53 protein-coding genes, 2 pseudogenes and 1 riboswitch (1 of these 56 running past the window's edge) are annotated in these 57,671 nt (G+C 53.0%); of the genes and pseudogenes, 28 read left to right on the top strand and 27 right to left on the bottom strand.

Annotation, left to right across the window (positions count from 1 at the left end):
- Positions 1–1,223, bottom strand: the 5' portion of a protein-coding gene (locus C7433_RS16110; protein WP_110268547.1) for an ABC transporter substrate-binding protein. It extends 55 nt beyond the left edge of the window; the window shows 1,223 of its 1,278 coding nt (coding positions 1–1,223); the start codon lies at positions 1,221–1,223; its stop codon lies off the left edge, out of view.
- Between the two features lie 20 nt (positions 1,224–1,243).
- Complete coding sequence (locus tag C7433_RS16105; RefSeq protein WP_110268546.1) at positions 1,244–2,347, bottom strand: ABC transporter ATP-binding protein; 1,104 nt, start codon at positions 2,345–2,347, stop codon at positions 1,244–1,246.
- A gap of 320 nt (positions 2,348–2,667) precedes the next feature.
- On the opposite strand from C7433_RS16105, the gene C7433_RS16100 reads away from it, so the two are divergent.
- Positions 2,668–3,408, top strand: a complete 741-nt coding sequence (locus C7433_RS16100; protein WP_054687887.1) for a nitroreductase family protein — start codon at positions 2,668–2,670, stop codon at positions 3,406–3,408.
- A 50-nt stretch (positions 3,409–3,458) separates the two neighbouring features.
- On the opposite strand, the gene C7433_RS16095 is transcribed toward C7433_RS16100, so the two are convergent.
- From C7433_RS16095 to C7433_RS16075, 6 genes and pseudogenes are all read right to left on the bottom strand, one after another.
- Positions 3,459–5,003, bottom strand: a complete 1,545-nt coding sequence (locus C7433_RS16095) for a sensor domain-containing diguanylate cyclase (protein WP_110268545.1) — start codon at positions 5,001–5,003, stop codon at positions 3,459–3,461.
- Positions 5,004–5,252: 249 nt separating this feature from the next.
- Positions 5,253–6,611, bottom strand: a complete 1,359-nt coding sequence (locus C7433_RS16090; protein ID WP_110268544.1) for a cytochrome c — start codon at positions 6,609–6,611, stop codon at positions 5,253–5,255.
- Positions 6,604–8,208: a GMC family oxidoreductase gene (locus C7433_RS16085; RefSeq protein WP_033742278.1), complete on the bottom strand. Its 1,605-nt coding sequence runs from the start codon at positions 8,206–8,208 to the stop codon at positions 6,604–6,606. Before C7433_RS16085 ends, C7433_RS16090 begins: the two co-directional genes overlap by 8 nt.
- Before the next feature lie 24 nt (positions 8,209–8,232).
- Complete coding sequence (locus tag C7433_RS16080; RefSeq protein ID WP_006122079.1) at positions 8,233–8,736, bottom strand: sugar dehydrogenase complex small subunit; 504 nt, start codon at positions 8,734–8,736, stop codon at positions 8,233–8,235.
- Positions 8,737–9,057: 321 nt separating this feature from the next.
- Positions 9,058–9,306: an ABC transporter six-transmembrane domain-containing protein gene (locus C7433_RS24045; RefSeq protein ID WP_255421328.1), complete on the bottom strand. Its 249-nt coding sequence runs from the start codon at positions 9,304–9,306 to the stop codon at positions 9,058–9,060.
- Positions 9,252–9,635, bottom strand: a pseudogene (locus C7433_RS16075) (ABC transporter six-transmembrane domain-containing protein). The gene C7433_RS24045 and the pseudogene C7433_RS16075 overlap by 55 nt, the downstream one beginning before the upstream one ends.
- Before the next feature lie 208 nt (positions 9,636–9,843).
- On the opposite strand from C7433_RS16075, the gene C7433_RS16070 reads away from it, so the two are divergent.
- The 4 genes from C7433_RS16070 to C7433_RS16055 all read left to right on the top strand — a co-directional run bounded on the left by C7433_RS16070 (position 9,844) and on the right by C7433_RS16055 (position 14,228).
- Positions 9,844–10,428, top strand: a complete 585-nt coding sequence (locus tag C7433_RS16070; protein ID WP_110268543.1) for a TetR/AcrR family transcriptional regulator — start codon at positions 9,844–9,846, stop codon at positions 10,426–10,428.
- 463 nt (positions 10,429–10,891) lie between these two features.
- Positions 10,892–12,274, top strand: coding sequence for a diaminobutyrate--2-oxoglutarate transaminase (locus C7433_RS16065; RefSeq protein ID WP_039339318.1), 1,383 nt, complete (start codon positions 10,892–10,894; stop codon positions 12,272–12,274).
- Between the two features lie 14 nt (positions 12,275–12,288).
- Positions 12,289–13,755 (top strand): aspartate aminotransferase family protein, encoded by a 1,467-nt coding sequence (locus C7433_RS16060; protein ID WP_054687884.1) that lies wholly within the window; start codon positions 12,289–12,291, stop codon positions 13,753–13,755.
- A 185-nt stretch (positions 13,756–13,940) separates the two neighbouring features.
- A complete protein-coding gene (locus C7433_RS16055; RefSeq protein ID WP_110268542.1) occupies positions 13,941–14,228 on the top strand; it encodes a VF530 family DNA-binding protein in 288 nt (95 codons plus the stop codon).
- Positions 14,229–14,302: 74 nt separating this feature from the next.
- On the opposite strand, the gene mqo is transcribed toward C7433_RS16055, so the two are convergent.
- Positions 14,303–15,952, bottom strand: a complete 1,650-nt coding sequence (gene mqo / locus C7433_RS16050) for a malate dehydrogenase (quinone) (protein WP_006122074.1) — start codon at positions 15,950–15,952, stop codon at positions 14,303–14,305.
- A 371-nt stretch (positions 15,953–16,323) separates the two neighbouring features.
- Positions 16,324–17,256 (bottom strand): Rpn family recombination-promoting nuclease/putative transposase, encoded by a 933-nt coding sequence (locus C7433_RS16045; protein ID WP_110268541.1) that lies wholly within the window; start codon positions 17,254–17,256, stop codon positions 16,324–16,326.
- A 287-nt stretch (positions 17,257–17,543) separates the two neighbouring features.
- Here C7433_RS16045 and C7433_RS16040 point away from each other — a divergent pair, with 287 nt between their 5' ends.
- A complete protein-coding gene (locus tag C7433_RS16040; protein WP_217271731.1) occupies positions 17,544–19,133 on the top strand; it encodes a sensor histidine kinase in 1,590 nt (529 codons plus the stop codon).
- Complete coding sequence (gene dcuR, locus C7433_RS16035) at positions 19,130–19,849, top strand: two-component system response regulator DcuR (RefSeq protein WP_006122071.1); 720 nt, start codon at positions 19,130–19,132, stop codon at positions 19,847–19,849. The genes C7433_RS16040 and dcuR overlap by 4 nt, the downstream gene beginning before the upstream one ends.
- Here dcuR and C7433_RS16030 read toward each other — a convergent pair.
- Both C7433_RS16030 and C7433_RS16025 read right to left on the bottom strand, forming a co-directional pair.
- Entirely contained in the window at positions 19,755–20,810 is a 1,056-nt protein-coding gene (locus C7433_RS16030) for an FAD:protein FMN transferase (protein ID WP_110268540.1), read from the bottom strand. The two genes, dcuR and C7433_RS16030, sit on opposite strands and share 95 nt — an antisense overlap.
- 67 nt (positions 20,811–20,877) lie before the next feature.
- Positions 20,878–23,655, bottom strand: a complete 2,778-nt coding sequence (locus C7433_RS16025) for a flavocytochrome c (RefSeq protein WP_006122069.1) — start codon at positions 23,653–23,655, stop codon at positions 20,878–20,880.
- A 584-nt stretch (positions 23,656–24,239) separates the two neighbouring features.
- Between C7433_RS16025 and C7433_RS16020 the strand changes: the two genes are divergently transcribed.
- Together C7433_RS16020 and fumA are read left to right on the top strand one after the other, a co-directional pair.
- Complete coding sequence (locus C7433_RS16020) at positions 24,240–25,751, top strand: DASS family sodium-coupled anion symporter (protein WP_039339314.1); 1,512 nt, start codon at positions 24,240–24,242, stop codon at positions 25,749–25,751.
- A gap of 157 nt (positions 25,752–25,908) precedes the next feature.
- Positions 25,909–27,555, top strand: coding sequence for a class I fumarate hydratase FumA (gene fumA / locus C7433_RS16015; RefSeq protein ID WP_006122067.1), 1,647 nt, complete (start codon positions 25,909–25,911; stop codon positions 27,553–27,555).
- Positions 27,556–27,599: 44 nt separating this feature from the next.
- On the opposite strand, the gene C7433_RS16010 is transcribed toward fumA, so the two are convergent.
- Both C7433_RS16010 and C7433_RS16005 read right to left on the bottom strand, forming a co-directional pair.
- Complete coding sequence (locus C7433_RS16010) at positions 27,600–28,253, bottom strand: SDR family oxidoreductase (RefSeq protein ID WP_110268539.1); 654 nt, start codon at positions 28,251–28,253, stop codon at positions 27,600–27,602.
- A 77-nt stretch (positions 28,254–28,330) separates the two neighbouring features.
- On the bottom strand, positions 28,331–29,398 hold the full coding sequence (locus C7433_RS16005; RefSeq protein ID WP_058708863.1) for an SDR family oxidoreductase: 1,068 nt from the start codon (positions 29,396–29,398) through the stop codon (positions 28,331–28,333).
- Between the two features lie 99 nt (positions 29,399–29,497).
- Between C7433_RS16005 and C7433_RS16000 the strand changes: the two genes are divergently transcribed.
- The 4 genes from C7433_RS16000 (at position 29,498) to proP (ending at position 34,699) form a co-directional block, all read left to right on the top strand.
- Complete coding sequence (locus C7433_RS16000) at positions 29,498–30,400, top strand: LysR family transcriptional regulator (RefSeq protein ID WP_110268538.1); 903 nt, start codon at positions 29,498–29,500, stop codon at positions 30,398–30,400.
- 245 nt (positions 30,401–30,645) lie between these two features.
- Positions 30,646–31,470, top strand: a complete 825-nt coding sequence (locus tag C7433_RS15995; protein WP_110268537.1) for a CDP-diacylglycerol diphosphatase — start codon at positions 30,646–30,648, stop codon at positions 31,468–31,470.
- Positions 31,471–31,688: 218 nt separating this feature from the next.
- Positions 31,689–32,891 carry an MFS transporter gene (locus tag C7433_RS15990; protein WP_039339306.1) on the top strand — a complete coding sequence of 401 codons (1,203 nt, stop codon included), beginning with the start codon at positions 31,689–31,691 and terminating at the stop codon, positions 32,889–32,891.
- A 332-nt stretch (positions 32,892–33,223) separates the two neighbouring features.
- On the top strand, positions 33,224–34,699 hold the full coding sequence (gene proP, locus C7433_RS15985; RefSeq protein ID WP_054687877.1) for a glycine betaine/L-proline transporter ProP: 1,476 nt from the start codon (positions 33,224–33,226) through the stop codon (positions 34,697–34,699).
- 58 nt (positions 34,700–34,757) lie between these two features.
- On the opposite strand, the gene C7433_RS15980 is transcribed toward proP, so the two are convergent.
- Entirely contained in the window at positions 34,758–35,294 is a 537-nt protein-coding gene (locus C7433_RS15980) for a YbhB/YbcL family Raf kinase inhibitor-like protein (RefSeq protein WP_006122060.1), read from the bottom strand.
- Between the two features lie 342 nt (positions 35,295–35,636).
- Between C7433_RS15980 and C7433_RS15975 the strand changes: the two genes are divergently transcribed.
- On the top strand, positions 35,637–35,810 hold the full coding sequence (locus C7433_RS15975) for a GhoT/OrtT family toxin (protein ID WP_006122059.1): 174 nt from the start codon (positions 35,637–35,639) through the stop codon (positions 35,808–35,810).
- 172 nt (positions 35,811–35,982) lie between these two features.
- Here the strand turns inward: C7433_RS15975 and clcA are convergent, their stop codons facing one another.
- Positions 35,983–37,377, bottom strand: a complete 1,395-nt coding sequence (gene clcA / locus C7433_RS15970) for a H(+)/Cl(-) exchange transporter ClcA (protein WP_033742298.1) — start codon at positions 37,375–37,377, stop codon at positions 35,983–35,985.
- Between the two features lie 83 nt (positions 37,378–37,460).
- The gene (locus C7433_RS23650; protein ID WP_155489655.1) at positions 37,461–37,610 is read right to left on the bottom strand and encodes a hypothetical protein; all 150 of its coding nucleotides are present in this window, start codon (positions 37,608–37,610) and stop codon (positions 37,461–37,463) included.
- Between the two features lie 22 nt (positions 37,611–37,632).
- Between C7433_RS23650 and glsB the strand changes: the two genes are divergently transcribed.
- Positions 37,633–38,553, top strand: a complete 921-nt coding sequence (gene glsB, locus C7433_RS15965) for a glutaminase B (RefSeq protein WP_110268536.1) — start codon at positions 37,633–37,635, stop codon at positions 38,551–38,553.
- A gap of 1 nt (position 38,554) precedes the next feature.
- On the opposite strand, the gene C7433_RS15960 is transcribed toward glsB, so the two are convergent.
- Positions 38,555–39,496, bottom strand: a complete 942-nt coding sequence (locus C7433_RS15960) for a D-2-hydroxyacid dehydrogenase (protein WP_110268535.1) — start codon at positions 39,494–39,496, stop codon at positions 38,555–38,557.
- 206 nt (positions 39,497–39,702) lie between these two features.
- Between C7433_RS15960 and C7433_RS15955 the strand changes: the two genes are divergently transcribed.
- Both C7433_RS15955 and C7433_RS15950 read left to right on the top strand, forming a co-directional pair.
- On the top strand, positions 39,703–40,128 hold the full coding sequence (locus C7433_RS15955) for a DUF2946 domain-containing protein (protein WP_006122055.1): 426 nt from the start codon (positions 39,703–39,705) through the stop codon (positions 40,126–40,128).
- A gap of 67 nt (positions 40,129–40,195) precedes the next feature.
- A complete protein-coding gene (locus C7433_RS15950; protein WP_110268534.1) occupies positions 40,196–41,923 on the top strand; it encodes a DUF2534 family protein in 1,728 nt (575 codons plus the stop codon).
- Between the two features lie 60 nt (positions 41,924–41,983).
- On the opposite strand, the gene C7433_RS15945 is transcribed toward C7433_RS15950, so the two are convergent.
- On the bottom strand, positions 41,984–42,274 hold the full coding sequence (locus C7433_RS15945; RefSeq protein ID WP_369974386.1) for a hypothetical protein: 291 nt from the start codon (positions 42,272–42,274) through the stop codon (positions 41,984–41,986).
- Positions 42,275–42,370: 96 nt separating this feature from the next.
- Here C7433_RS15945 and C7433_RS15940 point away from each other — a divergent pair, with 96 nt between their 5' ends.
- The 6 genes from C7433_RS15940 to crtB all read left to right on the top strand — a co-directional run bounded on the left by C7433_RS15940 (position 42,371) and on the right by crtB (position 48,912).
- On the top strand, positions 42,371–42,901 hold the full coding sequence (locus C7433_RS15940; protein ID WP_110268533.1) for a YtfJ family protein: 531 nt from the start codon (positions 42,371–42,373) through the stop codon (positions 42,899–42,901).
- Between the two features lie 246 nt (positions 42,902–43,147).
- The gene (locus C7433_RS15935; protein WP_033742307.1) at positions 43,148–44,059 is read left to right on the top strand and encodes a polyprenyl synthetase family protein; all 912 of its coding nucleotides are present in this window, start codon (positions 43,148–43,150) and stop codon (positions 44,057–44,059) included.
- Positions 44,060–44,068: 9 nt separating this feature from the next.
- Positions 44,069–45,364: a glycosyltransferase gene (locus C7433_RS15930; RefSeq protein ID WP_033742308.1), complete on the top strand. Its 1,296-nt coding sequence runs from the start codon at positions 44,069–44,071 to the stop codon at positions 45,362–45,364.
- On the top strand, positions 45,348–46,496 hold the full coding sequence (crtY, locus tag C7433_RS15925) for a lycopene beta-cyclase CrtY (RefSeq protein ID WP_006122049.1): 1,149 nt from the start codon (positions 45,348–45,350) through the stop codon (positions 46,494–46,496). Before C7433_RS15930 ends, crtY begins: the two co-directional genes overlap by 17 nt.
- A gap of 11 nt (positions 46,497–46,507) precedes the next feature.
- On the top strand, positions 46,508–47,986 hold the full coding sequence (locus C7433_RS15920) for a phytoene desaturase (RefSeq protein ID WP_006122048.1): 1,479 nt from the start codon (positions 46,508–46,510) through the stop codon (positions 47,984–47,986).
- The gene (gene crtB / locus C7433_RS15915) at positions 47,983–48,912 is read left to right on the top strand and encodes a 15-cis-phytoene synthase CrtB (RefSeq protein ID WP_039339600.1); all 930 of its coding nucleotides are present in this window, start codon (positions 47,983–47,985) and stop codon (positions 48,910–48,912) included. Before C7433_RS15920 ends, crtB begins: the two co-directional genes overlap by 4 nt.
- Here crtB and C7433_RS15910 read toward each other — a convergent pair.
- From C7433_RS15910 to C7433_RS15900, 3 genes are all read right to left on the bottom strand, one after another.
- Positions 48,851–49,378, bottom strand: a complete 528-nt coding sequence (locus tag C7433_RS15910; RefSeq protein ID WP_033742309.1) for a sterol desaturase family protein — start codon at positions 49,376–49,378, stop codon at positions 48,851–48,853. The two genes, crtB and C7433_RS15910, sit on opposite strands and share 62 nt — an antisense overlap.
- Positions 49,379–49,490: 112 nt before the next feature.
- Positions 49,491–50,507, bottom strand: a complete 1,017-nt coding sequence (locus C7433_RS15905; protein WP_006122045.1) for an NAD(P)-dependent alcohol dehydrogenase — start codon at positions 50,505–50,507, stop codon at positions 49,491–49,493.
- Between the two features lie 12 nt (positions 50,508–50,519).
- Positions 50,520–51,104 (bottom strand): flavin reductase family protein, encoded by a 585-nt coding sequence (locus C7433_RS15900; RefSeq protein ID WP_058702484.1) that lies wholly within the window; start codon positions 51,102–51,104, stop codon positions 50,520–50,522.
- Positions 51,105–51,447: 343 nt separating this feature from the next.
- Here C7433_RS15900 and C7433_RS15895 point away from each other — a divergent pair, with 343 nt between their 5' ends.
- Both C7433_RS15895 and C7433_RS15890 read left to right on the top strand, forming a co-directional pair.
- Entirely contained in the window at positions 51,448–51,999 is a 552-nt protein-coding gene (locus tag C7433_RS15895; RefSeq protein WP_110268532.1) for a thioredoxin domain-containing protein, read from the top strand.
- 59 nt (positions 52,000–52,058) lie between these two features.
- Positions 52,059–52,472: an ASCH domain-containing protein gene (locus C7433_RS15890; protein WP_110268531.1), complete on the top strand. Its 414-nt coding sequence runs from the start codon at positions 52,059–52,061 to the stop codon at positions 52,470–52,472.
- Between the two features lie 17 nt (positions 52,473–52,489).
- Here the strand turns inward: C7433_RS15890 and C7433_RS15885 are convergent.
- Positions 52,490–52,883 (bottom strand): annotated as a pseudogene (locus C7433_RS15885) (nuclear transport factor 2 family protein).
- A 65-nt stretch (positions 52,884–52,948) separates the two neighbouring features.
- On the opposite strand from C7433_RS15885, the gene C7433_RS15880 reads away from it, so the two are divergent.
- Genes C7433_RS15880 through C7433_RS15870 form a run of 3 tightly spaced genes read left to right on the top strand, consistent with a single transcriptional unit; the run spans position 52,949 to position 54,502 of the window.
- A complete protein-coding gene (locus tag C7433_RS15880) occupies positions 52,949–53,323 on the top strand; it encodes a VOC family protein (RefSeq protein ID WP_006122041.1) in 375 nt (124 codons plus the stop codon).
- A 52-nt stretch (positions 53,324–53,375) separates the two neighbouring features.
- Positions 53,376–53,978 carry a LysE family translocator gene (locus C7433_RS15875; protein ID WP_054634070.1) on the top strand — a complete coding sequence of 201 codons (603 nt, stop codon included), beginning with the start codon at positions 53,376–53,378 and terminating at the stop codon, positions 53,976–53,978.
- A gap of 59 nt (positions 53,979–54,037) precedes the next feature.
- Positions 54,038–54,502, top strand: coding sequence for a GNAT family N-acetyltransferase (locus tag C7433_RS15870; RefSeq protein ID WP_006122039.1), 465 nt, complete (start codon positions 54,038–54,040; stop codon positions 54,500–54,502).
- A gap of 22 nt (positions 54,503–54,524) precedes the next feature.
- Here C7433_RS15870 and C7433_RS15865 read toward each other — a convergent pair whose 3' ends face one another.
- The 4 genes from C7433_RS15865 to C7433_RS15850 are packed head-to-tail and all read right to left on the bottom strand — an operon-like array spanning position 54,525 to position 57,384.
- Entirely contained in the window at positions 54,525–55,487 is a 963-nt protein-coding gene (locus C7433_RS15865; protein WP_110268530.1) for a HesA/MoeB/ThiF family protein, read from the bottom strand.
- 9 nt (positions 55,488–55,496) lie between these two features.
- Entirely contained in the window at positions 55,497–56,255 is a 759-nt protein-coding gene (locus C7433_RS15860; RefSeq protein WP_033742314.1) for a thiazole synthase, read from the bottom strand.
- Positions 56,256–56,257: 2 nt separating this feature from the next.
- Entirely contained in the window at positions 56,258–56,455 is a 198-nt protein-coding gene (thiS, locus tag C7433_RS15855) for a sulfur carrier protein ThiS (protein WP_006122036.1), read from the bottom strand.
- On the bottom strand, positions 56,440–57,384 hold the full coding sequence (locus C7433_RS15850; protein WP_054634067.1) for an FAD-dependent oxidoreductase: 945 nt from the start codon (positions 57,382–57,384) through the stop codon (positions 56,440–56,442). Before C7433_RS15850 ends, thiS begins: the two co-directional genes overlap by 16 nt.
- Before the next feature lie 138 nt (positions 57,385–57,522).
- Positions 57,523–57,642: riboswitch (TPP riboswitch) on the bottom strand.
- Positions 57,643–57,671 lie beyond the last annotated feature (29 nt).

Raw genomic sequence — 57,671 nt, 5'->3', positions numbered from 1 at the left:
TCAGCCGGGGTTTTAGACTGCGTCACCGCCGCCTCAATGGCATGGTTCAGGGCTTCCTGTATCTGCACACTGTTGTAGGTAGAGAGTTCAGGCTGGGCATATTTCAGTTGTTCACGAGCGACCAGCGCCTGAGGAACCTGCTTCACATAGTCTTGCATCGCTGGCGTTTCCCATGCTGCCGGGGAGGTAGCGACATAGCCTGTCGCAATACTCCAGCGCGCCGCCTGCTCTGGCGCGGTGACCCAACGGATAAATTCCATGGCGGCTTTTTGCTGTTCCGGTGAAGCACTTTTGAAAACATAGAGATTACCGCCGCCCGTTGGGCTGCCGCGCTGTGTTTTTTCAGGCAACATGGCAACACCAAACGGGAATTTGGCATTTTTGCGCACCACGCTCAGGTTGCCGGTGGTGGTAACCATCATGGCCGTTTTGCCACTGAGGAAATCCTGTGGCGTCGTGCCCCAGGCAATCGCGCCTTTCGGGGAAACGCCCGCCTTCTGGCCTAAATCGGTCAGCCATTGCAGCGTTTCGACATTGTTGGGCGTATTAAAATAGACCGCCGTGCCCTTGCCGTTATCCAGATGCGCGCCGTTCGTGGCCGCAAAGCCCTGGAAAACCCAGTAACCATTGGGCGTCGTCGGGATTTCGATGCCCCACTGACTGACGTTATCGCCGTCTTTCACGACCAGTTTTTTACCGAAATCCACCACCTGCTGCCAGTTCGCAGGCGCTGTATCAGCAGCCAGACCCGCTTTTTCAAACGCCTGTTTATTCCAGTACAGCACCACCGTCGAGCGCTGAAAAGGCACGCCCCAGACTTTGCCGTTGATGTGGCGCAAAAAAGCGGGGTAAAAGCTGTCGATCCATTTTTTACCGGCGTCATCCTGAGCCAGATCGCTGGCCGCAACAATAGCCCCTGCATCCATCAGAGAGTAGGCTTCGATATCACCAATGACCGCCATTTGCGGCGCATTCCCGCCACGAAAGGCGGTTAAGGCTTTCGTAACCGTTGTGGCGTAGTCACCGGTATAAACAGGCTGAATGCTGACCTCAGGATGAATTTTTTCGAAATCGGCCACCAGCGCTTCCACGGTATGGCTGATCGCCCCACCGACCGCGATAGGGTAATACATTTGCAGTTTGACCGGCTCGGCGGCAAAGACTGCCGTGCTCGTCGCGATAAGTAAGGCTGAAAGCAAACGTGACAGACGAATGGCTGGCATGATTTTCCCTTAGGTAAAAGTTAAACGGCGTATTGTTTGAAAGAAGCAGACATCTGCTGTTCAGCGTGTAAACAGCGTTTACCGCTCGCAGTGGAAAACAGGTATTGCTTATCGACAGGCCATTGCAGCCCGGTCAGATGACCTTCGTTAAAACGTTTCATGCCCGGCACGGTAACGGTTAAAACGGCCTGGCTGCCTGTTAGCTGACAGACCACTAACGTATCAGCGCCCATGTATTCGTAGTTCACGACGTTGGCAGTCAACCCCGCACTGTGAGGATCAATGAACTGGATATCTTCCGCCCTGATCCCCAGACTGAGCGCCGTCTCAGACGACTCGCTGACCACAGGCTGAGTGAGCTGGCTCAAAAAGTGCCTGCCGTTGACAGAGGTCAGCGGCAGAATATTCATGGGCGGCGCACCGATAAACTGCGCCGCAAAAATACTGGCCGGATTGTTATACAGGTTGTCTGGCGTATCATGCTGCTCAATCCGGCCGTCATTCAGCAGAATGATGCGGTCAGCCATGCTCATCGCTTCCGTCTGATCGTGGGTGACATAGAGCATCGTCAGGCCCAGCGCTCTCTGCAGCGCACGAATTTCGCGACGCATACTTTGGCGCAGTTTCGCGTCCAGGTTAGAAAGGGGTTCATCCATCAGGCATAAGGTGTTGTTGGCAATCACGGCACGTCCGAGTGCAACGCGCTGTTGTTGGCCGCCCGAAAGCTGTGCAGGTAACCGATCCAGCAACGTCTCCAGTTCCATTAATTTGCTGACGCGGCTCAGGCGGCCAGCAAATGTCTGCCTGTCCTCGCCGCGCGCTTTTAAACCAAACAGCAAATTTTCGCGAACGCTGAGATGCGGAAACAGCGCATACGACTGAAAAACCATCGAAAGTTTGCGATCTGATGGCGGCAGGTGCGTGATATCGCGATGACTGAAACTGACCGTTCCCTCATCCGCGGTTTCCAGTCCGGCGATCGTCCGAAGCAGCGTCGACTTACCGCAGCCTGACGGACCTAACAGCGCTACAAAGGTTCCTTCTTCCGCTTCGAAACAAATGTTATCCAGAGCAGTTTTTTCGCCCCAGCGTTTAGTGATGTTGTGAAGCGCCAAATGGCTCATAGCTTCGCCGCTCTGCCAATGAGAATGGCAGTAAGCTAGCGGAGCAAAATGAAAGATTTATGGCTGAAAAGTGTCAGCAGAATGACAGAACGTGATGTGATTATGGCGGCTAACGGTTCTGCAAGGTGCAGAGACGGTTAAGCGTTGTGCCGACAGGCTATCGACGCCCTTCGTGTCGTGCTGCTGACAGGACCTGATCTGATTCGTTTGAAGGCAGTTAACCTGTTTTGGCGGGTGAAAGCCAGTACGGTTAAAGAGCACAGCGCACTCTTTTGTTATCCTCACGACACGATTTTTAAAGGATGATGTCAGGAGAGATGATGAGCGAGATAATTAACCTGTTTACCCGTCACAAAAGCGAACGCAGCTTCACCGATCAGCCGGTCGATGATGCCATTCTGGATCGCATAATCAGCACTGCTTATCGCGCGCCTACCTCCGTAAACTCACAGCAGGTTTCTCTGGTGGTGACACGCGATCCGGCTAAACGCCAGGCTATCTCGCAAATCGCGGGCGGCCAACCGTGGATCGCTAAAGCCCCTGTCTTTATCACTGTGGTGCTGGATATGCATAAATCACGGATGGCGATGGCCGCCGTAGGCAAAGAGCAAATTGCCCAGCAAAGCATTGAAAGTATTGTTTCTGGCTCGACGGATGTGGGTATTGCCCTGGGAAGCATCATGGCTGCAGCCCGTTCAGAAGGGCTGGGCATTGTGCCGATTGGTGGTATCCGCCGCGATCCTGACGCCATGATCGAACTGCTTAACCTGCCAGAATATACCTTCCCGGTCGCAGGTGTGGTTATCGGCTATGTTGATCAACCCGCGTTTCAGAAGCCACGCCTGCCAATGCAGACTTTCCGTCATGAGGAAAGCTACCATACCGAAGGCCTGGAACAACAGATTGCCCACTATAACGCCGAGATGGTGCAGCACTGGAAAGATACAGGCCGCGCCGACGGCGAAAGCTGGAGTGACAGCGTGAGTGGCTATTACCAACACATCTATTTCCCCAAAGTCCTGCCCGCACTGCATAAGCAAGGCTTCGGTAGCGACAAGTAAGACACCACTGCCCGGTGCTGATCCGGGCAGCGGCACTGAATGGCGCGACGTTACAGACTAGCACCGTTTCGCCCTTCGTGTTTTGTCCGGTACAAGGCATCATCCGCACGCTTGATCAGTGATTCTGCATGCTCTGGCCCTTCGCCAGCCTCCGTAGCCGCCACCCCCGCACTGAGCGTAACGCAACCCGTTGTGAGCCCCGTTGAGACATGAGGTATAGCCTGTTGTCTGACGCTCTCGACCACACTTAAGGCAACGGTCAACGCATCCCGGGCCGACGTATCGGCCAATACAATCGCAAATTCTTCGCCGCCATAACGGGCCGCAATATCCGTGCGACGTTGGGCAAACGTTTTCAGTATCTGGGCGACCTGCTGTAAGCATTCGTCACCTGACACATGGCCATAAGTATCGTTGTAGCGTTTAAAATAGTCGATATCGAAAAGGATCAGCGACACCGGCCCGCCGCTGCTGCGCGCATGGAGCAGGCTTTTTTTCAGGAATTGATCGAAATAGCGACGATTTGCCAGCCCTGTAAGCCCGTCCGCGTTTGCCAGACTCTTCAGCGACTGATTCGCGGCGGTGAGCTCATCGCGAAGATGCGTCAGTTCAAGTTGATAACGCAGGCTGCGCCTGGCTTCATTCCGGATAAATATCCAGAGCAGAATAATGCCCACCAGCAATACAAGGCTCAGTAAAACCCCCTGCACGCGGCTTTGCATCCACTCTAAAAAAAGCCGTTTGGTATCAAATCCCGCAGTCACAACTACCGGATAACGGCTGGAGCTGACAAAACCAAATATTCGCTTTTCGCCATCCAGTTCGGCTTTCCACTGGCCGCTTCCGCGCTCGGCATTGGCTAATAACTGATGGAAAAGTGGACTGGAGGAGAGGTTTTTGCCGATATAGCTGTCTGGCAAAGGGCGCGCATACAGCACCGTACTGTCTGCCAGCATAAGCACCAGTAAATCCTGCGGGCCGATAACAAAGTAATCGTAATAATGGCGGAAATAATCAATGCTAATCGTGGCGAGCAGCACACCTTTGAAGCCGCCATAGTCGTCATTAATCCGTAAGGATACCGGGATGACATAGCGTCCCGAGCTGCGGCTGCGGAGCGCCGGACCGACATGCACGCTGCTACGAAGATTATGTTGATGGAAAATAAAATACTCCCGGTCAGCATTGTTATTTCCTTTGGGCATCTCAGTAAGCGAACTGGCTATCCATCGCCCTTGTGAGTCAAAGTAAAACATGTCCTCCAGTTGAGGAAGGCGACTTTGTAAGGTGCGCATGATGTTATTGACTTCCGCCACGTCAATATCCGTTCCGGGCTGGGACTGAATAACGCGCTGTACCTCGCGCAGAGAAAGTTCGATTTGCAAAAAGGTATCTTCTGCCTGACGGGCCTGTGCGACAGAGAGATCAATCGCACGCTCCTCGGTTGACCGGACGGTTCTCTGCCAGTCCATGTGCAGCGTCCAGGCATTAACCACAATCACGCCCAGCGTCAGTAAACTACAGGCCAGTGTTATGCTTCTGAGCAGCGGGGAAAGGCGCATCATTGCAGCATCTTTTTTACGACGTAATTCCATGCCGGTTTACCGTTTTTTCGCTATGGGATACCGCAACATATCAGAAATAACATGTTAACAATGACAACCACACAGGCCATTTCTGCCAACTGTGTTTAGTGTAGATGACGGTTACGCTTTCACGCGCATGCTGTGCATGTCAGCGAGAGGAAAGAGAATCTTCTCCGGCGGTGGAAGCATAATGCGGCAGGGCGAGTGAGCTGATTATCAGGTTTCCCCTCTGCCCTCAGAGACAGAGGGGAAGATGCCTTAACGTCGACGACGCCACCACCAAAACAGCCCCCCAATGACCACCAGCACGCCTGCGACCATCGCCCCCCGGACCAACGGCAGCAGCAGTGAAGGCTCACCGCCCTGACGCAATGCTTTCACGCGCGCCGGAGTGATGCGCACTGCACTGTTGCCGATGTCCTGCATCACGTAGTTCGTGACATCGGCAATTTGTGTGTCATTTAAGGTCTTGGCAAAACTGAGCATGCCCTGCCCTTTTGCAGGCCAGACACCGTCCAGTATGACCATCGCCACGTTATCCGCATTGGGTTTCTCCAGTACCGGATGTTTGGTTAAGGCAGGCAGGCCGTTAAGTCCCTGTCCTTCCAGGTTATGGCAGGATGCGCAGTTATTACGGTAAATCTGCTCGCCGTCCGTCATATCCGATAACATATCAGGTGTATCGTCCCCGGTGACGGGCGTCAGACCGACAGTGGGCTCCTCGCTGTCGGCATCGGCATCCGTGCTGTCGTCTTCGTGATCGACAGCAGGCAACAGGTAGGTCGCGATAGCGGCCCGATCGTCCGGCGTCATCCGCGAAAAACTTTTGTCGATGGCTTCCAGCATCGGACCGGCCGCCGTTGCACCATTATCGGCGTGACCGCTGGCGAGATAGGCTGCCAGCGACTCGCGTGACCACTGATCGTCACTTTGTAACGCAGCAGACGTAATCGCTGGCGCATACCAGGTCCCGAGAGAAGCGCCCTGTAACGATTTATCCGACTCCTCCGCCATCAGGAAATTACGTGGCGTATGGCAGGTGCTGCAGTGGGTTAACCCTTCCACCAGATACGCGCCGCGATTCCATTCAGCAGACTGGCTGGGATCGGGAGTAAAAGGCTTGCCGTCAAGGAACAGAAGATTCCACGCCGCCATGCTGAAGCGGAGATTAAACGGAAACGGCAACGCCGTTTTTTCTGGCTGTGTATCATCTGCTTTTACACCGTACATAAAATAGGCATAAAGCGCGGAGATATCGCTGTCGTTAATCCGGGCATAGGCGGTATACGGCATGGCCGGATAAAGATGGCTGCCATCCGCGCGAATGCCCTTGCGTAAGGCATCGGCAAACTGCTTCTCACTGTAGTGACCAATGCCTGCCGTTTTTGAAGGCGTAATGTTGGTACTGAAGATGATCCCTAACGGGCTGCCAATCGCATGACCACCGGTAAACGGTGCTTTGCCCTCTTCTGTATGGCAGGCCGCGCAGTCCCCGGCTACGGCAAGGTATTCTCCCCGCTTAATAAGATCGCGCTGGCTTTCGGCATGCACAGTGGTCTGCATGAGGCTGAGCATAAGGGCAATCGGCGGCACCAGGCGCCTCAGTAACTTATCCATGCTGCGTCTCCTGCAAAATTTTATCAGCCGTGCGCAACGCAAGCGCCATGGCGGTCAGTGTGACATTACAGGTTCCGACCGTGGGCATCACGCCAGTGCCCACCATAAACAGGTTTTCATGATCGTGCGCCCGTCCCCAGGCATCCGTGACGCTGGTAGCGGGATCCAGGCCCATCGACAACGTGCCAGTAATATGTTGGCGATTAGAAAATTTGCCGCTTTTACTGTGGCGAATATTGGTCGCGCCCAGCTTTGCGGCAATCGCGTCATAACATTCACGTGTTTTCGCCGTGCCCTTTTGCACATACTCGTCCACATTCCAGTACAGTGCCGGGGTAGGCAGCCCAAGAGCATCTTTGTTACTGCTTAACGTGACGCGGTTGGTGGGATCCGGGAGCTGTTCCAGGGCATTCTTTATGCTGAGACGACGTGCCGCACGGAAGCGAATCTGTTCCTGAAGTTTTTTGCCAAAATAGCCTTCCTCCAGCACTTCTTTCGTCACCGCGGCGACCTGCGAGGCATTGGAAATATCCAGACGGAATGGCGCGTGTTCACGACGGAACTCACCGTCCCTGAACTGCCCGATTGAGCACGGGCTGACGGGGCCGCGTCCGGGCCAGATCTCTTCATCCACATCAAACGTCACGCCAATCGCGGGGTGATCGCAGAGGTTACGGCCCACAGTGTCCCGGGCATTGCCGATGCCCTGTGGGAATCTCTCGCTGGTGGACATCAGCAGCAGCTTAGGCGTTTCAATCGCATTGGCCGCCAGAACAAATGTCTGCGCCGTCACGCGATGGCGTGTTTTATTCCAGTCATAATAGTTTGCGGCCACAATCCGCCCCTGCGCATCGTGCTCAAGTTGATAAACGACAGCTTCAGTGATTACCTGTACGCCGCTGTCTTCCGCCTGCTGAGCGGCCAGGCCACCGTGATACTGCGCGTCAATGGGGCACACGGGCATGCAGTTATTGTTTCCACAGCAGGCCGGTCGGCCATCGTAACTTCGGCTGTTGCGGCCGGTACTGTCATCCAGTACGGTGAAGTCTGGCGCGAGTCGGGCCGTGACACGTTGCTGCAACCAGGAGGCTGGCACCCGTTCCATCGGAAACGGCTTACTGCGAGGCGAGCCGTTGTCCGGCGATCCGCCGACGCCAGCGATGACTTCGGCTTCATAGTAATAAGGTTCCAGATCCTGATAGCTAATCGGCCAGTCTTTTCCCACGCCATACAGCGAATGTTGCTGAAAATCATTCGGGACAAAGCGCCACAACTGAGCCGCCCAGTGCCAGCTGGTGCCGCCAAAAATACGAATATATTGCGCATTAAATGCCTGAGGACCCAGTTGCTGCAGATAATCATTGGGTTCTGGGGTATAGCGCGGTTGGGGTGCCATCGGTGAAAAGGGGTACGGTGACATAAAGTCAGACTTAAAGGCAGAACTGCGGAAGCGCTCCACCAGTTCTCCACGGCTGACCTTAGGTCCGGATTCAAGCAGGATAACGGACTTTCCGGCTTTCGCCAGACGCGTCGCCAGCAACGCACCATTCACGCCTGCACCGATAACGACCACATCAGCCGAATTATTCTTCTTCATGGGTAACATTACTCTTGAAAAGGGTCACGGTTGGCTCGCCCAACTGCCACAAACGCCATAGGAGAAGCTCGGTGGAACCAGTTTGTCGTTAACGACCCGATTCGCAAGCGTGTTGATATAGGTGATATAGCGCGCATTTTTGCCTTTGCCGACAATGCCGGTATACCAGCTGCTCAGAATCGCCCCGGCCAGTCTGGCGCTCGCCGCCTCAGTTTCAGCAAACTGCAGGCGTGCCTGTTGTAGCAGGTCGGGCTGATGCGTTAACAGGTTGCTGAGATGAAAAAGTGCCGCGCTGAAGTTTTTCTGCGTCTGACTGAACGCATCAAACAGCGCACTGCCTACCGTGTCATTGAGCTCATTCTGTTGTGTCAGTTGCTGTGAAACCTGCATAAACACATCAAGGGCATCTGCCTGCATGTTCGGTTGTGCGGCGTTGAGAGGCGCCAAAGGGAACAGATGGCCGGTCGCACTGGCCACAGCGACAAGCCCAACCATCTTCAGCACGCGTCGGCGTGAATAGTGATTCATCATATTATCCAGTCAAAAAGCTGCCTTTCTCTGGCAGCAAATCCTTCTTTGGCATACGAATAGTGTGTTGCCAGAATGCATTGCGTCCTGGATGCTTTGCCTTACGTCATCGCTAAACTTGACGAAGTGATGACTGCGACGACCTGCTCTGATTAACTCTATCGACAAGCCAGCCACTGTCCTTTACGTTACGCATGCAAGAAATCTTTTTCCTGTTAGCGGCAAACCCAGCATGATGCTTTGTGATCCTTCAACAGCGCCTGGACAGCGTTATCCTGTTGGCAGTCGTTAAACCAGATGGTTATTTGGGTTATGAATATATTAAATGGATAGTAAACAAATTTGATACGAAGCGGTACTGACCGTTGAGACGGGTGAGGTGTGTGAACCTGTTACGTCAGGCTGTCCTGCGCGTTGTGCCGGCGGCAAGCTGATCTCTTTTTCCAGTCGGTTATTTAGCCAGCCAGACAAGGCTTTATTTTTGTGTGAGAATCCCGGCAGGAAACATGCCAGGCTCAGCAAAAGGATCGGGCAACCGACGCCCGTCCAGAACGCAATTGCCAGCAACACGATGGCGGCACCGCTGATGGGACGACGGATGTTATCAAGACAGGCAAATGCAGCTCAAAAAAGTCGACAAACTCACGTGACAGCGTCACACGGATAGCAATCGTTGAGGCATTACGCTTCGCGTTGCGCCACGACCACCGGCACCGCCAACTCTACATAGATCCGTGCAAAAATTCGGGTTTCCACGCTACGCCTTGCCGCACCGTTTCCCACATTGTAAAGGCCATTACCGCATGAAGCATGGCCTGGAGCGCATGTCCGGTGATAATGGCACTAATCGCGAACCCGGCTAACAGCGGGTAAAGCAAACAGGAGACATTTTCCGCCATGACCCGCAACAGGGTGAGAGTCAACTTTTTACTGTGACGTCGCCCCAGCGTTTTCAGGGTTGCAATGGCGGTATGTGGCGCGGTATTCGGTAGTGTCGCTCTGGAAGAACGCATGATTTTCTTTTCGTAAACTGTTAAAACTGAGCGTTCGCTCAAGTACCAGCGCATCATAATTGCGTGATTGCTTAAAGTTAATTCAGGAGTCAGGATGCAAGCATCAACCCAATCCGCCGGGGAAACACTGAAAGAAAAAATTCTGGCGGGCGCCGTCGCGCTTTTTCTTGAAAAGGGGCTCGAAAAGGCCACCACACGCGAGCTCACCGCGACGCTGGGCATTTCACGCAGTCATATCTATCACTATTTTCCTGACTGGCACACGCTGACCTTAACGGCGCTGGAGCGCTTTATGCAGGGCGAACTCGACGACTTCGCCCGTGAACTGGCCGCGCTGGATCCTGAGCAGCAACTATACTGTTTAATCGAAGGACATATTCCTGATGCGGCGGATTCCGGCTGGCAACTTTATGCTTCAGTGTGGCAGATGGCTGGCCATCACGATGATTATGCCGGACTGGCCGATAAAATTACGGCCGGCTGGGATGCCCTGCTCTGTCGCATTCTTGAGGCTGGCGTCGCACAGGGATACTTTCGGATTGAGGATGTTGCGCGCAGCGCGCGTCAGCTCAACGCCATGCTGAATGGCTATGCCGATCTGCTTAGTATTAAGTCTTCGCCTGAGAGAGTCGAGCAGGTGATGTCTGATATTCATCACTTTGTAAAACTGCTGCGTTAACCGCATCCGCAACAACAGCGTGGCGTTGACGCCCACCGACATTAAAGGAATGTTAAATAGAAGTTATAATTCTATTTACTCTTATCCTTATATTGTTTCATCTCTATGGCGCACGTTTTACATTTTGATGGTTGATTAATCTCAAATTTTATCGCTTATCCGCACCGAAACGGTTGCTAACACACTTTATTTTTACTTAGTAAAACGCATGCGTGATCCGATAAGCGCGTGTTTTTTGGCACTTTATTGATTATCTGTTTTAAGAAAAGTTGCTTGCTTAGTGACGAAATTAACGGTAAGCAACTGTTTTATATAACAAATGAATTAATAAAAAGACATAAAATTAATCATTGAGTCCTGTGTTAAAAAACAATATATTGGCCGCGTTTTTAACATGAGTTCTAAATTTTATTCACTTATCCAACTGCAGCGTGATGCCACGCCCGGTTGTAGGAGAGATATGATGACGGATAAAGTCCGTATTGATAGTTTGAATGCGAATACATTAAACGGTAACAATGAGTCTTATCTGGCCCGCCAGGCCGAGTTTGAATCAAATGTTCGAAGTTATCCGCGTAAATTGCCGTTAGCGATCGCAAAAGCTAATGGTGTCTGGATCACAGACGTTGAGAACAAACAGTATCTTGACTGTCTTGCCGGTGCCGGAACGCTTGCGTTGGGTCATAATCATCCTGACGTACTGCAAAGCATCCAAAATGTCATTACCAGCGGCTTGCCGTTACATACTCTCGATCTGACCACGCCATTAAAAGACGCGTTCTCAGAATATTTGCTCTCTCTGTTACCGGGTCAGGGCAAAGAGTACTGCCTGCAGTTCACTGGTCCTTCTGGTGCGGACGCAGTTGAAGCCGCGCTGAAACTGGCGAAAAAACACACGGGCCGTTCAGGCGTGATCAGCTTCTCCGGCGGTTATCATGGCATGACCCACGGTGCGCTTTCAGTAACAGGTAATCTGTCACCGAAAGAAGCCGTGGACGGCATGATGCCGGAAGTGCAGTTCATGCCTTATCCGCACCTTTACCGTTGCCCGCTGGGCATTGGCGGCGAAGCCGGTGTTAAAGCGCTGACCTACTACTTCGAAAACCTGATCAACGACGTTGAAAGTGGCGTACGTAAACCGGCTGCGGTCATCCTGGAAGCCGTTCAGGGTGAAGGCGGCGTCAATCCTGCGCCAGCAGAGTGGCTGCAACGTATCCGTAAAGTCACCCAGGAGCACGGCATTCTGCTGATCCTGGATGAGGTTCAGGCCGGATTTGCCCGTACCGGTAAATTCTTTGCCTTTGAACACGCCGGCATTGAACCCGACATTATCGTTATGTCAAAAGCCGTCGGTGGCGGTTTGCCATTAGCCGTACTGGGTATTAAAAAGCAATTTGATGCCTGGTCGCCTGGCCACCATACCGGTACATTCCGTGGCAACCAACTGGCCATGGCAACCGGTCTGACAACGTTGAAATTGCTGAAAGAAAACAACATCGCTGACAGCGTGGCAGAAAAAGGTGAGTGGCTGAAAGGCAAACTGGCCGAGCTGCAAAAACGTTATCCGGCGATTGGCAACGTCCGTGGTCTGGGTTTGATGATCGGTATCGAAATGGTCAAACCAAACGAAGCACAGGATCACATGGGCTGCTACCCGGCTGACGGCGATCTGTCTGCGCTGGTGCAGAAAAAATGCTTCGAAAATGGTCTGATTCTGGAGCGTGGCGGCCGCCACGGCAGCGTATTACGTCTGCTGCCTTCTCTGCTGATCAACCATGATGAGCTTCAGGTTTTCCTGGATAAGTTTGAAAACGCCCTGCTTGCCGCAGGCGTCGAAGCAGTTTAAGTGGAGTAAGTTCGATGTCACGGTCAAATCCTATTCTGGCGTCCTCGGTGCAAAGCACCGAGGCTTATCAGCAGGCTATCGCTCAAAGCAGCGCGGCCGTTGTTAAGTGGCTGGAACAGCCTGAAATGTATCAGGGCAAAACGGTTGCAGAACTCCGCGAACGCATCAAGCTGGACTTTAATCCAGAAGGCCTGGGTAACCAGGCCGCCATTGAGCGCGCGATTGAGTATTTCCTGAAAGACAGCCTGTCTGTTCATCATCCACAGTGTGTTGCGCATTTACATTGCCCAAGTCTGGTTATCAGCCAGGCCGCTGAAGTACTGATCAACGCCACGAACCAGAGTATGGACTCGTGGGATCAGGCACCTTCTGCCACGCTTATCGAAATGAAGCTGATCGAGTGGTTGCGCGAGCAGGTTGGTTATCAGGCGGGTGATGCAGGCGTCTTTACCAGTGGCGGCACGCAGAGCAATCTGATGGGGCTGATGCTGGCACGCGATGCCTTCTTTGCCCGTCAGGGTCATTCCGTGCAGCAGGACGGCCTGACTGGCGATCTGAAAAAAATCAAAGTTTTCTGTTCGGAAAACGCGCACTTCTCAGTGCAGAAAAATATGGCCCTGCTCGGCTTAGGCTACCAGTCGGTCACGTTGGTGAAATGCGACGAGTTTGCGCGCATGGATATGACGGACCTGGCTCAGAAACTGGCACAGGCCAAAGCCAACAACGAGCAGGTGCTGGCGATTGTCGCGACGGCGGGCACAACGGATGCGGGTGCTATCGATCCGTTACGTGAGATCGTCAGGCTGGCGGCTGAGCAGCACATCTGGGTTCACGTTGATGCGGCCTGGGGCGGCGCGCTGCTGCTGTCCGAGAAATATCGTCATTACCTGGATGGTCTGGATCTGGTGGATTCCGTTACGCTGGATTTCCATAAACAATTCTTCCAGACAATCAGCTGTGGCGCTTTCCTGTTAAAAGAAGCCCGTCACTATGAGCTGATGCGCTATCAGGCCGCTTACCTGAACTCTGAATTTGATGAGGCACAGGGCGTACCAAACCTGGTATCAAAATCTCTGCAAACCACGCGTCGTTTCGATGCGCTGAAGCTGTGGATGGGACTGGAAGCGCTGGGCCAGAAACAGTATGCCGAAATTATCGATCACGGCGTCACGCTGGCACAGCAGGTTGCGCAGTTTATTGAACAGCAGGATGCGCTGGAGCTGGTAATGAAACCTCAGCTGGCGAGCGTCCTGTTCCGTTATCGCCCACATCAGTCCGCGGGCTGGAGCGATGCTGACATTGCGCTGTTCAACCAGCGCATCGGCGATGCATTGCTGGAATCCGGCCGGGCCAATGTCGGCGTGACCGAGCATAACGGTATGACCTGCCTGAAAATGACGTTGTTGAACCCAACGGTGACCCTGGAGGACATTACTGTCCTGCTGGCACTCCTGGAGAAAACAGCACAGTCATTGCTGTAAGCCTTTCTTATTCTGCCTGACTCAGGCCGGTAATTTTTACCGGCCTTATTTATTTGTGCAGACTGTCCGCAAGGCTTAGCGTGCCGGTGGACAATATCGCCCCACAGCGCCCCTGACTGAACTGACTTGCGCCACGCAGCATCGTGCTGCAGGATAAGACTTTTACAGCATTTACCGGAAAGACTATGACCGCTCACGTCTCTAACGATCCCCTGCACGGTATTACACTTGAAATGCAGGTCAACAGCCTGGTGGCACGATATGGCTGGGCTGAACTGAGCAAGCGTATCAATATCAACTGTTTTAAAAACGATCCCAGTGTGAAGTCCAGCCTGAAGTTTCTTCGCCGGACGCCCTGGGCGCGCGCTGAAGTGGAAGCCCTGTACCTGGCTTCACGGGATGACGCGCAACTGGATTCCACACCGTCATCCGATGAAGATCCGTGGTCCAGTTGGCGCCGTGATAAAACCTGATGAAGATTGCGCGCACGCTTCAGACGTAAAAAAGCCCGCGTCATCACTGACGCGGGCTTTTTCATATTATGGCATTACAGCGCCATATCGTGCTTCGCTGGTTCAGGTGTTTTATCACTTTTCGCCGCGGGAGCTTCAGCAGGCTTAGTGCCCATGTTAATAACCGGTGGCTTCGTCAGCTGCAGCGTTGCAGCCGTTTCATCCCACACCTGCTGTGTCAGTGCAGGATTGTCGTTCAGTTTCTGACCGTAAGCAGGAACAATTTTACGGATTTTTTCCTGCCATTCCGCAGACTTGAATTGCTCCGGGAACAGTTTCTGCATAACGTTAATCGCAATAGGTGCAGCGGTTGATGCGCCTGGCGATGCGCCCAGCAGTGCAGCAACGGTTTTCTGCTGATCGGTCACGATTTCTGTACCGAGTTTCAGCACGCCACCTTTCTCTGCATCTTTCTTGATGATCTGTACACGTTGACCGGCCTGGATCAGCGTCCAGTCTTCTTTCTTCGCATCAGGATAGTATTCTCTCAGCGCAGCAAAGCGGTCATCATCGCTCAACATGACCTGACCAATCAGGTATTTCACCAGATCGAAGTTATCCAGGCCCACATGGGTCATTGGCATAAAGTTGTGAGTCGTCGTCGAGCTCAGCAAGTCAAACAGCGAACCGTTTTTCAGGAACTTGGTTGAGAACGTGGCGAAAGGTCCAAACAACACGACACGTTTGCCATCGAAGTAGCGTGTATCAAGATGTGGAACGGACATCGGTGGCGCACCCACAGAAGCCTGACCGTAAACTTTGGCTAAATGACGCTCAGCAATCTGCGGGTTTTTGGTGACCAGGAATGAGCCGCCAACCGGGAAACCTGCATAATTATCCGCTTCGGGAATGCCGGTTTTTTGCAGTAACTTCAGCGCACCGCCACCCGCGCCGATGAACACATATTTTGCGTCTACCGTGCGTTCGCCGCCATTTTTGGCATCTTTGATGGTCACGTGCCAGGAGTTATCGCTGTTACGTTTGAAGTCGGTGACTTCAGAAGACGTTTCCAGACGGAAATTATCATGTTTCTTCAGGCTACCAATCAACTGACGGGTAATTTCACCGTAGTTAACGTCGGTCCCGACAGGCGTCCAGGTTGCTGCCACTTTTTGTTGAGGGTCGCGACCTTCCATCACCAGAGGTGCCCACTGCGCAATCTGTTTGTGATCGGTGGAGAACTGCATACCCTGGAACAGGACGGTTTTCTGCAACGCCGCGTAGCGCTTAGTCAGATAATCCACATTATCGCCCCATACAAAACTCATATGCGGCGTAGAGTTGATAAATGAACGCGGGTTATTTAACACGCCGTCTTTCACCTGAGAACTCCAGAACTGGCGGGAGATCATGAAGGCTTCGTTAATTTCCAGCGCTTTGGTCACGTCAATAGAACCATCAGCACGCTCAGGCGTGTAGTTCAGTTCCATATTGGCGGAGTGGCCGGTACCGGCATTATTCCAGCCATTCGAGGATTCAAGTGCCACACCATCAAGCTTCTCAACCATGATCTGTTTCCAGCCCGGTTGTAGCTCTTCCAGCAGGGTGCCCAGAGAAGCACTCATGATACCGCCGCCGATCAGCAGAACGTCTGTTTTTTCTGGTGAATTTTCAGCATGGGTGACTGAAGAAACGAGTAACGCTGCAAGCGAAAGTGCAGGTACGAATTTAGTTGATTTAATCATTCGGAATCTACAATTAACGTGGAGAAGTAGTTAAAAAAAGTCCCGAAATTTTAAAATATTGTTATTGCGTAGTTAATGTGAAAATAGTTAAAAAATTAAAAGCTTCTTTATTTCGATTAATTTAGTTACAAAAGGTTAACTTCATTATCGATATATTTTAACCACACAATAAAGGGGCGTTTTGCAATATACAATGCCCTAAGGCAAATATTTTCAGCGCGCGGTGATGAGAAATGATGCGACAGCTTTTACTCGCAGGAAGGCTAAAACACAAAGAGGAAAGCGCGCCGTTCCAGATAAGATATTACGGATAGTGAGTCTCTCAACGGTGATAAAAGCGGCTCTTTATCACTGACCGGTCAAGGGGATCCTCAGTGACGGATCTGCGCCAGATCATCCGCATTAAGACCCGTCATTTTCATTACCGTCTCGTTATCCAGGCCGTTTTGCAGCATAGTACGGGCAATTTTCAGGGTAGCTTCACGTTCCCCTTCAGAACGACCCGCTTCACGTCCCAGCTGAATGCCCTTTTCGATGCCTTTTTGTTCGAGCTGCTGCGCGATGGTCATTAGTTCGTCTCCATGTTGCGGCACACGTTGTGCCAGTTCTCTGACCAGGGCTTCGGCATCCGAAGTTTCCCCTGTCTGCACAATGTAGTGTATCAATGATACGACTTGTGATGAAGAAAGATAGCCTGCCAGCAATACCGGGACAAGCGTATCCATCAGCTCCGCAAAATCACGCTGATGGATATGCTTCTGGAGCAGTGTCAGCGCGGCCATACTGCGATGACCCGCAATTTCTTCATCAGGAATCACGGTGACATCCACCAGCGGGAAGGGTTCGGCATAGAGTCGGGCTGCCAGTACGGGATCGCTGAATGCATCGAGCCAACGGGTCGAGTAGGGATAGGGGCTACGTTTCCCGGTATAGAAGAGGACAGGAATCACCAGCGGCAGGCTTTTGTGGCCGGCTTCAAGGTGACGTTGCATGGCCGCCACCGCGTATCGCAGTAATCTGAAAGCCATCAGTTTATCCGGGGAGGACTGATGTTCGATCAGTACATGGATATAGCCCTCCTCGTCTCGTGTCGTTTTCAGACTGTAGAGAACATCACTGAAATACTGGCGAAGGTCGTCTTCCACAAAAGAGCCGGATTCCAGTTTCAATGTATTCAGATGACAAATAGCACGTAATTCGGCGGGAAGATGCAATTCCATAAAGTCACGTGCAATCTCGGGCTGCGAGAGAAATTGTCGAAACGTTGCATCGTGAGGCATTGGTGTGCCGTTCTTCTTCTTCATCAACCCTGACTCCAGAATAACAAGCTGACATTTCATTGTGGCAATAAGAAGCCTCTGGGGGATAAGCACGGAAAACACGCGCAATGACGCACGATAGCTTTACTTTTGGGGAGCAGCATTGACCTGAATCAGTCCTGCCTGTGTGGTGAGTTTTTTTAAACTGATGATCGCTGGCCATGAAACTGTACTGGTGGTACGACTTCGCGTATGTTGCATCGCGAACCTTACTATTGCTGATACTCACTATGAATGACTCCCGGCCCCACCGTTCGTCTAAAAAACGCCCCATGAAACTCAGCACGCTCTCGTCTCTGATGATGGCTGCTGTGTTGATGACCGTCTTGTTAAGCGTACATCTGCTTTACTATGTGCAGATTGATAACTTCACACGTGCGCATGTGAAAGATAAGGCCCTGGCCGTGGCGCGAACGCTGGCTGACAGCCCGGAAATCCAGCAGGCGCTGACCCAGCCTGATGGCAGCAAAATCATTCAGCCTATCGCCCAGGCAACGCGTAAACGTAATGATTTGCTGTTTGTCGTGGTAACAGATATGCGCGGTATTCGGTTTTCGCATCCGAATCCTGATGTGGTTAACCAACATTTTGTCGGTGAGGATATTAACCCTGCTTTACAGGGTCATGAGAACGTTGCGGTTAATCATGGCGTTCTGGTCGAAGCACTCCGAGTGTTTACACCCGTGTTTAATGCCAGACACCAGCAAATCGGCGTTGTGGCTATTGGCATCTCAGTGAATGACGTTGCCGCACAAGTTACAAAAAGCCGCTGGAATATCTTCTGGACGGTATTATTAGGCGCGTTGGTCGGCATGCTGGGCATTTTCATTTTAGTAAAACGCCTGAAGCACATTTTGCTGGGGTTAGAGCCGTACGAAATCTCCAGTTTGTTTGAAGAGCGTCAGGCTATCCTGGATTCGATTAAGGAAGGCGTCATTGCCGTCGACGATCAGTCCCGCGTCAGCCTGATCAATCAGGCAGCGTCACAATTATTGAAAGAGACGACGCGTGAAGCCTTTCTGAGTGGCGATCGCGTACCGGAAAATGCGCAAATGCTGACCCATCTGCGTGATGCGTTGCATGATGGCAAAGCCGCATATGATGAAGAACTTAATGTGCGCGGCAAGATACTGATCAGCAACACCGTACCCGTGCGCAGTCGCAGCAGTATCATTGGCGCGGTGAGCACCTTCAGGGACAAGACAGAGATCAGTCAGCTAATGCAGCGTCTCGACGGCATGGTAAACTATGTGGATGCGCTGCGTGAACGTTCCCATGAATTCATGAACAAACTGCACGTGATTCTTGGGCTGCTGCACATGAAAAACTATGCGCAGATGGAAGAGTACATCCTTAAAACGGCCAATAACTACCAGACCGAAATCGGTTCGCTGTTGCAGAAGATTAAATCACCGGTCATTGCGGGTTTCCTGTTAAGCAAAATTAATCGTGTGACGGATGAAGGCCATCAGCTAATTCTGAGCGAAGCCAGCTACCTGCCAGACAGCGGCAGTGAACAGCAAATTGCCGCATTAATAACGGTGCTGGGTAACCTGATCGAAAACGCCCTTGAGGCGCTTGACCCGGATATGGACGGTGAAATTCACGTCATGCTGCACTACCAAAACGGCTGGTTGTCATGTGAGGTCAGCGACGATGGTCCCGGCATTCCTGCCGATCAGCTGACAACCATTTTCGAACGTGGCGTTTCCACCAAAGGTGAAGATCGTGGCGTTGGACTGTTTTTACTCAAGCAACAAACGGAAAGTCTGGGCGGTAACGTCAGCGTTGAATCCGAGCCAGGCGTGTACACGCAGTTTTTAGTACAGCTTCCGTGGGAAAGAGGAAATATTAACGAATGATCAATGTGTTAGTTGTAGACGATGATGCCATGGTGGCCGAGCTGAACCGATGCTACATCGGTCAGATAGACGGTTTTACCTGTTGTGGCACTGCGTCCACGTTACTGCAAGCCAAAGAACGCCTGTTGCAGACCGATCCGGCCGTTGATCTTATTTTGCTGGATATCTATATGCAGCAGGAAAACGGACTGGATTTGCTGCCGGAGCTGCGCAGCGCCGGTCGTCCGATTGACGTGATTATCATCTCGTCAGCAGCGGATGCGGCAACCATCAAAACCTCGCTGAATTATGGTGTTGTGGATTACCTGATTAAACCGTTTCAGTTTTCGCGCTTTGAAGAAGCATTGACCGGCTGGCGACAAAAAAAACGGCTCATGGATAATCATCAGTTTTATCAACAATCTGATGTCGACCAGTTGCTGCACGGAAACCCGGCGAACGCCAACGAGACAAAACGTCTGCCTAAAGGACTGACACCGCAAACACTGCGTACGCTTTGCCTGTGGATTGATGCGCATCCCGGAACGGAATTTTCCACCGATGAGCTGGCAACGGAGGTCAATATTTCTCGTGTATCTTGCCGCAAATACCTGATTTGGCTGGCGCAAAGCAATATTTTATTTACGAGCATTCATTACGGTGTGACAGGTCGTCCGGTTTATCGTTACCGTCTCCAGCCTGAGTATCACGCACTTTTACGTCAGTACTGCCAGTGATGTAGCGGAAGCTGTGATCCAGCAATGTAAAATCAAAGTGACGTTGTGACGAGCAGATGATGCGTTTGTCGCGCGTCACGAAGATAGCCTCTATGCCGGGATAGGCTTTCAGATAGTCGCTCCCCTTTTCAATGCCCATGCCATAGATCAGCGTGGTAAAAATATCCCCATCAATTGAGTGATCTGACACAATGGTTACGCTGAGTAGCGCGTTATCCAGCGGATAGCCGGTATGCCTGTCCAGGATATGGTGGTAGCAGACCCCTTCCTGTTCAAAGTAACGTTCGTAAATCCCGGAAGTCACTACGGATTTATTCGTTACGTTAATCACCCCAAGCAGCGCGTCCGAAGCGGCAAAGGGTTTTTTTAAACCAATTGCCCAGCCTTCCTGCGGTGCATCAGGCGGCGCGCCGAGCGTTTGCACATTGCCGCCAAGATTGATGAGCGCGCTGTCCACACCCTGCTCATGTAAAAATGCCTGCACCCGATCGGCAATATAGCCCTTGGCAATCGCACCCAGATCAATCTCCATGCCCGCTTGCTTCAGAAAGACCGAACGGTTCGCCGCATCAAGTTCAATGTTCTCAGGATGGGTTAAAGCGAGTTTTGCCTGTATCTCTGCCCGCGCCGGCACGCTTTTCCCCTGAAAGCCGATCTTCCAGCATTTGACCAGCGGTCCGATGGCCAGATTAAAACCACTTTCAGGCAGCAGGCTGACCGCAAGTGCACGCTCGATTAGCGTAAACACGGGCTGGCTGACGCTGACGGGACGCTGACCGGCCGCATGATTAATCGCCATCACTTCGGAGTGCTCGCGATTGACGGTAAGCACATTCTCATACTGTTTGATCAAGCGAAAAACCTGACCTGCCAGCGCCTCATTATGCTCATACAGCTTAAGCAGAATGGGCGAGCCCATCAGGACGGCGGAATAGGCGTACACGTGCGAATCAGTTTGCATAAGCGACAGGACTCGGGGAGAAAGAAGAACCGGCATCCGATGTTATACGGATGCCGGATATCACGGCTTAGCGTTTGGCAAAAGCCGCTGCGTTTGCGCCAGCAAGAATACCAAAGATGATGATATCGGCAACCGCGTTTCCACCGATACGGTTTGCACCGTGGATACCACCGACGACCTCACCACAAGCCCAGGCACCGTTAATAACCTGCTTATTGGTGTCCAGTACTGCAGTCGCCGTGTTGATAGTCACGCCGCCCATTGTGTGATGGACGCCGGGCGCGATGCGAATGGCATAGAAAGGCCCTTCGCTTAACGGATGACGCAGCGCGGTTTGACGGCCAAAATCCTCGTCTTTCTGTTTAATCACAAAACCGTTGTAGCGTTGCAGTGTCTCTTCCAGCGTACGGTGTTCCATATTCAGCTTAACCGCCAGCTCCGCTACGCTCGGGGCGCTGATCACAAAGCCTTTCGCAATATATTCATCAGCGGCCTTGTTGTTCATACGGACCTGCTCGTCAAAGATAATCCAGGCACTTTTTTCTGGCAGCGCAATAATCTGCGCCGAAACTTTATCGCGAGTTTCCATTTCGTTGTAGAAGCGCTGGCCTGCCTGGCTGACCAGGATCGCCCCGCCACCGCGAATTGATTCTGAGACCAGGTAAGATGTCGTCTGCTCGACGGTCGGGTGAATCTGAATCTCGCCCATATCGACTGTATCCGCCCCAATTTTTTGCAGCATTGCGATGCCTGCACCGGTAGCGCCTTTATGGTTGGTGGTGACAAAACCATCCAGTTCCGGGCGATATTTCACCACCATTTCCCGGTTAGCACTGAAACCGCCTGTCGCCACAATCACGCTTTTTGCGTTCAGAATACGGCTGTCATTGTATTCATCCACCACCTTCACGCCGCTGACCGCGCCATTTTCAAACAGGATCTCTTCAACTGCGGTTTCAAGCAGCACGTCGATATTACGGCTGTTGATATTTTTCACCAGACCACTAATCAGGAAGCCGCCGACAGCGGAGCGGTCTGCAGGGCGATGCGTACGGTCGATACTCATACCGCCTGTGATAGTGATATCGTTAAGCTCAATACCGTGATCTGCCAGCCAGTCGATGGCTTCCGGCGCTAAGTCAACAAACTCACGCAACAGCGCGGGATTATTTTTAAATTTACCGCCTTTGAGGGTTTCTTCATAAAACAGCTCCTTGCTGTCCTGAATCCCTTTCAGCTTCTGAAAACGCGTTTCTGCGGCGTTCATCCCGACAGAGGCTTTAATGGTGTTGCCGCCAATGGTCGGCATCTTCTCAATGACCACCACTTTAGCGCCTTCATCGTGGGCCTGAATGGCGGCGGCCAGCCCTGCACCACCACTGCCAACAACCACAACGTCATACTGCTGTGGCGCGTTGGGATTGCCGCCCTCTTCAATGACGTGTGCTTTGTTCGATGTGGTCATTGCGCGTGAGACCGCTTTTTTCAGCGCTTCACTCTGTGTCGTCGCACCGGTAATCGCGTCAACATGTGGGCTGTTTGCCACCAGAATACGATTACGCAGACTTTCAAACGTGGTGGTGAAGTCCACATCCAGCGTGTCATCAGGAACCAGAGAAATATCGGTAATACGGTCGGTATCCAGCGTAACGTTGATTTTCAGCTTCAGCGCTTCAGCCTCAACTTTCTCCTGATAAACGCCCGCTTTGTATTTACGACCGGTTTCGCTCATGTCACGAATCATGGCGTCAACCAGTGAGAAACGCCACAGAGGCTCGGGGATGAGTAAAGCTTCACGTTTGTTGCTGTCGATATAGAGTTCAAGGTGCTCGTTATTGATGATGCGGTCAGTCCAGTCTGGATAAGCGATGCAGGCTTTACCGACGGCGACCAGGTCATAGCCTTTTTCCAGTGCCTTTTCTGCATCCTCTTTGTTAACCACGCCGCCGACACCTATTACCGGGACCTTCGCCAGGGTTTCTGACCGCATGGCAATAAACTTCTCAATAAGCGGTGTAGGATCGGTGGTATCCACGATGGATGGGCGCATCAACTGCCCGACAGAGAAGTGCACATAATCCAGGCCCCGTGCTGCAAGTTTCTCCAGTAAGTACATTGTGTCGTCAAAGCGGATGCCGGGCACTTCGAGTTCTTCAGGCGAAAAACGATAACCGATGATGAACGAGTTATGCGCAAAGCGCTCGGCCATCTTATGCGTGATATCCAGCACTTCCAGCGGGAAGCGGGCGCGGTTATCACGACTGCCGCCCCATTTGTCTTCACGCTGATTTGAGTTAGGTGAGTAGAATTGCTGAATAAGATAGGTGTTAGCGCCATGGATTTCTACGCCATCGAAACCCGCTTTGATGGCGCGGTTAACGGCATCACCAAATTTGGTGATCATGGTATCCACTTCTTCTGCCGTTAAGGCGCGGGGCGTCGTTGCCCCTTCACGGGGTGCCGCAATTGCGCTGGGCGCGACAGGGGTTTTACCGCCAATCAGTTCAGGCTCAACCATGCGTCCGCCGTGATAGATTTGAAGAATCGCGGTGGATCCTTTTTCCTTGATGGCGTCAGCGATGCGTTTTAAGCCGGGTATTTTGTTGTCGCTGTCGATGGCGATCGCACCCGGAAAAGCCGGACCTTTTGGATCGATAAAGCAGCACTCAACAATCACTGTTCCGATACTGCCCGCACGTGCACGGTAATATTCAACCAACTCGCTGGTCACCGTACCATCATAAAATCCGGTACAGGTTGTCATTGGTGCCATGATCAGACGATTTTTTAAAACTGCACCACGCGGCAAGGTGAGGGGATTAAGAATTGGGGTGAGTGTATTCATTGCGATTAACTCCAAAATATCAAAAACCGGGAATTCTTTCTGGACGTTTTTAATTTAATTTAAGTGGTCCGATGTCATGCTTATAATATATCAGTTAATTTAGTTTCATAAGATATAATTTTAATTATTTAACTTTTAGATATCTTTAGACTTTTTGTTTGATTGGAGTGATTTCGTGATGTATGGTTATTGTTAATCAATAGTTACCAAAAAGCAATAGTGAAACAGCAGTAAAATAAACACAATAAAAACAATAATTTAAAATTAACGCTCTGTGTTTTTTCTTCCTAATGTGGTTGCAAAAAGTATTCAATGCTATCTTACTCACCTGTTCCTCATTGATTATCGTTTAATTTGTTAAAACATAAAAAATACAATTTAACTTGTTTGATCCAGATCAAAATTTTATTTTCCAGAAGTCGCATCATATTCACATGGTTTCTTAAATTTTCTGCATCGCACGAGTCGAAACGTTAAAAGAATATAAAACACCACGGGTTATTCTTATAATGTAGAATAAATAAAATGTCTTGAAGAATTCGCCGGGGCGTTAATCGTATTATCCTTAAATCGTAGAAAACACTATGAAAACACTCTCAAACATGAAAGAGCCCCCTAAAGCAGCCCCTGCAGCTGCGGGCAAAAAAAATAAAGCACTGATGCTAGCCCTGCCTGTCATCGTCGCAGTGCTTTTATTACTTGTCCCCGTACCGTCCGGTCTTGAACCCTATGCATGGCATTTCTTCGCCATCTTTGTTGGGGTGATTGTAGGCTTGATTTTTGAGCCGCTGCCCGGTGCCGTAATTGGTCTGACAGGCGTCGTCGTCATCGCCCTCTTCAGTCAGTTTTTGCTGTTTAGCCCGACAGAACTGGCCAATCCGACATTTAAACTGGCAACGGAGTCCTTTAAATGGGCCGTCAGCGGCTTTGGTAATTCAACCGTGTGGCTGATCTTTGGCGCATTCATGTTTGCTGCTGGCTACGATAAAACGCAGTTTGGTCGTCGTCTGGCCCTGATTCTGGTGAAATATCTGGGCCGCCGCAGCTTAACATTAGGTTATGCCATCACTTTTGCTGACCTGCTTTTAGCACCCTTTACTCCGTCTAACACCGCGCGCAGTGGCGGTACCATCTACCCGATTATCGCCAACCTGCCACCGCTGTATGGCTCTAAACCCAACGATCCCAGCGCGCGCAAAATCGGATCCTACTTAATGTGGGTTGCCATCACGGCGGCCTGTATTACCAGCTCCATGTTCCTGTCTGCACTGGCGCCGAATCTGTTAGCCCTTGCTTTAGTCAAAAGCGTCATTGGCTTCGATATTTCCTGGGGAATGTGGTTTCTTGCCTTTATTCCTTTAGGTCTGCTGCTGATTCTGACCATGCCGCTGCTGGCTTACTGGTTCTATCCACCTGAAGTCAAAGTGAATGATGAGGTGCCACGCTGGGCGATGGCAGAGCTTGAAAAACTGGGTAAACTGACCCGCAATGAAATCCTGTTACTGGTGTTTGTGGTCTGTGCGCTGTTGATGTGGATTTTTGCTACTGCCTGGATCGAACCGGCCATGGCGGCACTGTTAGTCATCATCCTGATGCTGTGGACTGGTGTGCTTAACTGGAATGATATCACCAGCAACAAAGCGGCCTGGAACACTTTTGCCTGGTTTGCCACGCTGGTAGCCCTGGCTGACGGTCTGGCCAGAGTGGGCTTTATCGCCTGGCTGGGTAAAGAAGGAGGAATATTACTTCAAGGCTATGATCCACAGATCTCGGCGGTCGTGTTGTTAATTGCCTTTTTCCTGCTGCATTACCTGTTCGCCAGTACCACCGCGCACACAACGGCGTTACTGCCTGCCATGTTGACGATTGCCGCCTCGATTCCTGGCATCAATATGCCCGTGTTCTGTCTGATGCTGTGTACCTCTCTGGGCGTGATGGGCATCATCACACCTTACGGTACAGGTCCGAGCCCTATTTATTACGGCAGCGGCTACTTACCTACTAAGGATTACTGGCGACTGGGAACTATCTTCGGCGCTATCTTCCTGATTGCAATGATGCTGATTGCTTATCCCTGGATGGTGTGGATGTTCTGACCGCGCCCTGTGCAATCCAGCGCGTCATACGATAACATGCCACTACTTGCCAGCCTGCGCTTACGGCTGGCAAGCATAATAAACAACGAATTCGCCTGTGATGTTGCTCCTGTCAGCCTGTCTCAAAAGGAGCCAGCACGTCATTAAGTGAGATACCATGTCGAACAAACCTTTTTATTATCAGAACCCCTTCCCTCTTACCCACGAGGATACCGAATACTACCTGCTCAGCCCTGACTATGTTTCCGTTGCTGAATTTGACGGGCAGGAGGTGCTGAAAGTAGAGCCTCAGGCGTTAACCCTACTGGCACAACAGGCTTTTCATGATGCTTCCTTTATGTTGCGCCCGGCCCACCAGCAGCAGGTGGCCTCTATTCTTGATGATCCTGAAGCCAGCGATAACGACAAATATGTGGCACTCCAGTTCCTGCGCAATTCAGAAATCGCGGCCAAAGGTGTACTGCCAACCTGCCAGGACACCGGTACAGCCATCATTATGGGGAAAAAAGGTCAGCGCGTGTGGACAGGTGGAGGTGATGAGGCCGCCCTGTCAAAGGGGATCTACAATACCTATATCGAAGACAATCTGCGTTACTCACAGAACGCGGCGCTGGACATGTATAAAGAGGTCAACACCGGGACTAACCTGCCCGCCCAGATCGATCTCTACAGCGTGGATGGTGACGAATACAAGTTTCTCTGCATCGCCAAAGGGGGCGGTTCAGCCAACAAAACCTATCTGTACCAGGAAACCAAAGCCCTGCTCAGCCCGGGTAAGCTGAAGAATTATCTTGTCGATAAAATGCGCACCCTGGGCACCGCAGCCTGTCCGCCTTACCATATCGCCTTTGTCATTGGCGGTACCTCCGCTGAAAGCACGCTGAAAACCGTGAAGCTGGCGTCAACGCACTACTACGATGGCTTGCCAACAGAAGGCAACGAGCATGGCCAGGCATTCCGCGATGTTCAGCTGGAACAGGAATTACTGGAAGCCGCACAGCAGTTAGGGCTGGGCGCACAGTTTGGCGGAAAATATTTCGCCCACGATATCCGCGTTATCCGTCTGCCACGCCACGGCGCATCCTGCCCCGTCGGTATGGGCGTCTCCTGCTCCGCTGACCGCAATATCAAAGCCAAAATCAACCGCGACGGTATCTGGATTGAGAAGCTGGAAGCCAATCCTGGACGCTATATTCCTGAAGCGCTGCGCAAACAGGGTGAGGGCGAGGTGGTGCATATTGACCTGAATCGCCCAATGAATGAGATTCTTGCACAGCTTTCTGAGTATCCGGTGTCCACCCGTCTGTCCCTGACCGGCACCATTATCGTGGCCCGCGATATTGCGCATGCGAAATTGAAAGAGCGTATTGATAACGGCGAAGGCCTGCCGCAGTACATCAAGGATCACCCGGTATACTATGCCGGACCGGCAAAAACGCCTGAAGGCTATGCATCGGGTTCACTGGGTCCGACAACAGCAGGACGTATGGATTCCTATGTTGACCTTCTGCAGGCAAATGGCGGCAGCAAAGTGATGCTGGCAAAAGGCAACCGCAGCCAGCAGGTTACTGATGCCTGTCATAAACACGGCGGGTTTTACCTGGGCAGTATTGGCGGACCCGCGGCAGTTCTGGCGCAACAGAGCATCAAGAGCCTGGAGTGTGTGGAATACGCTGAGTTAGGAATGGAAGCAATCTGGAAAATCGAAGTAGAAAATTTCCCGGCCTTCATTCTGGTCGATGACAAAGGAAATGACTTTTTCCAGCATATCGAACGTGAACACTGCTCGCGCTGTGTAAAATAAGCTGGCAGTAACAGAAAACGGCCCCCTGACAGGGGCCGTTTTTTTTAGCGCTGCAAACGTTGCAGAGCGTGACTGATGCTTTCATCACCTGCGGTCAGTTCAATGATTTTGTGATTCAGTTGCGGTGTTTCAACGAGCGCCACCAGCGTGGCGGCAACGTCTTCACGTGGAACCGCTCCGTAGGGGATGGCGTAACCGGCTCGTACGGTGCCACTGCCCGCCGTATCCGTTAACGTCCCGGGACGCAGGATTACCCAGTCAAGCTGACTTTCCACCAGGCGAAAATCCGCCAGCCGCTTCACATGCATGTAGTTCTCGAAGCCTTCAGACGTTTTTTCGCCCCGCGCCGCATCCGGAAAAACCGACACCAGCAAAAAACGGTTAACCCCCGCCTTCTCTGCTGCAGCAACCGCCAGCGCCAGACCCTGACCATCAATAGCATTGGTGAGTTCAATGCCAGCACCACCCGCCCCTGCGCTGAAAATCACCACCTCATGACCGGTCATTTTCTGCGCCAGCGTCTCAACGCTGAGTTTCTGAAGATCGCCCATGATCGGTGTCGCGCCCACAACGGTGATGGCTTCGGCCTGCTCCGGTTTACGGTGCAGCGCCGAGACCGCATGCTGTCTGGCGCAGAGCTGTTTCGTCAGGTGGGTACCTACTTTTCCCGCCGCGCCAATGATAAAACACGTTGCCATCGTCCTGGTCCTTATTTCACGTCAGTCAGACTACAAGTATAACCCTTAGCGCAGCGACGATGGCCTTCCGAATCCCGTTACTGCGGGATGATTTTTTCCTGCTTCAGCTTATCGAACAGCTGGATGAATGAATCCAGCGTGCTGCGGTAGCCGGTAAACCCCGCTTTACGGCTTTTACTCATATCGGTAAAGGCTTCCATTGGACGGCCCAGATCGGCGTCAGTGTGCCACCATGACGCCAGTCGGGTGACGTCGCTCTCGCGCAGGTTTTCGCGCCCGGCAATGGCCTGCCATACGCTGGCAGCGTCCTGCATACGGCCATCGAGCGGCATCATTTTTGCCGGATAAGCAGCGGCTTCAATACCAAAATATTCAGCCAGTTTCGGCCACATCCAGTTCCAGCGGAACACATCACCATTGACAGCGTTAAAATCCTGATTGGCCGCGTCTGGACTGGTTGCCGCCCACTCAAGTTGTTCAGCCAGGAGATCCGCATCGGTCATATCCACAACGCCGTTCCACTGTTCAGGTGAGCCCGGGAAGATAAACGGCCAGCCTTTTTCTTTACACAAGGTCGCGTAAACGGCCAGCGTCTGCCCCATGTTCATGGCATTGCCGAGCGCATAGCCAATGATGGTATGGGGACGATGGACACTCCAGCGGTAGCCGTACTTGTCAGCGCCTGCAAAAACCTCATCTTCCTGCGCGTAATAAAAGTTATCAACGGGCTGACGACCTTGTTCTTCACGGAAAGGCGTAACCGGCACCGCACCTTTACCGTAAGCCTCGAACGGCCCCAGATAGTGCTTCAGCCCGGTGACAAGGGCAACATGCGCCCCTTGTAAGCGCTCGCCGAGTGCCTCAATGACATTACGGATCATCCCGCCATTGACGCGGATATTCTCTTTTTCGCTGTCCTGACGTGCCCACACGCTGAAGAATACCGCATCGGGTTTCGTATCTTTCAGGGTAGCGCGCACCGCATCGGGATCGGTCAAATCGGCCGTCAGACTGTGGCAGCCTTGCGGAACAGCGCCGCGACCGCGGGATAATCCGCTGACCTGCCATCCGTCTTTCATTAACCTTTCAGCCAGCGCTCGTCCGATAACCCCGCTGATTCCGACAATCAAAGCCTGTTTTTGCATGTTAATTCTCCTCGTTTTGCGTAATGCTAAGCGTAATAGAGAATTTAATTCCTATTATTGGTAATTATTCACAGCATTCTCAACCTGAGTTCATCAATCATGCACGATCAACGTCTTAAGGATATTGTTCCCTTTGTTGCCAGTGTTGAAAGCGGCAGTTTTACTGCTGCGGCAGCACGTCTGCATGTCACCGGCTCCGCCGTCAGTAAAAGCGTCAGTCGGCTGGAAGCGCGGCTGGGCTCGCGCCTGCTGGAGCGCACAACACGCAGGCTGCAGCTCACCGATGCCGGTAACGCCTATTACCAAACCTGCATACGCATCATGGAGGAGCTTGCTGAAGCTGAGTCAGTTCTGGCAGCACAACGTATTATTCCGTCAGGACGCCTGCGACTCGCTGTGCCGCATACGTATGGTCGCCTGAATGTGATGCCGTTGCTGATTCCGTTTTGCCAGCAGCATCCCGAGCTTGAGCTCAGAGTGAGCTTTTCAGATCGTTTTATTGATCTCTTCGACGAAGGTATTGATGTCGCGGTCAGGATTGGCGGATCCGCCGATTTACCAGCCTCAATGGGCAGTCGCTACCTGGGACGAGAGAGAATGGTGTTTTGTGCATCGCCAGCCTGGCTGGATCGCGAAGGCCGGCCACAGGACGAACAGGCGCTGATGCAACATCGGGCCATTCTTTACGAACGCGCGGATAACACGCCCAAACCCTGGTTATTCCCCCGTGAAGAAGGACATGTCCAGTGGCGAGACATACCGTTTCGGATGGCATTGGGTGATGTAGATGCGCAACTCCAGGCGGTCATAGCCGGACTTGGCATAGCGCAAATGCCCTCCTGGCTGGTAAATAGTGCCGTAGCTAAAGGCGAACTGGAGATTATCCTGCCACAATTACAGCCTGATGGTCTGGCCCTGAGCGTCATCTGGCCACGCCGTAAGCAACTGCTGCCGAAGGTAGATGCCTTGTTATCCGCACTGACACAGCTGGTGATTCGCTAAGTGATCAAAGATCTCACCTCTGCGGCCGACGGGCGTTCGGCACGGCCAGCGCAGAAACACGCGCGGGATGATCTTCTGTCACACACGCTGTGGCCTTTATTGTGGCGTGTCGCTAATTTATTGTGTAGCCGGTGGAACGGATAAGCCTGTAAGGACAAATAAGGTATGGCATTTCAGAGCGCGAACACTTCGGATTATGCACATAGTACGGCGCCACGCGGCACGTTAACACCGGCGGCAGTCTGATGCCTCTCCTGCCCCTTCTGTGCCGCCTGAGTATTCTGGCAGGGATAGCTTTTGCGCTGTCAGGCTGTGCGCGCCAGGATGCGTTGTGGATGGTGACGAACGACGTTTGCAGGGTGAACTACGCGTACACTGGCTATGCTGCCCCCTGCCAGCAAGTCTATCTTGCAAAAGGGGAACAGCAGGGCTTCAGCGTTATTCAAAATCCACGTTATCCGTATCATTTTATTCTGGTGCCCACACTTTTGTTATCTGGTATCGAAAGCCCCTTATTGTCGTATACGACCCGCACAGACTATTTCGGTTATGCGTGGCTGATGCGTTATCGCGTAATGGCGGCGTATGGCGGAACGGTGCCGAAAGACAGGCTGGGCATGGCTGTCAATTCCGCCTGGGGGCGCAGCCAGAATCAACTGCATATTCATCTCACCTGCCTGCGGGAAGATGTCTATCGCCAGTTACAGGCTGAACGCCCTTATATTCAGGATGACTGGCATCCCCTGCCAGACAAATTGTTGACGCACACTTATTATGCGCGACGCGTCCTGCAGCCCAGTGTGATGGGCATTTATCCTGTTGCATCCGTTGCCCGCGATTTTCATCTGTCTCCGCCTCAGTTGGCGGAATATGGGATTGCCGTTGTTCCTGCCACGTTTTCAGGAAAAAACGGCTTTATCCTGCTGGTGACGCGACGAGGCTGGGATAAAGGGAACCGGGCATCCGTCGAATCGCTTCTGGATAAAAATTGTGAAATTCTGCACGACCCAACACTGCTCCCTCCGCAGGCCTCCCCAGTGGCAACGATGAAGACAGTGCCGCATCAATAAGGGGATGGCACGCTATGGCATAAAGCCTGACCGCTGGCAGCCTCAGTGCCCCTCACACAGTCAGCCAGTCATTAGACTAAATTACACAAAACGTGAATTTTTTCATTTTGTAACTTTAACGTTATGTTACTGAGTATTTTTACTGCCATGATGCATTGCGTTACGCATTGAAATGTGGTCGTTACCCACACCTTCTTATCAGCTACAGGGAAAAGCACATGTCACAACGGTCACTTCAGGCGCTGTGCCTGATGAGTTTTTTTCTGGCCGACGTCAGAGACGGCCTTGGGCCCTTTTTAGGCATTTTTTTGACAGAACGCCACTGGAGCCCGGATGAAATAGGCCTGGTGATGACCTCAGGCGGTATCGCCGGACTGCTCTCAACGTTACCGGCGGGTGTGGTTGCCGACGCCACACGTTACAAACGCTTTATTATCCTGGCGGGTTGTGTCGTGATTACGGTCGCTACCTTACTGCTCTGGTACAGCAATCAGTCATGGACGGCGATTATTTCGCAAATCGTCGCGGGCATCGCTGCCGCCTTCATCGGTCCGACGGTGGCAGGTATAACGCTGGGCCTGACCGGGCAAAAAGGGTTCAACCGTCAGATGGGACGCAACGAAGCCTATAACCATGCGGGTAATACGCTGGCGGCTGTCCTTGCAGGTTTTGCCGCCTGGAAATGGGGGCTGGGTGCGGTGTTCATCCTGATGATGGTCATGGCGGTATTTGCGGCTATCGCCACCCTGGCTATTCGTGCAGACGATATTGACCATGATGTGGCGCGCGGCCTGGACGATAAATCGTCGGATAAACCTACGCTCAGCCTGTGGATACTGGCGCGCAAACCGGCGTTGCTGGTGGCCGGATTGACGCTGCTGCTGTTCCATCTGGCTAACGCTGCGCTGTTGCCCATGCTGAGCATGCGTGTGGCCTCCTCAACCGGACCTGATACGGTGGATCCCGGCCTGTATGCTGCCGCAACGGTCGTAATTTCCCAGTTAGTGATGATCCCTGTCGCGATCTTTGTCTCTAAACGTGTCGATCATATTGGCTATCGCCGTTTAATCATGACCGCACTGTTAATGATGCCACTGCGCGCGGTTATTGCAGCAGAATTTCCGGAGACCTTTTTCGTGGTTCCCGTACAAATCCTGGACGGTATTGCGGCCGGGATACTGGGCGTCGCCGTGCCGGGCTATATCGTGTCGCTGTTGCGCGGCAGTGGGCACGTGAACGCTGGCCAGAGTGTGGTAATGCTGATGCAGGGCGTTGGGGCGTCCATGAGCCCGGCCATGACAGGCCTGATTGTGGCCCGTTACTCTTACAGTATTGCCTTTAGCGCATTAGGCTGCATTGCCCTGGTAGCCTTGATGTTGTGGTGGTTCTCGGGCCGGACGCCCGAGGCGAAGCCTGCCTGATGTGCCCTTCTCTGCCAGCCCTGGCTGGCAGAGAGTCTTCGCGCACCACTTTTAACGGGCTCCCGGGTCACTCTCGGTGCCTTTTCGAAAACATGGCAAAATGTAAATAAAAGTAAAAACTCATTTTCTGCTATCTCATTTATAAGACAGTCTTTTTTCCCAGAGACTTGCAAAAAATGACATTCATCGACTATGTTTCTACGCTGCGGTTAAGAACGCTCTATCATTAAAGTTACTGGCCTCTTATAGCTTTCACTTCCTTCTCTTCCGTTAACCTCGCTGACTGGCTGCGAAAGCTATAGGTCGTCCCATTTAAGTCGTATGAGGAAAATATGGATACTAACCATTCATCGTCAACCAGGCCAAAAAAGCATTTCTGGAATAAAAGGCCAAAAAAACTCACTGTTGATGATATTACCGTTATTGATAATGACATGCTGAAGCGGGCAGTAGGGGCCGCGGCATTAGGCAATGCCATGGAGTGGTTCGACTTCGGGGTTTACAGCTATCTGGCGGTGATCATCGGTAAGGTTTTCTTTCCCGATGCCAATAACGCGATTCAGCTTATCGCCACCTTTGGTACTTTTGCGGCCGCCTTTTTAGTGCGTCCACTGGGTGGGATGGTCTTTGGTCCACTTGGCGATCGGATTGGACGCCAGAAGGTGTTGGCGATAACGATGATCATGATGTCGATTGGCACGTTTTGTATCGGCATTATCCCTTCTTATGCCTCTATCGGGATCATGGCACCCATCCTCTTGTTGGTTGCCCGCCTGGTGCAGGGGTTCTCAACGGGCGGCGAATACGGCGGTGCAGCCACCTTCATCGCAGAATATTCAACAGACAAACGTCGCGGTTTCATGGGCAGCTTCCTGGAGTTTGGAACGCTTGGCGGTTACCTGCTGGGCGCGTGTCTGGTGACGGTCATGACTTCGGTAATCTCGTCCGAGGCGATGATGTCGTGGGGCTGGCGCGTGCCCTTTTTTATCGCCGCACCGTTGGGCTTGTTCGGCCTGTATGTGCGTCTGAAACTGGAAGAAACGCCGGCCTTCAAACAGCATATGCAAAAGCAGGAGGAACTGGAGCAAAGCAAACCGCGCCTGAGCCTGTTTAAGATGCTAAGTAAGCATCGTGTCCCGATGATGAAATGTATCGGCCTGGTCCTGTTATTTAACGTGTCGAACTATATGCTGACGTCGTATATGCCCAGCTATCTGACCGGCGTGCTGGGTTTACCTGAACTGAGCGGTCTGTTACTGGTCATGGTTGTCATGTTTGTGATGATGCCGCTCACGCTGATGTGGGGCCGCTGGACCGATCGCATTGGGCGCCGCCCGGTGATTGGTTTCGGTGCGGTAGGGCTGATTTTGCTCTCAATCCCCTGCTTTATGTTGATCGGGACACATAATATGTGGGCCGTCTTTGCGGGACTGTTGATTCTGGGCGTGCTCCATACCTGCTTCAGCGGCACAATGCCCTCGACATTACCGGCACTGTTTACCACGGATATTCGTTACAGTGCGCTCGCCATCGGCTTTAATCTGTCTGTATCCTTGTTTGGCGGGACAACCCCGTTACTGACAGCATGGCTGGTCGATACCACGCAGAATACCATGATGCCAGCGTACTATATGATGGTGGCGGGTGTGATTGGATTACTGACGATTCTGACGGTCAGGGAAACCGCCCGTAAGCCGTTAAGCGGTTCATCCCCCGCTGTGGCAACTGAAGCTGAAGCGCATAGCCTGATTAGAAAACTGGATAAAAGCGCAGAACCAGTGCCACCCTCACCAGCCGACGCGAAATAAAGCAAACTCACGAAAAACACCCTGCACATGCAGGGTGTTTTTTTGATCGCATAGCGCGTTAGTCATTGCCGAAACGGGCGACGGTGCTTGCAGCAGCCAGCGCATGCCCTTTAAGTTTACTCAGCAGTTGATCATGCGTTAAACCGGCTTCAAGCGCAGACGGCGGCAGGTCTGTGGCAATAAGCACAAAGTTGTAGTGATGAAGCCCAGATCCCACAGGGGGACAAGGACCATAATAGTGCGCCGTACCCGGTGAATTCTTACCGCCGGTATAGCCTTTCCCCTGCGTCAGTTCGCCCTGAGCAAATGCGCTGCGTTCAGCGGCAATGTTGTACGCCACCATATGCGTAACCCCGAGCCCTTTTGCGCCAACAGGATCGGTCATCAGCAAGGCAAAGCTTTTTGTGCCCGCCGGTGTTTCGGACCAGTTGAGTTCAGGAGAAACATTCTGCCCGGTACAGGCTGGCTTACTTTTATCTGCGCCCGCGAACTTCTTATCCAGCACGCCATTATCACTAAAATCTTTTGACTGCAGCGTCAAAGCCAATGCCGCAGGACTCAAACAAATTAATAGCAGAGAAATCAGTTTATTCACCGGGTACTCCTGTGCGAAACCGTATTAAGAGGAGGTAAGCGTGAGGCACGTTGCCGTAAACAGTATATGTCGCAAAGCCTGGCTGTGCAGACGCATGAGGGGCTATGAAAGCGAGGGCTGTCGTCAGCCTGAAGGCTTACGGTAAGCGCGAGCATGCCGTAACATAATCGCCTGAATTTTCGACGATTTCAGCATGAAATCGCCAGCTCACCTTGTCTGCTCTACGGTTTACCTTCTCAGAAAGGCATTGTTTTTTTATTTACACAAAAGGTCTGATACTTGATCTAAGTCACAAAAAACCGCATGATCGTAACAAATCATGAATCAGGGATAAGGGCTCAAATGACACTTTATCAACACATGTTGGTTTTCTACGGCGTGGTTGCTTTTGTTGCCGCGCTTATTACGTTTTTTATCGCCCGCGACAAACTCAGCATTAAATTACTGAGTGCCTTTCTGGTGGGTGCAACCTGGCCGATGAGTTTCCCCGTCGCCCTTATGTTCGCGTTGTTTTAAGGCCTTTCTCCTGCCCGTGCCGGCTGGCTTTTCCTGATCGCTTTTCTCCCGGCCAGACGTTTCCCTGCACAAGCCTGCGTGATATCGCACCTGTTCCGCGCAGTCTGCTTTACATACGGACGCCATCCTTTTACAGATGGCGCGCGCCCTGCCTGCCGTAATCGGGATGCTTTTACCGCGCCGTTGCCCCCTCCTCCTGAGGTTGTTGTTTTGCCAGCGTACGTGCCAGTATCGTTGAATACAGCGGTGTACCGCCGAAATACTGTGCAGAGAGTGTCGCACCGAGACAGGTAATAATCATCGGCAGGATCAACTGATAATTGTTGGTCATCTCCAGTACCAGAATAATTCCGGTGAGCGGTGCCCGAACAGAAGCGGCAAACAAGGCGCCCATGCCTGCTACGGCAAACGTCGCGGCTTCAAGATGATAGGCTGGGAACAGGTTAACGCACAGTTGCCCCACGCAGGTACCCAGTAAGGTGCCCAGCGTCAGCATGGGGGCGAAAATGCCCCCTGGGGCGCCAGAGGCAAAACACAGTAGCGTGACGACCGCCCGCAATAAAAATAAGGACAGTAAGGCAATCGATGTATAGTTTCCTGCGGTAAAGTCGGGGATGAGCGTAATCCCGCCGGTTACGCCCTGGGGCAATATCAGCCCCAGTAAGCCACATAAGCCGCCCAATAACGCCCCACCCAGGACCCAGCGTGATGTCCGTCCCTGATGCAGCCTTTGAAACAGATCCTGAAGGGTAAATATCAGGCGATTAAAAGCGACGCCACAACCGCCAAATAAAATCCCCAGCAGTAAATATAACCAGAGCGTCTGGATCGGAGCGTCTTTTAACTGACCAATATTGATAATGGGCTGATTACCGTTCAGCGCAAGAAAAACGATGCTTGACGTACTGACGCCCACAAACACGGCTTTAATGGAGATAAGGCTAAAGCGGAACTGCAGGCGCATTTCTTCAATGATAAACAGAATGCCCGCCAGCGGTGCATTAAAGGCTGCGGCCAGACCTGATGCGGCCCCGGTAGCCAAAATAGTGTGGCGGGATTCAGAGGAGCGCATGCGAAAGATATCGAGGCACATGCGCCCGATGTTACCACCAATCTGAACCGTCGGGCCTTCACGACCCAGCACCATGCCAGAACCAATTGCGCCAAGTCCGCCAAAGAATTTAACCGGCAACACGCGCCACCAGCGCACTGGCCTCAGTTCTTCCAGCGCACCTTCGATTTCAGGAATGCCCGAACCGCCTGCTTCCGGCGCAAAGCGCCTGACAAGAAAATAGCCTGTCGCGGCCAGCACGGCGGAAAAAATAAAAGCATAGCAGCCAAGAAGAAAGACATTATTTTCATGCTGGCTCAGCCAGTTGACCCGCGAATGAATCACCCAGCCAACGGCTTTATCAAACGCCACCGCGGTCAGGCCAGTCAGCACACCCACCAGCGCGGCCATCAGCAGCAACGCGGCCGGTGTTTTGTCTCGACGTATAATATATTGCAACAGACGAAGCCGACGAGGCCGAAAAATCCCGTGTCGGTTTGAAACAGAAGCGCGCATGCCTGACCTCAAATATCCTGCTGAAAACTGACGACCCAAATTAAATCGAGAGGTTAGCGCATTTGCAGCATTATTCCTCGCTTTTATTTATCTCTGGATTTTACTACGCCAGCAACGCCTGCTGTTCTGCCGCTCGCTACACGCGAAGAACATGATTTCAGGATGTGCACGGCAATTTTATCCATAAACCATTGATTTGCGCCTGAAGGGCGCTCATCATCCTGCGCCATCATCGCTTATTCTGGAGTGAAACGTGTGACCACGCTGAGTAATGCCTTGCTGGAAGAGGTTCTTGAACAGGTTCGTCCCTTAATTCATCGCGGTAAGGTAGCCGATTATATTCCGGCACTGGCCGACGTCGCTGCCGATCATTTAGGTATTGCCGTCTGTCTGCGTGACGGCACAGTCTTTCGGGCGGGTGATGCTGAAACGCGCTTTTCCATCCAGTCGATTTCTAAAGTCCTCTCCTTAACTGTTGCACTGACGCGCTATGAGGATGCGGAGATCTGGCAACGCGTGGGTAAAGAGCCCTCAGGTCAGCCGTTCAATTCACTGGTTCAGCTTGAACTTGAGCAGGGAAAACCGCGTAATCCTTTTATTAACGCCGGCGCGCTGGTGATCTGTGATTTGCTTGAAACGCGTCTTACAGCACCGCGCCAGCGTATGCTTGAGATTATCCGTCAACTGAGCCAGCAACCTGATATTCAGTACGATCGTCATGTCGCGCGTTCAGAGTTTGAACACTCAGCCCGCAACGCAGCTATCGCCTGGTTAATGAAGTCATTTGGCAATTTTGACAACGACGTGACCAACGTGATGCAGACCTACTTTCACTACTGCTCATTGTCCATGAACTGTATTGAACTGGCCCGCAGTTTTATTTACCTGGCAAACCAGGGAAAAACGCTTGACGGCTCGGCGCTCATCACCTCCCGTCAGGCCCGGCAAATCAATGCCTTGATGATCACCAGTGGCATGTACGATGGGGCGGGTGAATTTGCCTGGCGTGTCGGCATGCCCGCTAAATCGGGCGTTGGTGGTGGTATTATTGCCGTGGTCCCGGGCGAAATGAGTATAGCGGTATGGTCACCCGGGCTGGACAGTGCAGGCAACTCGCTGGCAGGCACTGCCGCGCTGGAGTGCCTGACTGACAGGCTGGGCCGCTCAATATTCTGACTCAGCTGACAACATTTACAGGTCGGTTTTGCTCAAAGCCAGCCAGATTGACCATGATGCCTTGCAACAAATTGTGCATACCACTTTTGCTTGCCCAGGCAATATGCGGCGTGACAAGCAGATTCGGCACATCGGCCTGAAGCAGAGGATGATCGGCTGGCGGCGGCTCACTGCTCAGCACATCCAGTGCCGCTCCGGCTATCGTGCCCTGTTGCAATGCCTCCGCCAAATCAGCTTCATGAATCAGACCGCCACGCGCTGTGTTGATCAACAGCGCATGGGGTTGCATCTTATTCAGGGTTTCACTGTTAATCAGATGCCGGGTTTGTTCGCTCAGGGGACAATGCAGCGAAATCACATCGCTTGCGGCCAGCATCTCGTCAAAACTTACATAGCCCTCACGCACCCTGGTGCTGCCCCTGCGTTCGGCAAAGCACACCTTCATGCCGAGCGCCTGTGCCAGCCTGCCCACGGCGATACCAATGTCTCCTTTTCCCACAATGCCTAATGTTGCCCCCGCAATATCCTGAATCGGTGAACGGTGAAAACAAAAATGAGAAGACGCAGGCCATACTTCACGCGTGAGCGTCGCGTATTCCACTATCTGGCGACGCAACGCAAAAATAAAGGCGATCACGCATTCTGAAACGCTTTGCGTTGAATAGCCGGGGATATTACTCACGACGATTCCACGTTTCCGACACGCCGGAATATCAATGCAATCAAAGCCCGTGGCGGTGACGCAGATATAGCGCAGGTCAGGAAGCTGCGCCAGCGTCGCCGCACGCAGCGGGACTTTATTGGTGATGGCAATGGTTGCACCCTTTAACGCCTCAATAATCTCATTGTCATGCGTTTCTTCACGAAAACACCAGTCGCTGCACCAGTCAGGTTGAGAAGGAGGGACGGGCAGCGTGCCGCCATCAAGCGTTACGATTTTCATGACGTATCCTTTATCACGTTTTGCGGATGAATAATGTTGCTCAAATGTATGGCAGCAGTAACAGATAAGTTATTCTTAATATCTAATTAAGTGAAGGTGTTCAAAAGGTGCTAATTTTTTGGGGCAAAAAGGCATTTCTTTTAACCCTAAACCCTCTGACGCGTTACACTGCCGCCTCTATCGTGTACCCGACTACCGCCGTTCAGATGATTAACGCCACCCATTATAATCGACAACGTTTTACCGCCTGTCTTGCGATACTGGCGGTGCTGCTGTTGTTCATTGCACCGATGGTATCCAAAAATCTGGCTGAAAATCGTGACGCGATGGCGATGTCCGACATGTCGATGCTGGATCAGCATAACGATATGATCATGGCCGACATGCCGATGGGGGATCACCATAGCGATATGGCCATGGGCGATCACAGCATGATGATGAGTGCCTGTGGTTACTGCGATCTGCTGGTCCATATCCCCTTTATGCTGTGGGTGTTTATTCCGTTCATCTGGTTAATGTGTTTAATTAGCCGGGCCCCACCGACTCCCGATACGTTTTGCCCTCTGTTACCGCGCCACAAGCGGGTTTACCGGCAGCGCGCCCCACCATTGCAAATGCGCGCCTCAGCTTAATGTGATCTTTTCTTCTTCGTCATCCACGAAGAAGAAAAGCCCGGTATTCTCGAAATATGGAATCGCTATGCGTGTTTCACAAGAAATAACATCGCCGCCGCGCGGCACGGTACTGAATGTTTTGCGCCGTTTGCATTTTTACATTGGCCTGTTTATTGCTCCGTTTATTTTTATTGCGGCATTAACCGGCACGCTTTATGTCCTGACGCCACAGATAGAAAACGTAATTTATAAAGATGCGTTAACCGCGGAGCCTGTGGGTGCCGCTCAGCCGCTGTCCGCTCAGATTGCTGCGGCGCGGCGATATGTTGGTGATGCGCGGATTTATGCGGTACGGCCTGCGCCCGGCGCTCATGACACCACTCGCGTGCAATTTACGGATGCACAGTCAGGCCCCTCAGAGTCACGCTCTGTTTTCATCGATCCTTATACGCTTCGCGTCAAAGGTGATATGACCGTATACGGCACCAGCGGCGTGTTACCTCTGCGGATGTGGCTTGACCAGATGCATCGTGGACTGCTGCTGGGGGATGTTGGCCGCAACTACAGTGAACTCGCGGCGTCGTGGTTGTGGGTAGCGGCGCTGGGCGGGATCGTGTTGTGGTCTGGTACCCGGCCCCGGCGTCAGGTAAAAACGCGCAAGACGGGTTTTGCACTGACACGATACTGGCATATTACGCTGGGCCTGGTGTTATCTCTGGGGTTGATCTTTTTCTCCGTTACGGGATTGACCTGGTCGCAGTGGGCCGGGAGCAATATTGATAAAATGCGTAGCGATCTTGGCTGGCTGACACCGCAGGTCAGAACGGCATTAAACGGGGCTGCACCCTCTGCGCCTGCCGGTCCCCACGCCGATCATCATCCCGACATGGACGGCATGGTGATGGAGACTTCAATACCGGGTCATCATGCCAGTATGCCCGCCGTATTCAATCAGCCGGACGCGGACTGGGACAGCGTTGAACACGCCGCGCGCCTGGCCGGTTTACACGCTGCCAAAATTGAGCTGCGCCAGCCCAAAAACCCTGACCAGGCCTGGACGGTCAGTGAGATAGATCGTCGCTGGCCGACGCAGGTCGACTCGGTATCCGTAAATCCGCATGACTTCAGCATTGTTGATCACGTTGAGTTTGCCCGTTTCCCGCTGGTCGCAAAACTTACGCGCTGGGGCGTGGATGCGCATATGGGCGTGCTGTTTGGCTTACCCAATCAGTTGCTTCTCGCGTTCTTTGGTTTTGGTTTGTGCGCCATGATCGTGCTCGGCTACCGCATGTGGTGGATTCGACGCCCGGCACTGCCGCAGGCCAATCCAGTGCAAACGCTGCTCGCGGCCTGGCTGGCGTTACCCCGCTATCTTCAGGGCTCAAGCCTGATTCTCGCCCTGGCTCTGGGTTATGCGTTGCCGCTGATGGGCGTCAGTTTAGTGGTCTTTGTGCTGCTGGATCTGCAACGCTGGCGTAAAGCGCAGCGTGCGGTACGCCAGGTGGTCGCTACGCCGGAAGATCAACAATCGCCGCTGGCGATTGTGCAGTCCCGTTTTGCAGTAAAGCGTAAAGAGATGCGCTATTTCCTGCGCAGTGTCGCCATTCTCGCCATTATTGTCGGAACGGTGATGGCTCGCGCCATGGTGAGTGGTGTAATTGAGCAATACAATATTCCGTTCAGCGACTGGACCGCGATGATGTATATCACGCAGGCCTTGATGATTTTGCTTTATACAACAGTGTTTACAGGCTTAATGTCCATTCCGCTCTGGTACTTCTTCCTGGGTGAAAGCGACGAGCAAGGTAAATAAACAATGTCGCCCGCTAAAAGCGGGCGACAGTGCTGTCAGGCATAATAACGTTTTGTCCGTTCAGTGATGATGGATAACATGGGCACGTTGTAGCGCATGTTTAAACTGCCGCACATTCTCGCGTAACCAGTGACGCTGCGTCAAAGGCAGATGCTCCAGCCCCTCAGGCAATGGTACCCCATATAACGCCCCACGATTGCAAAGCGCTCTGACCAGGCTTGTTTGCGAAATACCCAGATAGGTCGCCATTTCGGGTAATGTCATAAACTCTGCATGCATGTTCACCTCCCAACCTGTCGTTAATGCTGCATTTTTGTTCAATTCAGGGCGATTCTTATTGATCTGCGTCATATACACGCATTAAACAGACGAAAGAGGGAGAAAGTTGCTAAGCTGGAAGTTCTCCTGAAGACAACATGAGAAGACCACGTGCAACGTTATGGATTGATGGTGCTTTTTCTTGTTTCCTGTTGGTCTCATGCTCACACATTTACGATGGGCAAACCTGTTCCGGCCGTTTCTGTCGCAGATAAAGGTGAAATGCAGTTACGCAACGGTCAAATTCACTACCAAACCTGGAACAGTCAGTCACTTACAGGAAAAGCCCGTTTACTTATTCATGTGGCTGGCCGGTTATCGGCTAAAGAGCAGTCCGCAGGCCTCATCAGCGCCATTCAGCAGGCCAGTCTGCCGGAAAAGACCTTTCAGACAACCACCATCGTTAATACCGACGATGCGCTGCCGGGCAGCAGTATTTTTGTGGTTAACAGCATTCGCGCCAGTAAAAAAGCGTCGCCGTGGCAGCAGTTCATCATTGACAGCAGTGGCCTTGCCCGCCATCGCTGGCAGCTTAAACCGGGCGGGGCGGCGGCAATTGTTCTTGACGCACAAGGCAATGTGCAATTTGCCAAAGACACTCCCCTGAGCGCGGATGACATTTCGCAGATTATTTCGCTATTACGGGTGCTGACGCGCTGAAGAACGATCCAGGTGATTAAAGCCAGTCCGGCAGAGGGCAGTGACGGAGGTTGATGAATTTCCCCTCTTTTCTTAAAGCTCAACTAGTATTAATTATATGGGTTTAGCCCAATAAAAACTGAAAACCCGAACGGTAAAAAAACGGGTAGCCCTGCCAACGATGCTCTGGCAGTTAAAGTGTCTTTTAAAATGGCATCGCACGTTTTAGCGTTGTCGTAAATGTATCCGTTAATAAGGACAGCCCGAATGACGGTCTGCGCAAAAAAACACGTTCACCTTACTGGCATTTCGGCTGAGCAGTTGCTGGCTGATATTGATAGCCGCCTTGATCAGTTACTGCCGGTTCAGGGTGAGCGGGATTGTGTGGGTGCCGCGATGCGTGAAGGCACGCTGGCACCGGGCAAACGTATTCGTCCGATGCTGCTGTTATTAACAGCGCGCGATCTTGGCTGTGCGATCAGTCACGGGGGATTACTGGATTTAGCCTGCGCGGTTGAAATGGTGCATGCTGCCTCGCTGATTCTGGATGATATGCCCTGCATGGACGATGCGCAGATGCGTCGGGGGCGTCCCACCATTCACACGCAGTACGGTGAACATGTGGCGATTCTGGCGGCGGTCGCTTTACTCAGCAAAGCGTTTGGGGTGATTGCCGAGGCTGAAGGTCTGACGCCGATAGCCAAAACTCGCGCGGTGTCGGAGCTGTCCACTGCGATTGGCATGCAGGGTCTGGTTCAGGGCCAGTTTAAGGACCTCTCGGAAGGCGATAAACCCCGCAGCGCCGATGCCATACTGCTAACCAATCAGTTTAAAACCAGCACGCTGTTTTGCGCTTCAACGCAAATGGCGTCCATTGCGGCCAACGCGTCCTGCGAAGCGCGTGAGAACCTGCATCGTTTCTCGCTCGATCTCGGCCAGGCCTTTCAGTTGCTTGACGATCTTACCGATGGCATGACCGATACCGGCAAAGACATCAATCAGGATGCAGGTAAATCAACGCTGGTCAATTTATTAGGCTCAGGCGCGGTCGAAGAACGCCTGCGACAGCATTTGCGCCTGGCCAGTGAACACCTTTCCGCGGCATGCCAAAACGGCCATTCCACCACCCAACTTTTTATTCAGGCCTGGTTTGACAAAAAACTCGCTGCCGTCAGTTAAGGATGCTGCATGAGCCATTTTGCGGTGATCGCACCGCCCTTTTTCAGCCATGTTCGCGCTCTGCAAAACCTTGCTCAGGAATTAGTGGCCCGCGGTCATCGTGTTACGTTTTTTCAGCAACATGACTGCAAAGCGCTGGTAACGGGCAGCGATATCGGATTCCAGACCGTCGGACTGCAAACGCATCCTCCCGGTTCCTTATCGCACCTGCTGCACCTGGCCGCGCACCCGCTCGGACCCTCGATGTTACGACTGATCAATGAAATGGCACGTACCAGCGATATGCTTTGCCGGGAACTGCCCGCCGCTTTTCATGCGTTGCAGATAGAGGGCGTGATCGTTGATCAAATGGAGCCGGCAGGTGCAGTAATCGCAGAAGCGTCAGGCCTGCCGTTTGTTTCGGTGGCCTGCGCGCTGCCGCTCAACCGCGAACCGGGTTTGCCTCTGGCGGTGATGCCTTTCGAATACGGCACCAGCGATGCGGCTCGGGAACGCTATACCACCAGCGAAAAAATTTATGACTGGCTGATGCGACGTCACGATCGTGTGATCGCGCATCATGCCTGCAGAATGGGTTTAGCCCCGCGTGAAAAACTGCATCACTGCTTTTCTCCACTGGCACAAATCAGCCAGTTGATCCCCGAACTGGATTTTCCCCGCAAAGCGCTGCCCGACTGCTTTCATGCGGTTGGACCGTTACGGCAACCTCAGGGGAGGCCGGGGTCATCAACTTCTTATTTTCCGTCCCCGGACAAACCCCGTATTTTTGCCTCGCTGGGCACCCTGCAGGGGCATCGTTATGGCCTGTTCAGGACCATCGCCAAAGCCTGCGAAGAAGTGGATGCGCAGTTACTGTTGGCACACTGTGGCGGCCTCTCAGCCACGCAGGCAGGTGAACTGGCCCGGGGCGGGGACATTCAGGTTGTGGATTTTGCCGATCAATCCGCAGCACTTTCACAGGCACAGTTGGCAATCACACATGGTGGGATGAATACGGTACTGGATGCTATTGCTTCCCGCACACCGCTACTGGCGCTGCCGCTGGCATTTGATCAACCTGGCGTGGCATCACGAATTGTTTATCATGGCATCGGCAAGCGTGCGTCTCGATTTACCACCAGCCATGCGCTGGCGCGGCAGATTCGATCGCTGCTGACTAACACCGATTACCCGCAGCGTATGACAAAAATTCAGGCCGCATTGCGTCTGGCAGGCGGCACACCAGCCGCCGCCGATATTGTTGAACAGGCGATGCGGACCTGTCAGCCAGTACTCAGTGGGCAGGATTATGCAACCGCACTATGATCTCATTCTGGTCGGTGCCGGTCTGGCTAACGGCCTTATCGCGCTCCGGCTTCAGCAACAGCATCCGGATATGCGGATCTTGCTTATTGAGGCGGGTCCTGAGGCGGGAGGGAACCATACCTGGTCCTTTCACGAAGAGGATTTAACGCTGAACCAGCATCGCTGGATAGCGCCGCTTGTGGTCCATCACTGGCCCGACTACCAGGTTCGTTTCCCCCAACGCCGTCGCCATGTGAACAGTGGCTACTACTGCGTGACCTCCCGGCATTTCGCCGGGATACTCCGGCAACAGTTTGGACAACATTTATGGCTGCATACCGCGGTTTCAGCCGTTCATGCTGAATCGGTCCAGTTAGCGGATGGCCGGATTATTCATGCCAGTACAGTGATCGACGGACGGGGTTACACGCCTGATTCTGCACTACGCGTAGGATTCCAGGCATTTATCGGTCAGGAGTGGCAACTGAGCGCGCCGCATGGTTTATCGTCACCGATTATCATGGATGCGACGGTCGATCAGCAAAATGGCTACCGCTTTGTTTATACCCTGCCGCTTTCCGCAACCGCACTGCTGATCGAAGACACACACTACATTGACAAGGCTAATCTTCAGGCCGAACGGGCGCGTCAGAACATTCGCGATTATGCTGCGCGACAGGGTTGGCCGTTACAGACGTTGCTGCGGGAAGAACAGGGTGCATTGCCCATTACGTTAACGGGCGATAATCGTCAGTTTTGGCAACAGCAACCACAAGCCTGTAGCGGATTACGCGCCGGGCTGTTTCATCCGACAACCGGCTACTCCCTACCGCTCGCGGTGGCACTCGCCGATCGTCTCAGCGCGCTGGATGTGTTTACCTCTTCCTCTGTTCACCAGACGATTGCTCACTTCGCCCAGCAACGTTGGCAGCAACAGGGGTTTTTCCGCATGCTGAATCGCATGTTGTTTTTAGCCGGACCGGCCGAGTCACGCTGGCGTGTGATGCAGCGTTTCTATGGCTTACCCGAGGATTTGATTGCCCGCTTTTATGCGGGAAAACTCACCGTGACCGATCGGCTACGCATTCTGAGCGGCAAGCCGCCCGTTCCCGTTTTCGCGGCATTGCAGGCAATTATGACGACTCATCGTTGAAGAGCGACTACATGAAACCAACTACGGTAATTGGTGCGGGCTTTGGTGGCCTGGCACTGGCAATTCGTTTACAGGCCGCAGGTATTCCTGTTTTGCTGCTTGAGCAGCGCGACAAGCCGGGTGGCCGGGCTTATGTTTATCAGGAGCAGGGCTTTACTTTTGATGCAGGCCCTACCGTTATCACCGATCCCAGCGCGATTGAAGAACTGTTTGCTCTGGCCGGTAAACAGCTTAAGGATTACGTCGAGCTGTTGCCGGTCACGCCGTTTTATCGCCTGTGCTGGGAGTCCGGCAAGGTCTTCAATTACGATAACGACCAGGCCCAGTTAGAAGCGCAGATACAGCAGTTTAATCCGCGCGATGTTGCGGGTTATCGAGCATTCCTTGACTATTCGCGTGCCGTATTCAATGAGGGCTATCTGAAGCTCGGCACTGTGCCTTTTTTATCGTTCAAAGACATGCTTCGGGCCGCACCCCAGCTGGCAAAGCTGCAGGCCTGGCGCAGCGTTTACAGTAAAGTTGCCGGCTACATTGAGGATGAGCATCTTCGGCAGGCGTTTTCTTTTCACTCGCTCTTAGTGGGGGGGAATCCGTTTGCAACCTCGTCCATTTATACGCTGATTCACGCGTTAGAACGGGAATGGGGCGTCTGGTTTCCACGCGGTGGCACCGGTGCGCTGGTCAATGGCATGATCAAGCTGTTTCAGGATCTGGGCGGCGAAGTCGTGCTTAACGCCCGGGTCAGTCATATGGAAACCGTTGGGGACAAGATTCAGGCCGTGCAGTTGGAAGACGGCAGACGGTTTGAAACCTGCGCGGTGGCGTCGAACGCTGATGTTGTACATACCTATCGCGATCTGCTGTCTCAGCATCCCGCAGCCGCTAAGCAGGCGAAAAAACTGCAATCCAAGCGTATGAGTAACTCACTGTTTGTACTCTATTTTGGTCTCAACCATCATCACGATCAGCTCGCCCATCATACCGTCTGTTTTGGGCCACGCTACCGTGAACTGATTCACGAAATTTTTAACCATGATGGTCTGGCTGAGGATTTTTCGCTTTATTTACACGCACCTTGTGTCACGGATCCGTCACTGGCACCGGAAGGGTGCGGCAGCTATTATGTGCTGGCGCCTGTTCCACACTTAGGCACGGCGAACCTCGACTGGGCGGTAGAAGGACCCCGACTGCGCGATCGTATTTTTGACTACCTTGAGCAACATTACATGCCTGGCTTGCGAAGCCAGTTGGTGACGCACCGTATGTTTACGCCGTTCGATTTCCGCGACGAGCTCAATGCCTGGCAAGGTTCGGCCTTCTCGGTTGAACCTATTCTGACCCAGAGCGCCTGGTTCCGACCACATAACCGCGATAAGCACATTGATAATCTTTATCTGGTTGGCGCAGGCACCCATCCCGGCGCGGGCATTCCCGGCGTAATCGGCTCGGCGAAGGCGACGGCAGGCTTAATGCTGGAGGACCTGATTTGACGAATACGTCATTACTGAATCATGCCGTCGAAACCATGGCGGTTGGCTCGAAAAGCTTTGCGACTGCATCGACACTTTTCGACGCCAAAACCCGTCGCAGCGTGCTGATGCTTTACGCATGGTGCCGCCACTGCGACGACGTCATTGACGATCAAACACTGGGCTTTCATGCCGACCAGCCCTCTTCGCAGATGCCTGAGCAGCGCCTGCAGCAGCTTGAAATGAAAACGCGTCAGGCCTACGCCGGTTCGCAAATGCACGAGCCCGCTTTTGCCGCGTTTCAGGAAGTCGCGATGGCGCATGATATCGCTCCCGCCTACGCGTTCGACCATCTGGAAGGTTTTGCCATGGATGTGCGCGAAACGCGCTACCTGACACTGGACGATACGCTGCGTTATTGCTATCACGTCGCCGGTGTTGTGGGCCTGATGATGGCGCAAATTATGGGCGTTCGCGATAACGCCACGCTCGATCGCGCCTGCGATCTCGGGCTGGCTTTCCAGTTGACCAACATTGCGCGTGATATTGTCGACGATGCTCAGGTGGGCCGCTGTTATCTGCCTGAAAGCTGGCTGGAACAGGAAGGACTGACGAAAGCGAATTATGCTGCGCCAGAAAACCGGCAGGCCTTAAGCCGTATCGCCGGGCGACTGGTACGGGAAGCGGAACCCTATTACGTGTCATCGATGGCCGGTCTGGCACAATTACCCTTACGCTCGGCCTGGGCCATCGCGACAGCGAAGCAGGTGTACCGTAAAATTGGCGTGAAAGTTGAACAGGCCGGTAAGCAGGCCTGGGATCATCGCCAGTCCACGTCCACCGCCGAAAAATTAACGCTTTTGCTGACGGCATCCGGTCAGGCAGTTACTTCCCGGATGAAGACGTATCCACCCCGTCCTGCTCATCTCTGGCAGCGCCCGATCTAGCCGCATGCCTTTCTCTCAGCGTCGCCTGAAGTTTAGATAACGGTGGCGCGTACAGAAAACCAAAGGACACGCAGCCCTCTTTTCCCCTTACAGCATGATGCATGCGGTGGGCCATGTATAACCGTTTCAGGTAGCCTTTGCGCGGTATGTAGCGGAACGGCCAGCGCTGGTGTACCAGTCCGTCGTGGACCATAAAATACAGTAAGCCATAAGCGGTCATGCCTGCGCCAATCCACTGGAGCGGCCAGATTCCTGTACTGCCGAAGTAAATCAGGGCAATCGACACAATAGCGAATACCACGGCATAGAGATCGTTAACTTCAAATGCGCCTTTACGCGGTTCATGATGTGAAAGATGCCAGCCCCAACCCCAGCCGTGCATGATGTATTTATGTGCCAGTGCAGCAACCACTTCCATGCCGACCACGGTGATAAACACGATCAGGGCATTCCAAATCCACAACATAATCTCTCCAGTACAGACGTCCGGCATCAAGCGTGAGGAGTTAATTTTAACAGAGATTAGCCCGTCTACTTACGGGAAAGAGAAAAGGCGCGCCAGAAAGGCGCGCCTGGCATCAGAAATCCGCCTTCAGAACCACGCGGTAATTGGCTTTACCCGCGCGTACGTGCGCCAGCGCATCGTTAATTTTGGACATTGGGAAGTACTCTACCGTCGGGGCGATATCCGCACGACCAGCCAGCTTCAGCAGTGAACGTAACTGAGCCGGAGAGCCTGTTGACGAGCCAGTAACGGCACGGTCGCCCAGAATCAGACTAAAAGCCGGGACATCGAAAGGTTTCAGCACCGCGCCGACCGTATGGAACTTGCCGCGAGGAGCCAGTGCCGCAAAGTACGGCTGCCAGTCAAGATCGACCGCGACAGTGCTGATAATCAGATCGAACTGACCGGCCAGCGCTTTCAGCGCCTCGGGATCGCGACTGTTCACCACATGGTCTGCCCCCATGTCGAGGATAGCCTGCTTTTTGCTTTCAGATGAACTGAACGCCGTTACTTCCGCCCCCATGGCATGCAGGATTTTAATGGCGATATGACCCAGTCCACCAATTCCGATCACACCAACCCGGCTCATCGCCGTGATGTTGTGCATCAGCAGAGGCTTAAATACCGTGATACCGCCGCAGAGCAGTGGGCCTGCCGTGGCAGGATCCAGTTTTTCCGGCAGCGGAATGACCCATTGCCAGTTAGCACGCAGCTTCTCAGCGAAACCGCCGTGGTTGCCGATGGTCGTCGTCGTACCCTGTGCACAGTTAACGTGATCGCCACTAATGCAGGGATCGCAGTGCTGGCAGCTCTTGGCCGTCCAGCCAATGCCCACGCGCTGACCGACTTTCAGCCCTTTATTTTTTGCACTGTCGCCCAGTGCGGCTACGCGTCCGATGACCTCATGGCCAGCAACCACGGGATAAGCCGAGATTCCCCACTCGTTATCGATCATCGACAGGTCGGAGTGACAGACACCACAATACTCAACCTCGACTTCAACATCTTCAGCGTCCAACGGGCCGGGATCATAGTCGTAACGCTCCAGCGCTTGTCCCGCCTGCATGGCTGCGTAACTCTTAATTGTCATTCTGTACCTCTTTTAACGCGTTGATTTGGCAGTCAGCGTATTCGCAACGGTCACGAACTGACCACCGCCAAGATGATGTAATGTATGGAGCGCGGGATCCACGGCCTCGAAATGCCAGCGGCCGTCATAAAATACCCGGCTGTCAGCCGCCGCAGTGATCACCTCACCAAACAGCGTGTCATAGGCCTGTTGCGCTTCCGTTTCAGGCAGCAGACGGCACTCCATCCACGCGACACAGCTCTCTTCCAGCAACGGCACGCCATAGTGCGGACTTTCGTGTGCCTGAATAGCGAAGTCGGCAAACTTGTCCTGATCGCGCCCGGACGTGCTGCCCACCGCATAAGCCATATCCACAAAACCCGCCGCCGGTACACAAATGCCAAATGCCCCGCTGGCTTCAATGATCTCACGTGACAATGTGGATTTATCCACAACGATAGCCATTCTTGCTGGTGTGAACTCAACGGGTACCGACCAGGCTGCGGCCATGATGTTGCGGCGCTTTGACTGACTGTCGCGACTGGTAATTAACACCGTGGGACCGTGATTAAGCAGACGGCTTGCGTGTTCCAGCGCTACCGGACGAAAATGCGACATGCAGTGTTCCTCAGACCTGAACCAGGCATAAATAACGCGACTGAACCCCAATATCAGGGAATAAAGCGCGTTACCTTAGCGGCTTTTATTTCGCTTCAGTTTGCCGCTTTGTGCCTTAACGTTAAAAATAATGTTTAATATCATGATTTAACATTGATGAAATCTGATAGTGCTGGCCTTTAAAGCGAAACCGCCGGATAGCTAATTCTAGTTTGGTTTGGTTTGATGTGGGAGAAATGAGATTAATCCTTATCAGTTTAAAATAAGGTCTGCACTGGCAGAACCTGGCTAAGTTTGTCACAGTCATTGAAGCCAACTTTCATGCTTTACAACAGGAGCCGCTATGAACACTGAAACACTACGGGCAGAACCGCTTACCTGGGGTCATGGGCCTCATCTTTTTGAAGTTTTTATCGAGCCCACCTGCCCTTTCTCCGTTCGGGCTTTCAATAAGCTGGATGCGCTCCTGAGCCTGGTCGGAGAAGATAAGATGACGCTTAAAGTCCATCTTCAGTCCCAGCCCTGGCATATGTATTCCGGGGTTATTGTGCGCTATATTCTTGCCGCCTCAGTACAAGGTAAAGCGGCGGCTAAAGCCGTCCTCCAGGCGGTGGCCGATCACCGCGAAGCGTTTGAGTTCACTGACCACTGCCGTGGTCCTAACATGGACACCACGCCTAACCAACTCCTGGCACGGCTCAGGGATTACAGCGGCGTTGATGCTTATGCGGCTTTCGATCGCCCTGACTTACAAAATCTGGTGAAATGGCACTGTAAGTATGCCCGTCAGAACGGGATTCATGTCTCGCCAACCTTCATGATTAATGGTCTGGTCCAGCCCGATATCGGCAGCGGCGATTCGGTTGAACAGTGGGCAGAACGCCTTCTGGCCTGATATTCTCCTGCGATGCACACAAACTGAGTGGATAACCCATAAACGGACGTAATATTCCCATGACAATGAATGTGGAACAAATAAAGGCTAAATATCCTGGCGCACTGTCGTGGTCATTTGGCGATTCACCTGCGCTGGCGAATGAACTGGCGACCCTGGTCCTGACCGGGAAGAAAATTGCCACCTGCAGCTCACTGCAGGGCTGGTACGATGACGACGTCATGCCGCTGCCTGGCGGTTACAACATTATTTTAGATGGCGAGAAAAAACCGCTGTGCGTCGTCAGAACGACCGGGCTTTTTCTGACGCGCTTTGATCGCGTCACGCCGGAAATGGCCATGATGGAAGGAGAAGGCGACCTGAGTCTTGAATACTGGCAGCGTGAACATCAACGCTTCTTCCAGCGCAACGGCGGATTCAGTCCCGAAATGGAGCTGATCTTTGAAACCTTCCAGCTGGTGGAAGTCATCTGACTAACCGCCCGTTCGTATTACATCCGAACGGGCGGTTTCATTCCGGGGCAGCAGGCCGAATCAACGGTGCAGCGCCATTGACCATCACGGTCACGGCGAAACACATAGGTGGCGCGCCGGGTCGTTTCAACATGGTTTTCCTGCTGACAGGGATAACGCAGCACGGTTTCCATGATCACCAGCGCCGTTTCCCCCCTCAGTGACCGCCATTCTGCCCTGCTCAACCACACGCTTATCCTGAACAATGGCCTTAAAAGCACGACGCATGGCGGCTTTGCGCGTTACCGTCATTCCCGGCTTTATCATCAGGCAGGCATCCTATGCATAGTGCTGCATCAATGCGTCGTAATCACGGGAAGTCATCGCCCTGTCGCATCGTCTGATAACCTGTAAAACAGGTAGCTCATTCATCAGCTCTTCCGCACACATTGCGGGTATGTTAAGTATATGCTTACCGATGTTAAAAGGAGTTAATCATGTTTAGTCATATGGTTGTTGGTACAGACGATATTGAACAGGCTAAAAAATTCTATGACGCCATTTTTGCCGTAATAGCGTGTGAAGAGCAGGGAATTGATGCCATAGGCCGCCCTTTTTATTCGAAAAATAACCAGCGTTTTATTGTCACTAAGCCCATTAATGGTCAACCCGCCACCTTTGCCAATGGCGGAACCATTGGCTTTGCGATGCCCTCATCTGACGCCGTCTTCCGCTGGCATCAGCAGGGTCTCGAAAACGGCGGAACCTCGGCTGAATCCCCACCGCATATCAGAGAAACCGATGGTCGCTGTGTCGCTTATCTCAGAGATCCCACCGGTAACAAGCTGTGTGCTTTTTACAATCCGTCATAGTGTATGATCGGTTCTGTGCACGCAGCGAAAAAGCCTTGTAAACGGAGAGCCGTTGGATATTAATCTCGCTGGCTTTCTGCCTGCACTGTTGCCGATTGCGCTGTCACCTGGGGCGAGTTTCACTCTGGCGATGAACAGTGCACTTACATCAGGCTACAGAGGCTTGTTTAAAACACTGTTCGGCACTGCGCTGGGTATTTACACGCACGCGCTGCTGATTGGACTGGGGCTGTCGACGGCGCTGGTGGCGTCATCCACACTGTTCACCTGGCTAAAGATAGTGGGGGGCGTTTATTTACTGTGGCTTGGCGGACTGCTGTTTATCACCGGGATAAAGACAAAAACCTTTACGCTGAACGCCATGGACAGCGCGGTGACGATAAAAGGCGCCTGGCTGGCCAACGTCATTAACCCTAAAGCTATCCTGTTCTACCTGACGGTGGTTTCCCAGTTTACAGGCGACAGAACCGATTTGGCTGCCTTCCTGAGCCTGGCCACCGTACACATTGTAGTGATGTGTCTCTGGCTCACGCTTATCAGCCAGCTACTGGTTTTTTCAGCGCAAAGCGTGAATCCCGTTGTTCTGAAACGCTATGTAAACATGGCAGGGGGCCTTTTGCTGATAGTGATTGCCGTACACAACCTGGTATCCTGATCGTCAGCTCAACGCGGTCATCATAACTTTCATTCATATCGGAAGGCAGAGGGAAACAGATGGTAGCCGTTCAGCAATGGTATAAAGACGATTATCTGATCACGACAGATCGCGCAAGGATGGATATTGAGGCGATTCATCGCTATCTCACCCGCTCAACATGGGCAGCCGGTATTGATGGAGAAACCGTGGCCCTGTCGGTAGAGAACAGCTTAAATTTTGGCCTTTTTCATCATCAACAGCAGATCGGATTTGCCCGCTTTGTTACTGATTACGCCACCTTTGCCTATTTATGTGATGTCTACGTGCTGGAAGAGTATCAGGGCGCAGGTCTGGGAGGTTGGCTGATTACCTGCTGTCAGTCCCATCCCATCGTGGATAAACTTCGCAGGATGCTACTGTTCACCTCAACCGCGCCATGGCTATATAAAAAGTTCGGTTACGAGCCCGTCAACCGGCCCGATTACGCCTGGACGATTACCCGACCCGATATCTATCAGGCCCGTCGTTCAGACCGGGCCTGATAAGCCTGCTTTTCCGTCAGATTTAGCGGTCGGCGATGATGGCCAGCCGCTCACAGCCACGCGCCTCCAGTGCCTGCGCGGCCTGAGCGGCACGCATGCCGCTGGCGCAGACCAGAACAATGCGCTTATCCGCGGGCGGCTGCCAGCAGGCAATATCCTGTGGCAGTAGCCTCTCAGCATTCGTGCTGACGCTCACGGGGGCTTCATCCATCCCACGTAGCTCCACCACGCAGTCGTCTGGCGTCAACAAGGCAGGGTCAATAAACGGAATCCCGGGTTTTTCCGGTTCCGGTGCCGCGTCAAAGCGGAACTGACGCAGTTGCCATGACACAAAATCACAGTTAATCATGCACCCTAACGGTGACGGCGACAGCGTTAGCAGTATGCTGAGCGCCATCTGAGCCTGCATTGCGCCTAAGGTGGCGACCGCCGGGCCTAAAACCCCCGCAGTGTTGCAGTTGCCTGATGCTTTGGGTAAACGGGGAAACAGCGCGCGATAGCTGGGCGCTCCGCCGCAGAATCCGCCAACATAGCCTTGTCTTCCCAGCACTGAGGCACTCACCAGGGGAATTCGTCGGGCATAGCAGTTGTCGGAGAGCAGATAGGTCACTGCAAAATTGTCTGCGGCGTCAATGACCAAATCAATCCCTGCCATTGCCGTATCGATAATGCTGGCACGCAGGGCATCAACATGCGGCTCGATGAGTATGTCAGGATTGCGTTGCGCCAGCGCACGCTGCGCGCAGAAAACCTTGGGCTCGCCAATGTCGGCAACGGTAAACAACGTCTGGCGATGCAAATTATGCAGCGTCACGACATCATGATCATACAGCCGGATATAGCCCACGCCGGCACCTGCGAGCAGGGGCAACAGGGTTGACGCGAGTCCACCCGCGCCCACGACCAGAACGCGGGCTGCAGCCAGCGCCTGCTGCCCCTCATCCCCGACTTCGGGCAACATAGTCTGTCGTTGATATCGCGACATTTTCGCTCCTTAACTGAACTGCGCCAGACCAAAAACGGGCGTGGAGGCGACCGCCATATCCCGACGTTCCATCATGCCGGCCAACCGCGCCTGATGTCCTGACTGAATGGCACTGGCAAACGCTCCCGCCATGCGTACCGGATCGTGGGATTTCGCGACGGCGGTATTCAGCAACACGGCATCAAAGCCCAGCTCCATCGCCTGCGCCGCCTGGCTGGGAGCACCGATCCCTGCGTCAATGATCAGCGGAACGTCTTTAAACCAGGCACGCATGGTGCGTAAACCGTCAATATTGCGTAGCCCCTGCCCCGAGCCAATGGGCGCGCCCCAGGGCATCAGCACCTGACAGCCCGCTTCCAGCAGTTTTTCGCCCACAATCAGATCTTCTGTGGTGTAAGGAAAAACATGAAAACCTTCGGCACATAAAATACGGGCGGCCTCCACCAGGGCGAAAGGATCCGGTTGCAGGGTATCCGCGTGCCCGATCACTTCCAGTTTGATCCACGGCGTGGCAAACAGTTCGCGCGCCATATGCGCCGTCGTGACGGCTTCCCTGACGGTATGGCAACCCGCCGTATTGGGTAACACGCGCTTATTCAGCGTTTTCAGTAAATCGCGAAAGGCCCCACCCTGACTTCCTTCCCGACGCAGACTGACCGTGATGATATCCGCACCGGAGGCCACAACAGCCTGCTGAAGAATATCCGGTGAGGGATAACCGGCCGTGCCCAGTAAAAAACGGGAGTCGCCCGTGTAGTCGTAAAACATGATTAACCTCCCTGCATTGGCGACAGCACTTCCAGACGGCAGTTGGCCTCAAGCAACTGTGAGGCATAGCGCTCTCTGGGAACAAAGGTTCCATCGAGGGCACTGGCCACACAGCCAGCGTCAATGCCCTGCTCTTCTAACAACTCCGCAAGCGTCCCGGCTTTCGTCTCTATAGCACGACCATTTAGTTCGATTCGCATAGTAGTCTCTCTGTTGCAAGTTGATGCATGAGCTTTTCGGCCATAACCGGTGCCAGCAAAAAGCCATGGCGATACATGCCGTTAATGGAAAAGACACCGTTTTCATAACGCACGTCGGGCAGGTTGTCGTGATAAGCAGGACGTAACCCCGTCCCGCTTTCGATAATGCGCGCTTCGGCAAGCGCAGGATGAATGCTGTAAGCAGCGCTCAGCAGCTCCATCATGGCACGCGCGCTGATGGGGCTGGTATCCTGACTCTCAACCATGGTGGCCCCGAGCATAAAGTGCCCCTGCGCCCGGGGAACCAGATAGCAAGGAAAACGGGGATGCAGCAGGCGTAAAGGTCGGGAAAACGTGATCTCATCCGTTTGCAGTATTAGCATTTCGCCCCGCACCGCACGCAAGGCTGGCTGTGCCTCACGCGCATGAATACCGCGGCAATCAATAATGCGTCCGCTGGGCTTGCCAGCGTGAATACTGACGCCCGCGCTGACCAGACGTGCACGTAACTGTTGCATTGCCTGACGCGGATCGAGATGCGCTTCAGCCGGGAAAAATAATCCCCGGGCGAAGCGGTTTTCCAGCGCGGGTTCGATGTCACCTGGCGCAACCCACTGATGCGCTAGGGTCATGCTGGCAAACCGGGTAAGTTCGGCGCTGTCACGCGGTGGCGTGAGCACGAGTGTGCCCTGCTGTTCAACGCCACTTACGCGGGCTGCCCACCACGCTGCAGCGTGCTGTCCCCATTCAACGACCTGCTGAGGCGCACTTTCTGCCTCACACCAGGGGGCCAGCATGCCGCCAGCCCAGTAGGACGCCGCCTGACAATTCGGTCGTGTAATGACTTCAACCTTCTCGCCGTGTTCGGCCAGTAACGTCGCGATACAGAGTCCGGATACACCGCTGCCCAGCACTGACCAGCGGCTCATTGTCCGCCATCCTGATGGGGTAAAAACGGAATAAGGATAGTCACATTGGCCTCTCTGTTAGCTCTCAGAGACCCGCGATACAAGAAGGGAAAAAGCACAAGCCTGACAGAAACAGGCTCTGCGGCAAGCATCTACGCGATGCGCAGATGCCCGTCTTCCTACGCCAGTATCAACTGGGTCAGGTTCTAAGGGTCGCTAAGCCGCGCATGGCGCTATTAGCCTCTCAGTCTCTCTGGCGAGACTCCCCTGACGGGTTCTAGTTGTATTTTAAGCGACGCTGTTCGTCA

It is taken from the genome of Pantoea sp. PNA 03-3 (assembly GCF_003201175.1).
Lineage (GTDB): Bacteria > Pseudomonadota > Gammaproteobacteria > Enterobacterales > Enterobacteriaceae > Pantoea > Pantoea stewartii.
The sequence above is the reverse complement of the archived record's forward strand: the minus strand, read 5'-3'. Positions and strand labels throughout refer to the sequence as shown.

What these genes read in the sequence shown, in the direction of transcription:
- C7433_RS16105 (WP_110268546.1), bottom strand. Translation starts at nt 2,347, where the DNA reads ATGAGCCATTTGGCGCTTCACAACATCACTAAACGCTGGGGCGAAAAA.
- C7433_RS16100 (WP_054687887.1), top strand. Translation starts at nt 2,668, where the DNA reads ATGAGCGAGATAATTAACCTGTTTACCCGTCACAAAAGCGAACGCAGC.
- C7433_RS16095 (WP_110268545.1), bottom strand. Translation starts at nt 5,003, where the DNA reads ATGGAATTACGTCGTAAAAAAGATGCTGCAATGATGCGCCTTTCCCCG.
- C7433_RS16090 (WP_110268544.1), bottom strand. Translation starts at nt 6,611, where the DNA reads ATGGATAAGTTACTGAGGCGCCTGGTGCCGCCGATTGCCCTTATGCTC.
- C7433_RS16085 (WP_033742278.1), bottom strand. Translation starts at nt 8,208, where the DNA reads ATGAAGAAGAATAATTCGGCTGATGTGGTCGTTATCGGTGCAGGCGTG.
- C7433_RS16080 (WP_006122079.1), bottom strand. Translation starts at nt 8,736, where the DNA reads ATGAATCACTATTCACGCCGACGCGTGCTGAAGATGGTTGGGCTTGTC.
- C7433_RS16070 (WP_110268543.1), top strand. Translation starts at nt 9,844, where the DNA reads ATGCAAGCATCAACCCAATCCGCCGGGGAAACACTGAAAGAAAAAATT.
- C7433_RS16065 (WP_039339318.1), top strand. Translation starts at nt 10,892, where the DNA reads ATGACGGATAAAGTCCGTATTGATAGTTTGAATGCGAATACATTAAAC.
- C7433_RS16060 (WP_054687884.1), top strand. Translation starts at nt 12,289, where the DNA reads ATGTCACGGTCAAATCCTATTCTGGCGTCCTCGGTGCAAAGCACCGAG.
- C7433_RS16055 (WP_110268542.1), top strand. Translation starts at nt 13,941, where the DNA reads ATGACCGCTCACGTCTCTAACGATCCCCTGCACGGTATTACACTTGAA.
- mqo (WP_006122074.1), bottom strand. Translation starts at nt 15,952, where the DNA reads ATGATTAAATCAACTAAATTCGTACCTGCACTTTCGCTTGCAGCGTTA.
- C7433_RS16045 (WP_110268541.1), bottom strand. Translation starts at nt 17,256, where the DNA reads ATGAAGAAGAAGAACGGCACACCAATGCCTCACGATGCAACGTTTCGA.
- C7433_RS16040 (WP_217271731.1), top strand. Translation starts at nt 17,544, where the DNA reads ATGAAACTCAGCACGCTCTCGTCTCTGATGATGGCTGCTGTGTTGATG.
- dcuR (WP_006122071.1), top strand. Translation starts at nt 19,130, where the DNA reads ATGATCAATGTGTTAGTTGTAGACGATGATGCCATGGTGGCCGAGCTG.
- C7433_RS16030 (WP_110268540.1), bottom strand. Translation starts at nt 20,810, where the DNA reads ATGCAAACTGATTCGCACGTGTACGCCTATTCCGCCGTCCTGATGGGC.
- C7433_RS16025 (WP_006122069.1), bottom strand. Translation starts at nt 23,655, where the DNA reads ATGAATACACTCACCCCAATTCTTAATCCCCTCACCTTGCCGCGTGGT.
- C7433_RS16020 (WP_039339314.1), top strand. Translation starts at nt 24,240, where the DNA reads ATGAAAACACTCTCAAACATGAAAGAGCCCCCTAAAGCAGCCCCTGCA.
- fumA (WP_006122067.1), top strand. Translation starts at nt 25,909, where the DNA reads ATGTCGAACAAACCTTTTTATTATCAGAACCCCTTCCCTCTTACCCAC.
- C7433_RS16010 (WP_110268539.1), bottom strand. Translation starts at nt 28,253, where the DNA reads ATGGCAACGTGTTTTATCATTGGCGCGGCGGGAAAAGTAGGTACCCAC.
- C7433_RS16005 (WP_058708863.1), bottom strand. Translation starts at nt 29,398, where the DNA reads ATGCAAAAACAGGCTTTGATTGTCGGAATCAGCGGGGTTATCGGACGA.
- C7433_RS16000 (WP_110268538.1), top strand. Translation starts at nt 29,498, where the DNA reads ATGCACGATCAACGTCTTAAGGATATTGTTCCCTTTGTTGCCAGTGTT.
- C7433_RS15995 (WP_110268537.1), top strand. Translation starts at nt 30,646, where the DNA reads ATGCCTCTCCTGCCCCTTCTGTGCCGCCTGAGTATTCTGGCAGGGATA.
- C7433_RS15990 (WP_039339306.1), top strand. Translation starts at nt 31,689, where the DNA reads ATGTCACAACGGTCACTTCAGGCGCTGTGCCTGATGAGTTTTTTTCTG.
- proP (WP_054687877.1), top strand. Translation starts at nt 33,224, where the DNA reads ATGGATACTAACCATTCATCGTCAACCAGGCCAAAAAAGCATTTCTGG.
- C7433_RS15975 (WP_006122059.1), top strand. Translation starts at nt 35,637, where the DNA reads ATGACACTTTATCAACACATGTTGGTTTTCTACGGCGTGGTTGCTTTT.
- clcA (WP_033742298.1), bottom strand. Translation starts at nt 37,377, where the DNA reads ATGCGCGCTTCTGTTTCAAACCGACACGGGATTTTTCGGCCTCGTCGG.
- C7433_RS23650 (WP_155489655.1), bottom strand. Translation starts at nt 37,610, where the DNA reads ATGATGGCGCAGGATGATGAGCGCCCTTCAGGCGCAAATCAATGGTTT.
- C7433_RS15960 (WP_110268535.1), bottom strand. Translation starts at nt 39,496, where the DNA reads ATGAAAATCGTAACGCTTGATGGCGGCACGCTGCCCGTCCCTCCTTCT.
- C7433_RS15955 (WP_006122055.1), top strand. Translation starts at nt 39,703, where the DNA reads ATGATTAACGCCACCCATTATAATCGACAACGTTTTACCGCCTGTCTT.
- C7433_RS15950 (WP_110268534.1), top strand. Translation starts at nt 40,196, where the DNA reads ATGCGTGTTTCACAAGAAATAACATCGCCGCCGCGCGGCACGGTACTG.
- C7433_RS15945 (WP_369974386.1), bottom strand. Translation starts at nt 42,274, where the DNA reads ATGACGCAGATCAATAAGAATCGCCCTGAATTGAACAAAAATGCAGCA.
- C7433_RS15940 (WP_110268533.1), top strand. Translation starts at nt 42,371, where the DNA reads ATGGTGCTTTTTCTTGTTTCCTGTTGGTCTCATGCTCACACATTTACG.
- C7433_RS15935 (WP_033742307.1), top strand. Translation starts at nt 43,148, where the DNA reads ATGACGGTCTGCGCAAAAAAACACGTTCACCTTACTGGCATTTCGGCT.
- C7433_RS15930 (WP_033742308.1), top strand. Translation starts at nt 44,069, where the DNA reads ATGAGCCATTTTGCGGTGATCGCACCGCCCTTTTTCAGCCATGTTCGC.
- crtY (WP_006122049.1), top strand. Translation starts at nt 45,348, where the DNA reads ATGCAACCGCACTATGATCTCATTCTGGTCGGTGCCGGTCTGGCTAAC.
- C7433_RS15920 (WP_006122048.1), top strand. Translation starts at nt 46,508, where the DNA reads ATGAAACCAACTACGGTAATTGGTGCGGGCTTTGGTGGCCTGGCACTG.
- C7433_RS15910 (WP_033742309.1), bottom strand. Translation starts at nt 49,378, where the DNA reads ATGTTGTGGATTTGGAATGCCCTGATCGTGTTTATCACCGTGGTCGGC.
- C7433_RS15905 (WP_006122045.1), bottom strand. Translation starts at nt 50,507, where the DNA reads ATGACAATTAAGAGTTACGCAGCCATGCAGGCGGGACAAGCGCTGGAG.
- C7433_RS15900 (WP_058702484.1), bottom strand. Translation starts at nt 51,104, where the DNA reads ATGTCGCATTTTCGTCCGGTAGCGCTGGAACACGCAAGCCGTCTGCTT.
- C7433_RS15895 (WP_110268532.1), top strand. Translation starts at nt 51,448, where the DNA reads ATGAACACTGAAACACTACGGGCAGAACCGCTTACCTGGGGTCATGGG.
- C7433_RS15890 (WP_110268531.1), top strand. Translation starts at nt 52,059, where the DNA reads ATGACAATGAATGTGGAACAAATAAAGGCTAAATATCCTGGCGCACTG.
- C7433_RS15880 (WP_006122041.1), top strand. Translation starts at nt 52,949, where the DNA reads ATGTTTAGTCATATGGTTGTTGGTACAGACGATATTGAACAGGCTAAA.
- C7433_RS15870 (WP_006122039.1), top strand. Translation starts at nt 54,038, where the DNA reads ATGGTAGCCGTTCAGCAATGGTATAAAGACGATTATCTGATCACGACA.
- C7433_RS15865 (WP_110268530.1), bottom strand. Translation starts at nt 55,487, where the DNA reads ATGTCGCGATATCAACGACAGACTATGTTGCCCGAAGTCGGGGATGAG.
- C7433_RS15860 (WP_033742314.1), bottom strand. Translation starts at nt 56,255, where the DNA reads ATGTTTTACGACTACACGGGCGACTCCCGTTTTTTACTGGGCACGGCC.
- thiS (WP_006122036.1), bottom strand. Translation starts at nt 56,455, where the DNA reads ATGCGAATCGAACTAAATGGTCGTGCTATAGAGACGAAAGCCGGGACG.
- C7433_RS15850 (WP_054634067.1), bottom strand. Translation starts at nt 57,384, where the DNA reads ATGAGCCGCTGGTCAGTGCTGGGCAGCGGTGTATCCGGACTCTGTATC.